Source organism: Arthrobacter sp. YD4 (assembly GCF_030410515.1).
Taxonomy (GTDB): domain Bacteria; phylum Actinomycetota; class Actinomycetes; order Actinomycetales; family Micrococcaceae; genus Arthrobacter.
In genome coordinates this window covers 1-41,408 of sequence record NZ_JAUHHD010000002.1, presented here as the reverse complement: position 1 = coordinate 41,408, position 41,408 = coordinate 1, and the positions used below count along the sequence as shown (strand labels likewise).

36 protein-coding genes and 3 tRNA genes are annotated in these 41,408 nt (G+C 69.8%); 20 read left to right on the top strand and 19 right to left on the bottom strand.

Annotated features, from left to right (window positions below; genetic code table 11):
• Positions 1–113: 113 nt before the first annotated feature.
• The 4 genes from QWJ39_RS04515 to QWJ39_RS04500 form a co-directional block, all read right to left on the bottom strand.
• A complete protein-coding gene (locus tag QWJ39_RS04515) occupies positions 114–1,280 on the bottom strand; it encodes a globin domain-containing protein (RefSeq protein ID WP_290256532.1) in 1,167 nt (388 codons plus the stop codon).
• Between the two features lie 274 nt (positions 1,281–1,554).
• A complete protein-coding gene (locus tag QWJ39_RS04510; RefSeq protein ID WP_290256531.1) occupies positions 1,555–2,004 on the bottom strand; it encodes an Rrf2 family transcriptional regulator in 450 nt (149 codons plus the stop codon).
• Between the two features lie 14 nt (positions 2,005–2,018).
• Positions 2,019–2,486: a hypothetical protein gene (locus tag QWJ39_RS04505; protein WP_290256530.1), complete on the bottom strand. Its 468-nt coding sequence runs from the start codon at positions 2,484–2,486 to the stop codon at positions 2,019–2,021.
• A 4-nt stretch (positions 2,487–2,490) separates the two neighbouring features.
• On the bottom strand, positions 2,491–3,909 hold the full coding sequence (locus QWJ39_RS04500; protein WP_290256529.1) for a phosphomannomutase/phosphoglucomutase: 1,419 nt from the start codon (positions 3,907–3,909) through the stop codon (positions 2,491–2,493).
• Positions 3,910–4,041: 132 nt separating this feature from the next.
• Between QWJ39_RS04500 and QWJ39_RS04495 the strand changes: the two genes are divergently transcribed.
• Positions 4,042–6,240 (top strand): RecQ family ATP-dependent DNA helicase, encoded by a 2,199-nt coding sequence (locus tag QWJ39_RS04495; RefSeq protein ID WP_290256528.1) that lies wholly within the window; start codon positions 4,042–4,044, stop codon positions 6,238–6,240.
• 72 nt (positions 6,241–6,312) lie between these two features.
• On the opposite strand, the gene QWJ39_RS04490 is transcribed toward QWJ39_RS04495, so the two are convergent.
• Both QWJ39_RS04490 and QWJ39_RS04485 read right to left on the bottom strand, forming a co-directional pair.
• Positions 6,313–6,400 (bottom strand) — tRNA-Ser (locus QWJ39_RS04490).
• Between the two features lie 73 nt (positions 6,401–6,473).
• Positions 6,474–8,711 (bottom strand): prolyl oligopeptidase family serine peptidase, encoded by a 2,238-nt coding sequence (locus QWJ39_RS04485; protein ID WP_290256527.1) that lies wholly within the window; start codon positions 8,709–8,711, stop codon positions 6,474–6,476.
• A 74-nt stretch (positions 8,712–8,785) separates the two neighbouring features.
• Here QWJ39_RS04485 and QWJ39_RS04480 point away from each other — a divergent pair, with 74 nt between their 5' ends.
• Entirely contained in the window at positions 8,786–10,789 is a 2,004-nt protein-coding gene (locus tag QWJ39_RS04480) for an FAD/NAD(P)-binding protein (protein ID WP_290256526.1), read from the top strand.
• Between the two features lie 132 nt (positions 10,790–10,921).
• Here the strand turns inward: QWJ39_RS04480 and QWJ39_RS04475 are convergent, their stop codons facing one another.
• A complete protein-coding gene (locus QWJ39_RS04475; RefSeq protein ID WP_290256525.1) occupies positions 10,922–15,466 on the bottom strand; it encodes an ExeM/NucH family extracellular endonuclease in 4,545 nt (1,514 codons plus the stop codon).
• A 470-nt stretch (positions 15,467–15,936) separates the two neighbouring features.
• Entirely contained in the window at positions 15,937–16,485 is a 549-nt protein-coding gene (locus QWJ39_RS04470) for a TspO/MBR family protein (RefSeq protein WP_290256524.1), read from the bottom strand.
• A 592-nt stretch (positions 16,486–17,077) separates the two neighbouring features.
• Between QWJ39_RS04470 and QWJ39_RS04465 the strand changes: the two genes are divergently transcribed.
• Positions 17,078–17,764 (top strand): PAS and ANTAR domain-containing protein, encoded by a 687-nt coding sequence (locus tag QWJ39_RS04465; RefSeq protein WP_290256523.1) that lies wholly within the window; start codon positions 17,078–17,080, stop codon positions 17,762–17,764.
• Here QWJ39_RS04465 and QWJ39_RS04460 read toward each other — a convergent pair.
• Positions 17,700–18,413 (bottom strand): TetR/AcrR family transcriptional regulator C-terminal domain-containing protein, encoded by a 714-nt coding sequence (locus QWJ39_RS04460; RefSeq protein ID WP_290256522.1) that lies wholly within the window; start codon positions 18,411–18,413, stop codon positions 17,700–17,702. The two genes, QWJ39_RS04465 and QWJ39_RS04460, sit on opposite strands and share 65 nt — an antisense overlap.
• A 209-nt stretch (positions 18,414–18,622) precedes the next feature.
• Here QWJ39_RS04460 and QWJ39_RS04455 point away from each other — a divergent pair, with 209 nt between their 5' ends.
• Positions 18,623–18,880 (top strand): hypothetical protein, encoded by a 258-nt coding sequence (locus QWJ39_RS04455; RefSeq protein ID WP_290256521.1) that lies wholly within the window; start codon positions 18,623–18,625, stop codon positions 18,878–18,880.
• Between the two features lie 152 nt (positions 18,881–19,032).
• On the opposite strand, the gene QWJ39_RS04450 is transcribed toward QWJ39_RS04455, so the two are convergent.
• Positions 19,033–19,743, bottom strand: coding sequence for an EAL domain-containing protein (locus tag QWJ39_RS04450; protein WP_290256520.1), 711 nt, complete (start codon positions 19,741–19,743; stop codon positions 19,033–19,035).
• 244 nt (positions 19,744–19,987) lie between these two features.
• Positions 19,988–20,075, bottom strand: a tRNA-Ser gene (locus QWJ39_RS04445).
• A 153-nt stretch (positions 20,076–20,228) separates the two neighbouring features.
• On the opposite strand from QWJ39_RS04445, the gene QWJ39_RS04440 reads away from it, so the two are divergent.
• The 7 genes from QWJ39_RS04440 (at position 20,229) to QWJ39_RS04410 (ending at position 26,777) form a co-directional block, all read left to right on the top strand.
• The gene (locus QWJ39_RS04440; protein WP_290256519.1) at positions 20,229–21,212 is read left to right on the top strand and encodes an NAD(P)H-quinone oxidoreductase; all 984 of its coding nucleotides are present in this window, start codon (positions 20,229–20,231) and stop codon (positions 21,210–21,212) included.
• A 131-nt stretch (positions 21,213–21,343) separates the two neighbouring features.
• Complete coding sequence (locus QWJ39_RS04435; protein WP_290256518.1) at positions 21,344–21,877, top strand: PadR family transcriptional regulator; 534 nt, start codon at positions 21,344–21,346, stop codon at positions 21,875–21,877.
• 147 nt (positions 21,878–22,024) lie between these two features.
• Positions 22,025–24,325 (top strand): carbon starvation CstA family protein, encoded by a 2,301-nt coding sequence (locus tag QWJ39_RS04430; RefSeq protein ID WP_290256517.1) that lies wholly within the window; start codon positions 22,025–22,027, stop codon positions 24,323–24,325.
• Between the two features lie 11 nt (positions 24,326–24,336).
• A complete protein-coding gene (locus QWJ39_RS04425; RefSeq protein WP_290256516.1) occupies positions 24,337–24,528 on the top strand; it encodes a YbdD/YjiX family protein in 192 nt (63 codons plus the stop codon).
• Between the two features lie 189 nt (positions 24,529–24,717).
• The gene (locus QWJ39_RS04420) at positions 24,718–25,365 is read left to right on the top strand and encodes a bacterial proteasome activator family protein (protein ID WP_290256515.1); all 648 of its coding nucleotides are present in this window, start codon (positions 24,718–24,720) and stop codon (positions 25,363–25,365) included.
• A gap of 6 nt (positions 25,366–25,371) precedes the next feature.
• Positions 25,372–25,818: a hypothetical protein gene (locus QWJ39_RS04415; RefSeq protein WP_290256514.1), complete on the top strand. Its 447-nt coding sequence runs from the start codon at positions 25,372–25,374 to the stop codon at positions 25,816–25,818.
• Between the two features lie 113 nt (positions 25,819–25,931).
• Positions 25,932–26,777 (top strand): aldo/keto reductase, encoded by an 846-nt coding sequence (locus tag QWJ39_RS04410; RefSeq protein WP_290256513.1) that lies wholly within the window; start codon positions 25,932–25,934, stop codon positions 26,775–26,777.
• Positions 26,778–26,897: 120 nt separating this feature from the next.
• Here QWJ39_RS04410 and QWJ39_RS04405 read toward each other — a convergent pair whose 3' ends face one another.
• Complete coding sequence (locus QWJ39_RS04405) at positions 26,898–27,092, bottom strand: hypothetical protein (protein ID WP_290256512.1); 195 nt, start codon at positions 27,090–27,092, stop codon at positions 26,898–26,900.
• A 38-nt stretch (positions 27,093–27,130) separates the two neighbouring features.
• Positions 27,131–28,132 (bottom strand): hypothetical protein, encoded by a 1,002-nt coding sequence (locus QWJ39_RS04400; RefSeq protein ID WP_290256511.1) that lies wholly within the window; start codon positions 28,130–28,132, stop codon positions 27,131–27,133.
• 72 nt (positions 28,133–28,204) lie between these two features.
• Between QWJ39_RS04400 and QWJ39_RS04395 the strand changes: the two genes are divergently transcribed.
• Entirely contained in the window at positions 28,205–28,678 is a 474-nt protein-coding gene (locus tag QWJ39_RS04395) for a DUF2231 domain-containing protein (protein ID WP_290256510.1), read from the top strand.
• On the opposite strand, the gene QWJ39_RS04390 is transcribed toward QWJ39_RS04395, so the two are convergent.
• Positions 28,638–29,795: an MFS transporter gene (locus QWJ39_RS04390; RefSeq protein ID WP_290256509.1), complete on the bottom strand. Its 1,158-nt coding sequence runs from the start codon at positions 29,793–29,795 to the stop codon at positions 28,638–28,640. The genes QWJ39_RS04395 and QWJ39_RS04390 overlap by 41 nt on opposite strands.
• A gap of 230 nt (positions 29,796–30,025) precedes the next feature.
• On the opposite strand from QWJ39_RS04390, the gene QWJ39_RS04385 reads away from it, so the two are divergent.
• The 5 genes from QWJ39_RS04385 (at position 30,026) to QWJ39_RS16260 (ending at position 34,164) form a co-directional block, all read left to right on the top strand.
• Positions 30,026–31,129, top strand: a complete 1,104-nt coding sequence (locus QWJ39_RS04385; protein ID WP_290256508.1) for a peptidase M10A and M12B matrixin and adamalysin — start codon at positions 30,026–30,028, stop codon at positions 31,127–31,129.
• Between the two features lie 74 nt (positions 31,130–31,203).
• A complete protein-coding gene (locus tag QWJ39_RS04380) occupies positions 31,204–32,436 on the top strand; it encodes a hypothetical protein (protein ID WP_290256507.1) in 1,233 nt (410 codons plus the stop codon).
• 37 nt (positions 32,437–32,473) lie between these two features.
• The gene (locus tag QWJ39_RS04375) at positions 32,474–33,049 is read left to right on the top strand and encodes a M15 family metallopeptidase (RefSeq protein WP_290256506.1); all 576 of its coding nucleotides are present in this window, start codon (positions 32,474–32,476) and stop codon (positions 33,047–33,049) included.
• Positions 33,050–33,275: 226 nt separating this feature from the next.
• Complete coding sequence (locus QWJ39_RS04370) at positions 33,276–33,911, top strand: alpha/beta fold hydrolase (protein ID WP_356902785.1); 636 nt, start codon at positions 33,276–33,278, stop codon at positions 33,909–33,911.
• Positions 33,912–33,936: 25 nt separating this feature from the next.
• Positions 33,937–34,164, top strand: a complete 228-nt coding sequence (locus QWJ39_RS16260) for a hypothetical protein (RefSeq protein ID WP_356902783.1) — start codon at positions 33,937–33,939, stop codon at positions 34,162–34,164.
• Positions 34,165–34,245: 81 nt separating this feature from the next.
• Here QWJ39_RS16260 and QWJ39_RS04365 read toward each other — a convergent pair.
• The 4 genes from QWJ39_RS04365 to tmk form a co-directional block, all read right to left on the bottom strand.
• Positions 34,246–34,318 (bottom strand) — tRNA-Thr (locus QWJ39_RS04365).
• 113 nt (positions 34,319–34,431) lie between these two features.
• Positions 34,432–36,015: an alpha/beta hydrolase gene (locus tag QWJ39_RS04360; RefSeq protein WP_290256505.1), complete on the bottom strand. Its 1,584-nt coding sequence runs from the start codon at positions 36,013–36,015 to the stop codon at positions 34,432–34,434.
• Positions 36,016–36,066: 51 nt separating this feature from the next.
• Positions 36,067–37,209: a DNA polymerase III subunit delta' gene (locus tag QWJ39_RS04355; RefSeq protein ID WP_290256504.1), complete on the bottom strand. Its 1,143-nt coding sequence runs from the start codon at positions 37,207–37,209 to the stop codon at positions 36,067–36,069.
• Entirely contained in the window at positions 37,206–37,886 is a 681-nt protein-coding gene (tmk, locus tag QWJ39_RS04350) for a dTMP kinase (RefSeq protein ID WP_290256503.1), read from the bottom strand. Before tmk ends, QWJ39_RS04355 begins: the two co-directional genes overlap by 4 nt.
• An 87-nt stretch (positions 37,887–37,973) precedes the next feature.
• Here tmk and QWJ39_RS04345 point away from each other — a divergent pair, with 87 nt between their 5' ends.
• Positions 37,974–39,158: an aminotransferase class I/II-fold pyridoxal phosphate-dependent enzyme gene (locus tag QWJ39_RS04345; RefSeq protein WP_290256502.1), complete on the top strand. Its 1,185-nt coding sequence runs from the start codon at positions 37,974–37,976 to the stop codon at positions 39,156–39,158.
• 9 nt (positions 39,159–39,167) lie between these two features.
• Positions 39,168–39,521 (top strand): DUF2516 family protein, encoded by a 354-nt coding sequence (locus tag QWJ39_RS04340; RefSeq protein WP_290256501.1) that lies wholly within the window; start codon positions 39,168–39,170, stop codon positions 39,519–39,521.
• Here QWJ39_RS04340 and QWJ39_RS04335 read toward each other — a convergent pair.
• Positions 39,506–40,384 (bottom strand): class I SAM-dependent methyltransferase, encoded by an 879-nt coding sequence (locus tag QWJ39_RS04335; RefSeq protein ID WP_290256499.1) that lies wholly within the window; start codon positions 40,382–40,384, stop codon positions 39,506–39,508. The two genes, QWJ39_RS04340 and QWJ39_RS04335, sit on opposite strands and share 16 nt — an antisense overlap.
• Before the next feature lie 107 nt (positions 40,385–40,491).
• Here QWJ39_RS04335 and QWJ39_RS04330 point away from each other — a divergent pair, with 107 nt between their 5' ends.
• Positions 40,492–41,238: a phosphoglyceromutase gene (locus tag QWJ39_RS04330; protein WP_290256498.1), complete on the top strand. Its 747-nt coding sequence runs from the start codon at positions 40,492–40,494 to the stop codon at positions 41,236–41,238.
• Positions 41,239–41,408 lie beyond the last annotated feature (170 nt).

Below are 41,408 nucleotides of genomic sequence, written 5' to 3'. Positions count from 1 at the left end.
CGGACCGGCGCCCGTGTTGCGGCGGGCGAGCTTGAACGCGGCCTCGACTGCCTCGGTGCCGGAGGTGCGGGGCCGCCGTCTGTTTAACGTTGGGCTGCCGGTCCGGCCGGGCCCTAGTTGGCGAGCCAGATATCCGGGCCGAAGACCTCGTAGTGGATCTTCGTGGCGGGGATTCCGGCGTTGATCGCCTCGTTGCGGATGTTCTTCATGAACGGGAGCGGACCGCACAGGTACAGGGATGCGTCCGCGGGCAGGTCCACCCCATGCAGGCTCATGAACCCTTCGCGGGCGGGGGTTCCCTCCGCCGGACGTTCGAGCCAGAGCTGCAGTTCGGCGCCGTCGAGGCGCTCGACGTCGTCGGTCATCTGGGAGCGCAGCGCCCAGCTCTCCAGGGTGCTTTCGGCGTGCAGCACCAGCACCCGGCGGTCCGAGCCGGCGGCGGCGAGCGAGCGCAAGATCGAGGCCGACGGCGTGCAGCCGATGCCGGCCGAGGCCAGCACCACCGGGCCGTCGCCCTCCTTGAGGGTGATCTCGCCGTAGGGGTTGGAGATCTCGAGGATGTCGCCGACCTGGACGTTCCTGTGCAGGACGGGGGAGACCTCGCCGCCGTCGTCGATCTTGGTGGTGAAGGTGCGGCTGGTCCCGGCGTCTCCGGAGAGGGAGTACTGCCGGACCTGGCGCAGGCCGTCCGGAAGGGTGACCTTGACGCTGACGTACTGGCCGGGCAGCGCGGCCGTGACCGGGGTGCTGTCCGCGGGTTCCAGGACAAAGGTCGTGGAGCCGGTGCCGGCGGGGCGCTTGGCTGCCACCCGCCACGGGGTCCACATCGCGTCGTTGGCCTGCGCGGCGTAGAGGCCCTTCTCCAGCTTGATCAGCGCGTCGGCCATCAGCCAGTACACCTCGGTCCATGCCTCGGCGATCTCGGGGGTGATGACCCCGGCCAGGTCTTCGGCGATGGCGGCGAAGAGGTGCTCGTAGACCACCTGGTATTGCGGTTCGGTGATGCCGAGGGAAGCGTGCCGGTGGGCGATGCGGGAGAGGACGGTCTCCGGCAGGGTGCCCGGGTTGGCCACCAGGTGGCTGGCGAAGGCGGCGATGCTCCCGGCGAGGGCCTGCTGCTGGTTGCCGTTGCGCTGGTTGGACCGGCTGAAGAGGCCGTCGAGCAGCTCCGGGTGTGCGCCGAAGAGCCGGGCGTAGAACTTGGGGGTGATGTCTCCGATGCGGGATCCGACCAGCGGCAGGGTGGCCTCGATGACGGGGAAGGACTTGTCCGAGAGCATGTGCTGACTCCTGAGATAGTGGTCCGGCGTCTTCAGGCGGACCCTGTGCGTCGATACTTGCATTTCAAATACAAGTATCTACATGCTCTTTTCTACAGCTCGTAGAAGTTCGGTGCAAATCGTGACCGGGCGACGGTTCATTCCGCGGTGGGGTGCGGGCGAAAGCCGCCGAGTTCGGGCGGCGGGAGCGCGTGGGGAGAGTATCGAGGGCGAGGCCGCCGGGCAGTGCCTCTCAGTGCTTCCCAGTGCTTGCCAGTGCGAGGGGCGGTGTCGCTTAGAGGTCGGGGCGCAGGCCGATCGAGGCGAAGACGGGGTTCATCTGCCGTTCGGTGGGGAGCGAGGCGATGACGATGTCGTCGAGTTCGCGGTAGAAGGCCTCGCGGGCCCGGTGCAGGGCGCCGCGGAGGTGGCATTCGGCGATCAGGGGGCAGGTGCCGCCGGGCGCCTCGCAGTCGGCGGGGTCCTGCCGGGTGTCGAGGGCGCGCAGCAGCTCGCCCACGGTGGCGCGGCGGCCGGTGGCACTGAGCCGGGATCCGCCGTGGCGGCCGCGTTCGACGTCGATCAGCCCCATTATCCGCAGCTTGGCCATGGCCTTGCTGACGTGGTTGTACGGGGTGCCGACGGCGTCGGCGACGGCCTGCGTGGTAAGCAGGCCGCCGCCGGGGGCTGCCGCCAGGACCATCATGGCCCGCAGGCTGACGTCGGCGAAGGCGTTGATCCTCATGGTCTGCTGTTGGTCTAGTCCACCCAGACGGTGGGTTCGTTGGAGTCCGCCGCGAGCTCCCCGAAGTGGAGGTCTCCGCTGTCGTCGCCCGAGTAGGGCAGGACGGCAGCGAAGACGCTGCCGTCGCGGTGTTCGGCCGCGACGTGGATGGCGTCGGAGTCTTCCTCCACCAGTGTGATGTCGCAGACGATCGCCGCGGCGCGGAACTCGTCCCGGTGCTGGCGGAGGAGCTCCGTCAGGTCCGCGATCATGGCGTCGGCGTCGAAGTCACCGTCCGTGCCGTCGGCGGCGTCGGCCGGTGTGACCGCCACCAGCCGCACCTCGTCGTCGTTCTGGACCACCAGGGCGAAGGGCAGGAATCCGCCGTTGCGCTCAAGCTGCTCCTGGGCCGCGCCGACGCCGGTGCCCAGCAGGTTTTCCAAGTCGGTGGCGCTGGCCTCGGGCACGGAGCTGCGCCAGGAACCGGTGGCCGGGCTGCTCACCCGGTTAGCCCCGGACCACGGACAGCACCCGGTCGCGGATGCGTTCCATGGTTTCCTGGTCTGTGGCCTCGACGTTCAGGCGGAGGAAGGGCTCGGTGTTGGACGGGCGCAGGTTGAACCAGTAGCTGCCGTCGGCGGCGACGAAGGTGCTGCCGTCCAGGTAGTCGATCTCGACATCCTCGGTGTGGAAGTCCTGCCGGACCCGCTCCACGGCGGCGGCCTTGTCCTCGATCTCGGAGTTGATCTCACCGGAGGACCGGTACGGCTCGTACTCGCGGCCCAAGTCGGAGAGTGGGCCGTCCTGTTCGCCCAGCGCGGCCAGGACGTGCATGGCGGCCAGCATGCCGGTGTCAGCGTTCCAGAAGTCGCGGAAGTAGAAGTGCGCGGAGTGTTCTCCGCCGAAGATGGCGCCCTCCGCGGCCATCACGGCCTTGATGAAGGAATGGCCCACCCGGGTGCGGACGGCGCGGCCGCCGTCGGTGGCGACGAGTTCCGGAACCGCACGCGAGGTCAGGAGGTTGTGGATGATCGTCGGGTTGTCCTCGCCGTTGGCCTTGGCGCGGGCGATCTCGCGGCGGGCCACCATGCCCGTGACGGCGGAGGGGGAGACCGGCTCACCCTTCTCGTCGATCACGAAGCAGCGGTCGGCATCGCCGTCGAACGCCAGGCCGATGTCGGCGCCGTGCTCCACGACGGCGGCCTGCAAGTCGCGCAGGTTCTCCGGCTCCAGCGGGTTGGCCGGGTGGTTCGGGAACGAGCCGTCCAGTTCGAAGTACAGCGGCACGATCTCCAGCGGCAGCTTGGGCAGCAGTGTGTCGCCGAGGACAGCGGGGGTGGTCATGCCTGCCATGCCGTTGCCGGCGTCGACCACGACCTTCAGCGGGCGGGAGCCGCTGAGGTCCACGAGGCTGCGCAGGTACTCGGAGTAGTCCTTGAGGACATCGCGGACGCTGATCAGGCCCCGGGAGCCCTGGGCGGGGATGGTGCCGGCGTTGAGGTATTCCTCGGCACGGGCCTGGATCTCCTTGAGTCCGGTCTCGGAGGAGATCGGGACAGCGCCGGCCTTCGCCATCTTGATGCCGTTGTACTCGGCGGGGTTGTGACTGGCGGTGAAGGTGGCGCCGGCGGCGTTGAGCTTGCCGCAAGCGAAGTAGAGCTCGTCGGTGGAGATGAGATCCAGCAGCTGGACGTTGGCCCCGCGGGTGGCGGCGCCGTTGGCGAAGGCCCGGCTGAATTCGGGGGAGGAGGGACGCATGTCGCCGCCGACCAGGACCGTCTGTCCGCTCAGTTCGAGGACGTCGACGAAGGCGGCGCCAACCGCCTCGACGATCTCGACGGTGATCGAGTCGCCGACGATGCCGCGCACGTCGTAGGCCTTGAAGGAGGCCGAGAGGTCATAGGTCTTGGTCTGTTCGCTAGTCACGGCACCATCTTACGGTGAAGGGCCCGCCGCGCAGCCGATACGGGTCCGCTTATGTGGATTTCCCGGGAGACGTTGTCCACATAGGTGCGGGCGGGCTTCGTCGCTGTCGGAGGGGGCTGGGATACTGAAGCAATGGCTACTCCCCAGAACGCACCAGTCATGACCCCTGACCCGACGACCCCTGACTCGACGACCCCTGAATCTACGACGCGGGCCCAGGCGCAGGGCGTGCTGCGCGAGCTCGTCGGAAACCCGGGAGCGGACTTCCACGAGGGACAGTTCGAAGCCATCGAGGCGTTGGTCGACGGCGGCCGGCGGGCCCTCGTGGTCCAGCGCACCGGCTGGGGCAAGTCCGCGGTGTACTTCGTCGCCTCCCTGCTGTTGCGCCGCCGCGGTGCCGGCCCCACCCTGATCGTGTCGCCGCTGCTGGCGCTCATGCGGGACCAGGTCGCCGCCGCAGCCCGGGCCGGTGTCCGGGCCGTGGCGATCAACTCGGCAAACCAGCTCGAATGGGACACCGTCCGGGAGCAGCTCGCGGCCGACGAGGTGGACGTCCTTCTCGTGTCCCCGGAACGGCTCACCAACCCCTCTTTCCGCGAGAACCAGCTCCCCGAACTGGTCCGGCGGACCGGGCTCCTGGTCATCGATGAGGCGCACTGCATCTCCGACTGGGGCCACGACTTCCGGCCTGATTACCGCCGCATCGCCGACCTGATCACCCAGCTGCCGGACAGCGTTCCCGTCCTGGCCACCACGGCCACCGCCAATTCCCGCGTGGTCCACGACATTGAGGAACAGCTCGGCGAGGGCGTCCTGACCATCCGCGGTGCCCTGGGCCGGGACTCCCTCCGGCTGGGCGTCCTTCGGCTGCCGGACTCCCGCGAGCGGTTGGGCTGGCTGCTGACCCACCTGCGGGACCTGCCCGGCAGCGGCATCATCTACACCCTGACCGTCTCCGCGGCCGAGGACACCGCCCGGCTGCTGGCCGAGGCCGGGCACAACGTGCTCTCCTACACCGGCAGGACCGACCCGGCGGACCGGGAACGGGCGGAGCAGTTGCTCAAGGACAACGAGGTGAAGGCGCTGGTGGCCACCTCGGCCCTCGGGATGGGCTTCGACAAGCCCGACCTCGGCTTCGTGGTGCACCTGGGCGCCCCGTCCTCGCCCGTGGCGTACTACCAGCAGGTGGGCCGCGCAGGCCGTGGCGCCGCGAACGCCGACGTCCTGCTGCTTCCCGGATCGGAGGACCGGGATATCTGGCAGTACTTCGCCACGGCGTCCATGCCTTCGGAGGAGAAGGCCGCGGCGGTGCTGACCGCCCTGGCCGAGGCCGGAACCGCCGTGTCCACCGTCGCGCTGGAAGCACGCGTGGACCTGCGCCGGACGCCGCTGGAACTGCTCCTCAAGGTCCTGGCCGTTGACGGGGCCGTGGAGCGGGTGGGCGGCGGCTGGCGCTCCACAGGCATGCCATGGGTCTACGATGCCGAACGGTACCGCCGGATCGCCGAGGCCCGCGTGGACGAGCAGGACTCCATGGTGATCTACCAGGACACCGCCGGGTGCCGGATGGAGTACATCACCTCTGTCCTCGACGACGAGACCGCCCACCCCTGCGGGCGGTGCGACAACTGCGCCGGACGGTGGTTCCCGGCCGACATCGCCGCCGACGCAACCCAGACCGCCGATGCCACGCTCAGCCGCGCCGGGATCGTGCTGGAACCCCGTTTGCAGTGGCCCAGCGGGATGGACCGCCTGGGCGTGGCCGTCAAGGGCAAGATCAAGCCCGAGGAGAGCGTGGCCAACGGCCGGGCACTCGCCCGCCTGACCGACCTAGGCTGGGGCGGCGCGCTGCGCGAGACGTTCGCCGCCGGTGCCCCGGACCGTGCCGTGGACCCGGCGATGCTGCGGGCCTGCGTCCAGGTGCTGCGCGAGTGGGGGCAGGGCGATTCCCGGACCCCCGGCTGGAGCGGAGCGGGCCGGCCGGCGGGAATCGTCAGCGTCCCGTCCCGGAGCAAGCCGGAACTGGTCGACTCGCTGGCCCGCGGCATCTCGGAGATCGGCCGCATTCCTTACCTCGGCGCGCTGCAGCTGGCCCACGGCGGACCCACGGGCGGCCGTGGGGGCAACAGCGCGTACCGGCTCGCGGGGGTCTGGGAGCGCCTGGTGGTGGGCCCGGAATTGGGGGCTGCCCTCGCCGGGATTCAGGGCCAGAGCGTGATGCTGATCGATGACCTGGTGGACAGCCGCTGGAGCGTCACTGTGGCGGGCCGGGCCCTGCGCCAGGCCGGCGCGGGAGCCGTGTTGCCTTTGGTGCTGGGCCAGGCCGGCTAGGCACGGGGCACGGCCTGGGCCGGCCAGCCCCCGGGTACGCAAAAGGCCCCGGTCCAGGACCGGGGCCAAACGCGGAGACGGGGGGATTTGAACCCCCGGTGGAGTTGTGCCCCACACTTCATTAGCAGTGAAGCCCATTCGGCCGCTCTGGCACGTCTCCATCCGCTATCACTAGCCCACCAAGGATACGCAGAACCGGCCATGCAGCGCAAAACGGTTGGCGGGCCGCCGGGTCAGGCGCCGCTGCCCGCCAGCGCCCGCCAGAGGAAGTGCTGGCTGCGGCTCTGCAACGCCGCGGCCTGCCGGTTGTCCGAGGCCCCGGCGTGGCCGCCCTCGAGGGCCTCGTGGAACCACACGTTCGGGATCCCCATCGCCTGCATGCGCGCCGCCATCTTGCGCGCCTGCACCGGCCCCACCCGGTCGTCCGAGGTGGCGGTCCAGATCAGCGTCTCCGGGTACTCAACCCCGTCCCGGAGCAGGTGGTAGGGCGAGAACGTCCGGATGAACTCCCACTGCCCGGCGTCGTCCGGGTCGCCGTACTCGCCGATCCAGGAGTAGCCGGCCGAGAGTTTGCTGTACCGGCGCATGTCCAGCAGCGGCACACCGCAGGAGACGGCGCCGAAAAGCTCCGGGTACTGGGTGAGCATGTTGCCCACCAGCAGGCCGCCGTTGGAGCCGCCCACGCAGCCCAGCCGCTCCCGCGAGGTCACGCCGCGGGAGATCAGGTCCCTGGCCACCGCGGCGAAGTCCTCGTAGGCGCGGTGCCGGTTTTCCTGCAGGGCGGCGCGGTGCCAGGCGGGCCCGTATTCGCCGCCGCCCCGGATGTTGGCCACCACGTAGACGCCGCCGCGGCTGTGCGGGGCCCCGCCGTCGGCCCCGGCCATCTCCTCGGTCCGGCGTTCCAGCCAGGCACGGCCCACCACGCCGCTGTAGGCGGGGGTGCGGGAGACCTCGAATCCGCCGTAGCCGGAAAGCTGGGTGGGGTTCTGGCCGTCTAGAACCAGGCCGCGCGCCGCGATCTGGAAGTAGGGGACGCGGGTCCCGTCCTGCGAGACGGCGAAGTGCTGCTGCACCTCGTACGCGTCCTCCTCGAAGAACGACGGCGCGGTGCGCACCACCTCGTGGTTGCTGACCACCCCGTCGACGCCGGCGCGGGTGAGCGTGCCGCGGGTGAGGGTGGTGGGCGTGGTGAAGCCGGTAGCCACCAGCCAGAAGTCGTTGCCCCCGGCGGCACCGGCGTCCACGGAACCGTCCGCGCCCTCGACGGTGTCCTCGTCGTCGACGGCGTAGGCGTTCACGTCGTGCAGCGGCGGGCAGGCGTCCAGGACCTTGACCGCCCAGGCCGAGTCGGTGCCGGGCCGCTGCGGGTCCAGCACCCGGATCTCGGAGGACACGTCGCGCAGCAGGTTCAGCAGCAGGAAGTCCCGGGTCCAGCTCCAGGACTGCAGCGAGGTGTGCTCATCCGGGGTGAACAGCACGGCCAGGTCGCGGCCGCCGGCCAGGAAGGACTCGAAGTTCACGGCCAGCAGGGAGCCCGCGGGGTAGCTGGTGCCCTCCAGTGTCCAGTCTTTCTGCGGCCGGAACAGCAGCCAGTCCCGGTGCGAGCTGACGTTCACGTCCGCGGGCACATCGATCTCCACCCACTGGCCGTCCACCAGCACCGAGGTGCGGGTCTCGAAGAAGCTGACCCAGTCCACGGCGAAGGTCCGCTCGTAGCCGGGCGTCGAATCGTGCACCACCAGGGCCATCATGTGCTCTTCGGGGATCTCGAACAGCGTCTCGGCGTCGGCCAGGGTCCCGCCGCGGCGCAGCACGACGCCGGTACGGGCGTAGGAGGACGTGGTCCGCGGCAGCCCCCCGGCGGTGCTGGAGACCAGCAGCGTGTCCTCGTCCAGCCAGGACGCGTTGCCCTTGGCGGTGGGCAGGTCGAAGCCGCCCTCGGCCGGGTCAACGAAGGCGCGGCGTTCGACGTCGAACTCGCGGTACCGGTTGGCGTCGCCGCCGTCGGGGGAGAGTGCCACCAGCGCCCGGCGGTGCTCGCCGCCGTCGGCCGGACGGAGGAAGTTGGCTCCGTGGAAGACCCATTCCTGGCCCTCCTCGGCGGCCAGGGCGTCAACGTCCAGCAGGACCTCCCACGCGGGCGATCCCGCCCGGTAGCTGTCCCAGTCGGTACGCCGCCACAGGCCCTTGGGGTTGGTGCCGTCCTTCCAGAAGTTGTAGTACCAGCGGCCGTGCTTGCCGACCATGGCGATCCGGTCGGTGGAGTCCAGGACTTCCAGGATGCGCTCCTGCAGTTTCGCGTACTCTGCGTCCTCCAGCAGTTCCTCGGTGCGTGCGTTCTGCTCGCGGACCCAGGCCAGCTGTTCCTCGCCGTAGATCTCCTCCAGCCAGATGTTCTCGTCAACGGGTTCGGGCGCGGATCCCGGGGCGACACCGGACACGGGGAATTGCTCAGCAGCAGTGGTGGTCATGGGCCCATCCAAGCAACTGCCTCGCCGGGCAGGCAAGTCAAGCCGCCGGGCCCGATGCCGATACTCTGGATGCCGTGGCAATAACGCAAAGCATCCGGACGGCACTGATCGGCGCCGGTCCTCGGGGCACCAGCGTGCTGGAACGGCTGCTCGCCAACTGGGCCCCCGCGGCCCCCGGCGCCACCCTGCAGATCGACGTCATCGACCCCTACCCGGCCGGCCCGGGGCACGTCTGGCGCCCGGAGCAGTCGCGGCTCTACCTGATGAACACCCAGTCGTTCTACCCCACCGTGGTGCCCCAGGATCCCGGTCTCGCGCCCCCGCTGGCCGGCGGGACCTTCGAGCAGTGGCGGCAACGCCAGCGCCAGGACCCCCACGCGGCGCTCAGCGGCGCCGAACGCGAAGAACTCGACGCGCTGGAGGCCACCGGATTCCCCAGCCGCCCGCTGTACGGCCGCTACCTGCGGCACACCCTCGAGGAACTGGTCGCCGCGGCGCCCGAAGGCGTCACTGTTACCTTCCACCGGACGTCCGCGACGGCGATCCGCCCCGTCACAGGTGAGGACGACGCCGGCAGCGGGTTCGACGTCGAGCTCGCCGACGGGACCACGCTGAGGGTCGGGTCGGTGGTGCTGGCCCTGGGCCACCTGGAATCCCGGCTGAACCCCGAACAGCGCGAGCTGCAGGCAGCCGCCGGCGAACTCGGCCTGACCTACCTTCCGCCGGCCGTCCCGGCCGACGTCGACTGGTCCGCCATCCCGGCCGTGCAGCCGGTGCTGGTGCGCGGCATGGGGCTGAACTTCTTCGACGTGATGGGCCAGCTGACCGAGGGCCGGGGCGGGACGTTCCTGACCGCAGACGACGGCGCCGGGCTCACCTACCTGCCCTCGGGCCGGGAACCGTTCATCATCGCCGCGTCCCGCCGGGGCACCCCATACCGGGCCAAGGCCACCCTCTCCGGCTACTACCCGGCCTCGGTCAGCCTCCGGTACCTCACGGAGGAGGCGGTGGGCCGCTTCGCCGCCGCCGGCGTGGTGCCCGCCTTCGACCACGACCTGTGGCCGCTGCTCCACCGCGACGCGGTCTGGGCCTACTACTCCACCCTGGCGCGCTCGCAGCCGGACGCCGTCGCACCCGGCCCGGAACGCTTCCTGGCCCTGCTGGAGGAGGCGCTGCACCCGCACGCGCACTCCACCGCCAGGTGGGAGGACGCCGCCACCGAGGTCATCGAGGCGCACGTGGACCCCGCCTGCCGGCTGGACCTGCTGGGCCTGGCCGCGCCCCTGGCCGGGCGCAGCTTCGCCTCCCGGGCGGAGCTGGACGCGGCCGTGACGGACTACCTGCTCGACGACGCCCGGCGCTCCGCCCTGGGCGAGGACGACCCGGTGAAAATGACCATCGGCGCACTGCACCACGGACGCGCCGTGCTGAAGTCCGTGGTGGCCGACGGCGGCATCACCGACGAGTCCTGGGTGGCCGGGCTGCGCGGCTGGTTCGAGGCCTTCGTGGAGGGCCTGGCCAGCGGCCCGCCCGCCCTGCGCGCCGAGCAGCTCGCGGCGCTGGTCCGCGCCGGTGTGGTCAGCTTTGTCGGCCCCGACCCGAAATTCGGGGTGGACCGCAAGGCCGGCGTGTTCACGGCCGCCTCCCCCTGGGTCGGCGGCGCGGGAGAGACTCCGGGGTCAGCCACGGGCATCGCGCCGACGGAAACCCCGGCCCGGGTCGAGGCATCCGTCCTGGTGGAGGCCCTGGCCCCGGCGAACCGGGTGGGCGTCAACGCCTCGCCCCTGCTCGAACAGCTGCTGGCCGACGGCCTGGTCCGGCCGCGCCTGACTATGACCGCCGAGGGCATCCCGCTGCAGAGCACCGGCCTGGACGTCGTCCCGCACCCGTACCGCCCGGTGGCCGCGAACGGCGCCGTGACGGAAGGGGTCTACGTCCTCGGGCTGCAACTCTCGGCCGCGCAGTGGGGCACCGCGATCGCCGCGGAGGCCCGGCAGGCGCAGGGCCCGGTCTACCGCAGCGGGCAACGGACCCTGCGCGACGCCGACGAGATCGCCCGGGACATCCTCGGCGGCTGAGCCCGGGTCAATCAGAACAGGCATAAACGAAAACAGGCACGCCCCGACCCCGGACCGGCCGGAGGACCCACCGCTTTGGTGGGCCTCCGTTCCGGCCGGGGCGGGGCGTGCCCGTTCGCGCCTGTCAGGGCATCAGCCCCGCAGGCATTTCTGGTACTTCACCCAGGCGATGCCGTACTTGACCCAGCCGGCCAGGTCGTACCACTTGGTCGGCGGCACCGGGGCGGTGCAGACCGGTGCCGGCGGGGCGCCGGCCGCCACCTGCACCGCGGTCTTCACCACGGTGCCGGACTCGACGGCGGTGAGCACCAGGGTGCCGGTGCCCGCTGCCGCGGCCGCGGGCACGGCGAGGTTGACCGAGGCGGCGCCGGCCGAGACCGGGACGGTGCCCAGCGCGGTGACCTTGCCGGCGGCGTCGGTGAATTCGGCCCGCAGCGAGGCGTTGACCGGGCTGCCGAGCGAGGTGAGGTCCAGCTTCGAGACCGCCAGGGTGATGGTTTCTCCGCCCTTGACCTCGGCCGCGGTGGTGTTGACCACGGCCACGGAACGGCGTGCGAAGTCCGGCGAGACGGGGTTGTGAGCCTTCAGGTAGGCGATCCACGCGTCCCGGTCCACCAGCCCGGAGTCCTTCGTGCCGGCGCCGGACTTGAAGATCCGGAAGTTGTCGCCGCCGGTGGCCAGGAAGCTGAACGTGCCGATCCGGTACGACTTCGCCGGGTCGATCAGCGCACCGTTGACCCGGATCGCGGTGATCCGGTCACCCGCGGCGCGGGCGGCGTCGTAGGTGTAGTTGACGTTTTTGGACAGGCCCAGCTGCTGGTAGGCGCGGCTGGGGACCGTGCCGTCCGGGTTGGTCTGCCACTGCTGCTCCAGCAGCGTCTTGAACTGCGCGCCCGTCAGGGTCGTGGTCCAGAGGTTGTTCACGAACGGCAGGACCGCGTTGGCCTCTGCGTAGGTGATTGTGCCGTCCGGGGCGTAGTACAGCTCGTTGCGCAGGCCGCCCGGGTTCACGACGCCGATCTCGGCTCCGCCCAGCTCGGGGGTCTTCAGCGCGTCTACCAGCGAGTCGGCCACGAGGTTGCCCAGGGTGGACTCGCTGCTGCGGTCATCGCGGACTGCGGGGGAGCCGGCGAACGCGGTGGTGATATCCGCGGTGACCCTGCCGACCGGCTGGTTGCCGATCACGGCGGCGTCCGCGACGGCCTTGTCCACGATGGCCTTGACCGCGGCGACCCTCGGGTAGGCGGCGATCAGGTCCGCGGCCGGATCCGTGCTGCGCTTGACGTTGGCCGCCTTGTAACCGGTGACGGACATGGTCTTGGTGTCGATGGTGAGCTGGATCTGGCCGATGAACTCGCCATAGTTGCCGGTCTGGACGATCGGGCGGGTCTTGCCGGTCGGCTGGCCCGCTCCGTCCAGGACCGGTGCATCCCAGGCGTACTGCTTGTGGGTGTGGCCGTTGAAGATCGCGGCCACGTCGGGGCTGACCTTCTGGACCATCGCCGCGAACGGGCCGCCGGCGGCGACTTCCTGCTCCAGGGTGGCGCCCTCGGGCGCTCCGGACCCGGCGCCGTCGTGGTTTTCGACCACGATCACGTCGGCCAGCTTGTCCGCTTTGATCTTCGCTGCGGCCCGGTTGATCGCCGCGACCGGATCGCCGAACTCGAGGTCCGCGATGCCGGCGGGGGTGACCAGTGCCGGGACTTCCTGCGTGACGGTGCCGATCACGGCCACCTTGATGCCGTTCAGCTCCAGCACGGTGTACTCGGGCAGCACCGGCTCGGTGGTGCCCTTCGTGTAGACGTTGGCACCCAGGTACGGGAATTTGGCGTTCGCGCCGCCGGCGATCACGCGGTCACGCAGGTCGGCCCAGCCGCCGTCGAACTCGTGGTTGCCCACGGCCGAGGTGCGCAGTTCCAGGGTGTTGAGCACGTCGATGGTCGGCTGATCCTTTGCCACCGCGGAGGCGAACAGGGAGGCGCCGATGTTGTCGCCGGCGGAGAGGAAAGCGGTGGCGCCGGGGGCGGCGGCAGCGCGGAGCTTCTCGATGGTGCCGGCGAACTGCACGGTGTTGGAGTCGATCCGGCCGTGGAAGTCGTTGATTCCCAGCAAGTTGAGGTCGACGCTGGCCGGGAGGGCAGGGCCGGCCTTCAGGTCCAGGCCCACCACCACGGGGTCGTGGTCGCTGGCGCGGAACTGGTCCGGGGCGTAGTAGTCGGTGACGTTGTTGTTGTAGCGGCTGTACTCCAGCGCCACGGATTCCACCGAGTTGATGTTCCAGATGTCCGCGCCGGTGACGGCCGCATTGGCCGCCGGGGAGGCGAGGATGTGGTCCAGGGAGCCCACCAGTCCGCCGAAGAGGTAGGAGTGCTTGGCGGTGCCGTCGGCGTTCCTGGCCTTCTCGTCCTGGTTGACGTACCCGGCGCCCGTGAGGACGTTGATCGGGTCTTCCTTGGCGTAGGAGTTGAAGTCGCCGATCAGGAAGACCTTGTCCGTGCCCTTGGACTTCTGCAGCTCGTCGGCGAAGGCCAGCAGGGACTGCGCCTGGGCGGTGCGGGCGAGGTTGGAGTTGCCCTGGCCCTTGTCCGTGTCGTCCGGGGTCGCGGCCGAGCCCTTGGACTTGAAGTGGTTGGCGATCGCGATGAACTTCTTGTCGTCGGCGGCCCCGGCAGGCTTGAAGACCTGGGCCAGCGGCTTGCGGGCGCTGGCGAAGGCCTCGGTGTCGTTGAGGATGATGGATTCGCCCACCGGTTCGGCGGCGGCCTTCTTGTAGATGAACGCGGTGCGGATCATGTCCTCGTCGGACAGCGGGGGCGCGTTGGCGGGGGTGCGGACGTAGTCCCAGATGCCGGGGGTGGCCACGTTCAGGGCGTCCACCAGGGTGGACAGGGCGGCGTCGCGGCTCTTGCCGAACTGGGCCGAGTTCTCGACCTCCATCAGGGTGACGACGTCGGCGCCGGACTTGGTGATCGCGGCAACGATCTTGTCCTGCTGACGCTTGAAGTTCTCCGCGTTGGCGGCGCCGCGGACGTTGCAGCCGCCCTGGACGGTGATCGGGTTGCCGGCGCGGTCCTTGTAGAACGTGCAGCCGGACACCTGGTCCCCGGTGGTGGGGAAGTAGTTCAGCACATTGAAGGAGGCCAGCTTGAGGCTACCGCCCACGGCCGCGGGGGCATCGGCGCGGGTGGCGCCGAAGCGGGCCGGCTGGACAGTGGCGGCATTCGCCGGGGTCAGCTGGGTCAGCGGCTGGAACTTCCAGGCGTTGTTGGCGTAGCCCAGGACCACGTTGGTCGTGAACGTCACGGGGGAGCCGACGCGGACCGGGTCTGTGCCGGTCAGGTAGGGCAGCGGCTGCGCCTTGGCGGCGGCGTCCTTGAGGAAGTTGGTGCTGGCGCCGTCGTCGAGCTTGATGCCGCGTTCCGCGTTGGCCGCCACCGTGGCGGTGTACTCGGCGGAGCCGTAGGGTGCGACGGCGGTGGGCTGCTCGAGCGGGGTGGTGCCCCCGGCCAGGCCGATCTCGCCGTACTGGTTCAGCGAGAAGTTGTCCGCCACCGTGACGGGGCCCTGCGGGGTCAGGAGCATGCCCTCGAGGGATTCGCGGAACGCCTCGCTGGCAGGAAGGCTGAAGCCGGTGGCCTTGACCTCCGGGGCGGCCTCGGCCAGCGCGGCGATCCCGGTGGTGCCGGTGACGTTGAGCTGGGTCATGCCGTAGTACTCGGCGACCTCGCCGGTCACCTCGAGGTAGTCGCCGATCTTCACGGAGGCGACGGCGGCGGGTGCATAGACGAAGATGCCGTCGGAGGCGGTGTGGTTGGCCGGGGTCAGGTCACCGCCGGTACCGGGGGTCTGGAGGTAGAAGCCGGAGATCCCGCCGGTGGGGTAGGCGGCGGTGACCTTGCCCCGGGTGGTCGCGGTGGTGCCGGTAAACGGGCTGGCGGCGCCGGTGCCCTGGATCTCGGCGATGGTGCGGTTCACCGGGGGAGTGCCGGGGGCCGGGTCGACGGGAGCGGCGGTGCCGTTGGCCGCGCCGGGGGTGATGACGGCGTTGAGGCCGAAGTCCATCGCGTTGTTGTTGCTGTCCACACCGTTGGCGCGGTTGAGGCTGCGGACATCGCCGGTGCCCGACGGGGCGGCCGCGGCCTGGGTCTCGAAGGTGTTCGAGCTGCCGTAGCCGAGGATGTCCGCGACGCTGGCGGGCTCGATAACCGAGCCGGTGCCCAGCGGATTCAGGGCCGCCGGCTGCTTGGCAAGGATGATGGTGCCGCCGCCGACGGCCGGGTTGAACCCGGTGGCCGTGGCGTCCGCCGCGGGCAGGTCCTGGCCGGTGGCGCCGTTGCTTCCGGCCTTGAGCAGGTAAAACCCCTTGGCCGCGATGGTGCCGGTGAGCGGCGCCGTCGAGCTGGGCGCCCCGGTGCCGGTCGCGGAGCGGTACTGGATGGACCAGCCCTCCAGGGATACGGGTGCGTCAGAGGAGTTGTACAGCTCCACGAACTTGTTCTTGAAGGCGGCTCCGGCGCTGCCGCCGCTGAGGTACGCCTCGTTGATGGTCACCGGCGATGTTCCGGCGGCTGCCGGCGAGACCTCCAGTGCTGCGGCCGGAACGGCTGTCAGCGGGGCGGCGATGAGCCCCGCTGACAGCGCGGTGCCCAGCGCTGTCTTCCATGGTGTGATTTTCATTCGCTCTGACTCTCATGAAGGTGCCCGGGTAAGGGCTGGGTGCGATGTCCGGGGTTGTGGCCCCGCGGACGGGCCGGGCTGCTCCTGGTCAAGCAGGTCCCGGCACAGCAAAACAGGGGTGAATGAACACGGAGTGAATGACGTGAACACTCGGCGGGGCGTTCCCCAGCGAAACGCCCAGCAGCCGGCGCGGAAACCCCACCAAAGGGTGTCTCCGGCGACGGGTGGTGGTTGGTACTACGGTGCGTCCCGGCCTTTCCCCTGGCCCGGACACCCCAAAAGAGTACCGACCACGTTCCGCTGAATCAGCGGGTGGCCGGTGCTGGTTAACGCAATTTTTCCAAAAGATTTACTTAGGGTTGGGACGCCGGGGCGCGCCGGAGGGCCGGCGCTCGCGGTGTGGCGGCCCGGGGTCCCGGGCGGTCAGTCCTCATCGGGGGTTCGGGCGGTCAGTGCTGGTGAGGGGGAGGTCAGTGCCGGCCGGAATTCAGGCGGGCGATCGCGGCGGACAGGACCGTGGCGAAGCCGCACCAGAGCGGGTAAGGGACCAGGGCGACGCCGGCGGTGCGGTTGAGCGCGTAAGTGCGTCGGGCGAGGTCCGCGCTGCTGAGCGCCAGTACCCCGGCCTCGGCCGCGGCCAGCCAAGGCTTCCGGGAGCGCCAGAAGAGCCAGCTCCACCCGGCGTTCAGTGCGAGGTTGGCGGCCAGGGCGGCGCGGTAGGCGCGGATTGCCTTCTGCCGCTCCACGGCTGTGGGTGCGCCGGACGTCCGGGCCGCGCCCGCCGTGGCCTCGTTGCCGTGCGCGCCGGCCGGGCCGTCGCTGTCGAGGGCGACGGCGGAGGTCACCGCGATGTCGGCGTAGAGCGCGGTCCAGACGATCGGGAACGCCAGGGTGGGAGGCTGCCACTCGGGCTTCCGGAGCGTCGTGTACCAGCGGCTTTCCGGGTCCGTGGCCAGCCCGCCCAGGGCGGCAGTTGCCGCGGTGGCGGCGGCGGTCCACACCAGGGTGAGCGCTTTCATTGCGGTTCCTCGTTCCGTTGCTGGCGGCGTGGGACCAGACTAACGCCGCCGCGACGACGGTCAAAGGGAGGGCGCGGGACGACCGGCGTGGCCCCGGCCGGCTCTCCCGCAGCTCCGGGCGGTACCGCCGTCGGGAGCTCAAAGATCCGTTTTAAACCTTTGGGCTGGGCGGTCCATTTTGTTATGGTGTGAGAGGTCATGCAGGCGGCCGCTACCCAATGACGGGAGGGTCTGCCTGATGCGCCTAAACTCGCCGCGGGCCGCCGTCGTCCGCCCCTCTTTCGCCAGCGTCAGGTGCCGTCACGGCCCCTGACCCCTCACTGGAATTCCCCGGACCTGCCGCGCCGTCCGCCCGGCGTCGGGCGTGTTTCGGATATGGGTGCGCCCCGATGCTATTGGGGGATGCATCGGGGCGCTGGTCGAAAGCATATCCCGGGGCGCATTGCAAGTCAAATGACCCGCCGAAGGCCGGTGGAGGAGAGCGGAGTGTGGCCCGCAGTTATTGGGGGCGGGCCACACACCCTCCCCGGGCAGGCTGTCGCGCCGGCTGCGCATTGCGGATTCGCGGCATGCGACGAGAAGGAGGAAGGCTATGACCGAAACTCCCGGCCCCGCCTATGCCAGCGGGGTGAACGCCTCGATTCTGCCGGCCGGAACCTTTGTGATGGACGGGGCCACCCGGTGCATGGCCTGGTCCGATGAGCTGTACGCCATCCACGGCTACAAGCGCGGCGAGGTTGTGCCCACCTTGGCCCTGACCTTGGCACACAAGCACCCGGGGGACCTGCCCCGGATCGAGGCGATCAGCGCGGAACTCTTCGCGCACGGCGGCCACGTGGCCATCTACCACCGCATCATCGACGCCCGATCCCACGAACACCGGGTCCTGACGGCCGGGGAGGCCGTGCTCGACGACGCCGGACGGCTGGCCAGCGTCTCGGGCGTCATGCTGGACCTCACGTCCACCATCCAGTGGGAGACCGAACTTACCGCGCGCGACGCCGTGCGCCGCGCCATGGCGACCAGGGGGACCATCGCCAAGGCGGAGGGAATCCTGATGGGCCGGCTGGGCGTCGGTTCCGACGAGGCGTTCAGGCTGCTCACGTCCTTCAGCAACAACCGGAACGTCAAACTTGCCGGGGTTGCCCAGGCGCTGGTGGCCCTGGCGGACAATTCGGCCGAGGCGCCGGCGCTCGGGGCGATGATCGACGAGCTCAGGCGGCGGGCGTCGGCTCCTGTGGCGAGAGGCGGGCGGCCAGGCCCGACAGCAGGATCGTGAGGCCCTCGTCCAGTTCCGCCTTGCCGTCGTAGTCGATCAGCACGTCAGCCAGGGCCCGGAGGTGGGTGAACTCCCGCGCCGGAAGCTGGTGAAGGCCCAGCCGTAGCAGCGCCTCACTTTCCTCCGGATCCACCACGAACTCCTGCAGCTCGTTGAGGATGTGGCCGTAGAGGTAGCCGTAATATGCGCGGTAGACGTGCAGGGCATCGCTCGCGGCAAAACCGGCCCTCACCAGCAGGGACAGGATCAATTCCAGCGGCCGGAGCGTGCCCGGCGGGCGAAGACCCAGCGGGGTGGACAGCGGCCGGGTCACCAGCAGGGGCACCACATTGGGGTGGCGCAGTGCTACGTCGCGGAGGCTGTGGGCGATGCGCCGCAGGTGCAACTGCCAGTCCTCCGTCTCGGGGACTGCCTCCAGCTCGTCGAATACCAGCTCGGTCACCCCGTCCAGCAGGGCCGCCCGGTTCTCCGCGTAGCGGTACAGGCTCATGGGGTCGCGGCCCAACGCGTGGCCCAGGCGCCGCATGGTGAGGGCGTCCAGACCCTCCTCGTCCACCAGCCGGAGGGCCGTGGTGAGGACCAGTTCCCGGCTCAGCCTCGGCTTAGGGGCGGAGGTCGACGGCGGGGCGGTATGTTCCGCGGGGGTCATGGCGATCCGATCGAGAGGAGCGGGAAGCCGGGGGCCACATCGGTCCCCGGTGCTTAACCCGGCAGGCTTGCTTCGACCCCAGTCTACGCGTACCGTCTACAGTGTAGAGAGGTTGACGCCTTTCACCCGGGCGCCCCGTGCACGGCAGCCCGGTTCAGCCGCTGCAGCCCTCGGCGGCACCACAGCACCCCAGCGGAAATGAGCCAACAATGGCAGATTCGCAGTTTGACCAGTTCCTCCTCGAAGCAACCACTTCTGACAACGCCGCAACGGTCGGCATTGGCCGCGACTGCCTTTACGGCGTCTACACCAGCTGGTGCTTCCTGACCCAGTCCGTTCCGAAGCCCGAAGACGCCTTCTGGGCGGCGATGAAGCAGAAACGCATTCGTCCCGGCCGAACGCCGCTCCGCATCAAGGGCCCGGCAGCCGCGGACTACATCATGTCCACCTACCCCGGGCTGATCTAAGGCACCAGCTGCCCGATCGAGCAGACGGTAGAGACAGAGCAGTAGAAGAAGAGGGCCGCGGGTCCGGCCGAATGGCCGGGCCCGCGGCCCTCTTTCGCGCGTACCGGCCGGTCCGCCGACGGGCGGTATCGCCCTACGGCGCTCCGGTGCACTTATGCGACGGCGGGAACTCCCTGCAGTTCGCGGACTGCGGGCAGTTCCTCGAAGGCGGGCTTGGCGAACCAGTATCCCTGGAAGAGGCGGATGCCGGCCGCCTTCAGCATCAGGTATTCGGCCTCCGTTTCGATGCCTTCGGCCAATACGGTGATGTCGAGTTTCGCGGCGATGGCGACGATCCCGTCCACCACGGCCTGCCGCGCCGGGCTGGTGTCCACGTCGCGCAGCAGCTTCATGTCGATCTTGAGCAGGTCCGGCTGGAAGTCCACCAGCAGACCCAGGCCGGCGTGCCCGGCGCCGAAGTCGTCGATGGCGGTGGTGAAGCCGTGCTTGCGGTATTCGGTGATGATGTTCTGCAGATGCGCGGTGTCGGCGACCTCTTCGTTCTCCGTGAACTCGAACATGATGGCCGACGTCGGGAAGTTGTTCCGCCGGGCCGCGGACAGGGTGGCGCGGAGGCAGGCGGCCGGCTCGTAGACGGCGTTCGGCATGAAGTTGATCGAGAGCATCAGGGGCTCGTCCGCCGGGAACAGGCGGGACGCCAGCTCGATGGCCTTGACCCGGCAGTCCTGGTCAAAGCGGTACTTCTGTTCGGGGGAGACCCGGGATAGAACCGAGTAGGCACCCTCACCGGCGAGCCCGCGCACCAGTGCCTCATAGCCCCATACCCGGCCGGCGACGGCGTCGTAAATGGGCTGAAAAGCCATGCTGAAATCGAAGTCGAGTTTCGAGGCAGTGCTGCAGCCGTCGCAGGTCATAGGGGCGTCCTTTCGTGGCTTAGCTCCACCGTAGGTCCAGCGCCCGTGCGCGCCCCGAAACCGGCCGTCCGCATTTTTCCGTGTCGGAGACGTCCAAACACGCCCAAACCTCGCCCCGGTACGGGAAAAGCCGGTGCCCGCAGCCTCTCAGCTGCGGCCACCGGCCTCTTGGCGCGCCTTAGGGCGCATCCCGCGGAAGGTAAGAGATTCGAACTCTTGGTACGGGGTTACCGCACACTGGTTTTCAAGACCAGCTCCTTCGGCCGCTCGGACAACCTTCCCTCCCGCGTAGTCTTTCATAGTCGGCGGACGGCCACAAAAGTCCTGATGGTCGTCGCCGGTGTCCCCGCCGCGTCCTAGGCTGGGGGAAGCGCACGTACGGCTGGCCGTGGCCGGCGGGCAGGCAAGACATCGGTGAAGAAGCGGAGAACTCCATGAAGGCTGTCTATATCTCAGAGCCCGGCGGACCGGAGGTCCTGGAGGTGCGGGAGGTACCCGCGCCGGTGCCTGGCCCCGGTGAGGTCCTCATCGACGTCGTGGCCGCCGGGCTGAACCGGGCGGATGTTCAGCAGCGCCGCGGGTTCTACCCGCCGCCCCCGGGTGCCTCGGAGATACCCGGGCTGGAGGTCTCGGGCCGGATCGCGGGCTTCGGCCCCGGCGTCACCAAGCCCTTCTCCCAGGGTGACAAGGTGGTGGCGCTGCTGGCGGGCGGCGGCTACGCCGAGCAGGTCGCTGTGCCGGCCGGCCAGGTGCTGCGCATCCCCGACGGCGTCGACCTGGTCACCGCCGCGTCCCTGCCCGAGGTAGCGGCCACCGTGTACTCCAACCTCGTCATGACCGCCCAGCTGCGCGCCGGCGAGACCGTCCTGATTCACGGCGCCACCGGCGGCATCGGAACCATGGCCATCCAACTGGCCAAGGCGCTCGGGGCGCACGTTGCCACCACCGCGGGCACAGACGAGAAGGTGGGAACCGCCAAGGCCTTCCTGGGCGCCGACATCGCGATCAACTATGCCGAGGAGGACTTCCCGGCGAGCCTCAAGGCGCAGAACGGCGGCCACGGGGCGGACGTGATCCTCGACGTCGTCGGGGCCAAGTACCTCTCGAAGAACATCGAGGCACTGGCGGACTACGGCCGGCTGGTGGTGATCGGGCTACAAGGCGGCACCACTGCGGAACTGGACCTGGGGCAGTTGCTGCGCAAGCGCGCCGCGATCATCGCCACCTCGCTTCGGCCCCGGCCGGTGGAGGAAAAGACCGTCATCATGGACGCGGTCCGCGATGCCGTGTGGCCGCTCGTGGTGGACGGGCAGGTCCGGACGCTGGTGGCCAAGACCTTCCCGCTGGACCAGGTCCGGGAAGCCCACCGCTACTTCGACTCCGGAGAGCACATGGGCAAGATCCTGCTGGTCATGTGAGCGGAAACATGCCGTTCCGGGCATAGCACGGCACGCGGCGGCGGACGAATCACGATACTGTAATTCCATGCACGGTATACACGCGTCTTGGGGCGCGTGTATCCCGTCGCCCTGCTAGCGTCGGATACACCATGTCTATCCGCCACAGCCTGCTCGCGCTGCTGCAGGACCGCCCCCGCTACGGCTACCAGCTGCGGACGGAATTCCACGAACGCACCGGCTCCGCCTGGCCGCTGAACATCGGGCAGGTCTACACCACCCTCGACCGCCTCGACCGCGACGGCATGATCTCCCGGGACGGCGACGACGGCGCCGGCCACATTCTCTACAGCCTCACTCCGGCGGGCGCCGATGAGGTACGGACCTGGCTGCGGACCCCGGTGGGGCGCAGCAACCCGCCGCGGAACGAGCTGGCCATCAAACTTGCCCTCGCCCTGACGCTCCCGGGAGCCGACGTCGGCGGAATCATCCAGACCCAGCGGGCCGTGTCCATCCGGGCGCTCCAGGAATACACCAGGGCCCGCCGCGACGCGGCCGCCCAACCGCGGCTTACTGACACCGCCCGCCTGCTGGTGCTCGACTCACTGATCTTCCAGACGGAGGCCGAGGTGCGCTGGCTGGACCTCTGCGAGGCCCGCCTGATGCAGCTCACCGGCCCCGCCTGAGCCGCCGTTGGGCGCGGCGTCCTTACCGTCCGGCGATCGGTGCGGCGCGGCGTCGCTGCCCGGACCCGTGAGGTGCGCCACGTTGGTAAGGTGCCATGGGGCAGGTCTGACCATTGGCCTGTCCGATGGGTTTCTCAAGGAGGAGACATGGGCACCATGCCAGCTGGCAGGCCACAGACCGCTGATCCCGAGGACGGCATCACGCCGGTGCCGGGGCTGCCACCGACGGCCGTCGACGAGACCGTCCGCGAGGCGGAAGAACGAAAGTGGACCCCGGGGAAGATTGCCCTCTGGGCCGCCATCGCCCTGCTGGGCGGCGTCGCCTGGTTCATGCTGGCGATCATCCGCGGCGAAACGGTCAACGCGATCTGGTTCGTGTTCGCCTCCGTCTGCACCTACCTGATCGGGTACCGCTTCTACTCGAAGGTCATCGAGCGGTACATCACCAGGCCCAATGACCGCCGCGCCACCCCGGCCGAATACAAGGCCGACGGCAAGGATTACGTCCGCACGGACCGCAATGTCCTCTTTGGCCACCACTTCGCCGCCATCGCCGGCGCCGGCCCGCTCGTCGGCCCGGTCATCGCCGCGCAGATGGGCTACCTGCCCGGCACCATCTGGATCATCATCGGCGTCGTCCTGGCCGGCGCCGTCCAGGACTATCTGGTCCTCTTCTTCTCCATGCGCCGAGGCGGCCGGTCCCTCGGTCAGATGGCCCGCGAGGAACTCGGCGTCATCGGCGGCACCGCGGCCCTGATCGCCACGCTGCTGATCATGATCATCATCGTCGCGATCCTGGCGCTCGTCGTCGTCAACGCCCTCGGCGAGAGCCCCTGGGGTGTCTTCTCCGTCGGCATGACCATCCCGATCGCCCTGTTCATGGGCGTCTACCTGCGCTACCTCCGGCCCGGCAAGGTCATGGAAGTCTCCATCATCGGCTTCGTGCTCCTGATGGCCGCCATCATCGGCGGCGGCGCCGTCGCCGGCACCGAATGGGGCGCGGCGTTCTTCCACCTGGACAAGGTCACCATCGCCTGGGGCCTGATCATCTACGGCTTCATCGCCGCGATCCTGCCCGTGTGGCTGCTGCTGGCCCCTCGTGACTACCTCTCCACCTTCATGAAGATCGGCGTGATTGTGATGCTGGCCCTGGCCATCATCGTGGTCCGGCCCGAAATCACCGTCCCGGCCTTCAGCGAATTCGCCTCCCGCGATAACGGCCCGGTCTTCTCCGGCGCCGTGTTCCCGTTCCTGTTCGTCACCATCGCCTGCGGTGCCCTCTCCGGCTTCCACGCCCTGATCTCCTCCGGCACCACGCCCAAGCTGATCGAAAAGGAACGCCAGACCCGCCTGATCGGCTACGGCGGCATGCTGATGGAATCCTTCGTCGCGATCATGGCGCTGGTTGCGGCCATCTCGATCGACCGCGGCATCTACTTCGCCATGAACGCCCCGACGGCGCTGACCGGCGGCACCGTGGAAACGGCCGCGCAGTGGGTCAACAGCCTCGGCCTGGCCGGGGTCAACATCACCCCCGACGTACTCGCCCAGACCGCCAAGGACGTGGGGGAGCAGAGCATCATCTCCCGCTCCGGCGGCGCCCCGACGCTGGCCGTCGGCCTGGCCCACATCATGCAGCAGTTCATCGGCGGCACCGCCATGATGGCGTTCTGGTACCACTTCGCCATCATGTTCGAGGCGCTGTTCATCCTCACCGCCGTCGACGCCGGCACCCGCGTGGCCCGCTTCATGCTGCAGGACTCGATCGGCAACTTCGTGCCGAAGTTCAAGGACCACTCCTGGCGGCCCGGTGCGTGGCTGACCACCGCCGTCATGGTGCTGGCCTGGGGCGCCGTGCTGCTGATGGGTGTCACCGACCCGCTGGGCGGCATCAACACGCTGTTCCCGCTGTTCGGCATCGCCAACCAGCTGCTCGCCGCGATCGCCCTCGCCGTCGTGCTGGCCATTGTCGCCAAGCGCGGGACATTCAAGTACCTGTGGATCGTGGCACTCCCGCTGGCCTTCGCGGCCGTCGTGACCATCACCGCCAGCTTCTACAAGATCTTCTCCCCGGTCCCGGCGGTGGGATACTTCGCCCAGAACGCGGCGTTCGCCAAGGCCCTCGCCGACGGCAAAACCTCCTTCGGGACGGCGAAGACGACGGCGGCCATGGAAGCCGTGGTCCGCAACACCATGATCCAGGGCTGGCTTTCGGTGATCTTCGTGGTGCTGAGCATCATCGTCATCATCACCGCCGTGATCGCCGCCGTGAAGGCCTACCGCAACGCCGCCAAGGGCATCGCCAACGTCGAGTACGAGGACCCCGCGCAGCCGTCGCGCGTCTTCGCCCCCGCGGGCGTCTTCCCCACCCCGGCGGAGCGGGAGCTGCAGGCCGAGTGGGACAAGCTGCCCGCCGACCGCCGGCTCGAACACTCCGCGCGGCACTGACGGAGCCGACCATGAATGCGCTCCTCACGGGCCTGCGCGGCTTCGCCGGCTTCTTCAGCGGCGTCCTCGGGGCCGACGCGTACCGCAAATACCTGGAACACCACCGGGACTCCGGGCACGCCGGGCCCCCGCTCACCGAGCGGGAATTCTGGCGGGACCACACGGACCGCCAGGACACCAACCCGCAGGGCCGGTGCTGCTAGGCCCAGGCCTGATCCACGACGGCGCCGCCGGGGAACCCTGCGTTCCCCGGCGGCGCTTTTGCGTGTCCGGGCGTCGTCCCGGCGCATCTTCCGGCATCGTCCGGCGGCGGGCGGCTGTGGGCGAACGCGTGACGTGCCCCGGCGTCATGAAGCCCTACCGAGTCCGGATCCGCGTGAGAGTATGAAGCCATGAGCGAGCCGACCGACGCACAGCCCGGCGAGGACACCCCCGTTGAGGGCATCGCCACCCCCGCGGGCACACCAGAGACCACCCTTCCGGACGGGGCGTCCGGCAGCCAGACCCCCGAGGCGGCCGCACCCGGCCGGCCGCGGGGCAGCCACGTCCAGGACCTGGTGGACGAGCCGGCGAAGGTCATGCGGATCGGGACCATGCTGAAGCAGCTGCTGGACGAGGTGAAGTCCGCCCCGCTGGACGACGCCGCCCGGGTCAGGCTCGCCGAAATCCACGAACGCTCCATCCGTGAGCTTGAGGACGGGCTTGCCCCCGAACTGGTCCAGGAACTGGAACGGATCCACCTGCCCTTCGGCGAGAACGGGGCACCCTCCGACGCGGAGCTGCGCATCGCCCAGGCCCAGCTGGTCGGCTGGCTGGAGGGGCTCTTCCACGGCATCCAGACGGCCATCGCCGCCCAGCACGCCGCCCGCGAACACGCCGCCGCGCAGATGCAGCTGCGCCAGCTGCCGCCCGGCACCATGATCGCACCCGGCGTCATCATCGGCGAGAACGGCGAACCGCAGCGGGCAGCGGAGCCGCGGCCGGGCGCGGATCCGGCCCAGCCAGCGGACCCGGACCACGGCCCGGGCCAGTACCTCTAGGGAGCCATGGGATTCTTCAGCGCCGCACGGCAGGGCCGCAAGGACGACGCCGAACTCGGCAAGGGCCTCTGGCGGCGCGCCCACGACCGCTTCGTCCGCGGCCTGGACCGCTACCACCAGGTGCTCGAAGGCGTCGAGGACGAGACGCTGTACGCGGAACTCGTCGAGATCGCCAACGAACTCTCCGACCTCGCCGTCCGGGTCCGCGCGGTCTGCACGGAGGCCCAGCGCCGCTCGCCCAGCGAGGGCCTGGACATTCCGGGAAACCTCGCCGCGGTACACCGGGCACTGTCGACGGCGGGGAACTCGCTGGCCATGACGGCGGAGGCGGCCGCGATGCTGCGCCTGGCCGTGGGCCCGGTCCCGGTGGGCGCGGCGTCGGTGCGCCGGCGTGCCGAGAACGTCGTTGAACACGTTGAAGACGCCGAACGGCAGCTCGCCGCAGCCTCCTGACGTGGCCCGCCGCCCACGCCACCGCAGGGCGTGCGGATATTCCGGGTTAAGCGGCTAGCTTAGCGGCGCCCGGAACGCTGGTGTCCGGGCCGCGGGCTTGGCAGGATACAACAATGACTTCTTCACCTGAACTGACTTTCAATGACGGCAACACCATCCCTCAGCTCGGTTACGGAGTGTGGCAGGTCGAGGACGACGTCGCGGAAAAGGTCGTAGGCCAGGCCTTCGAGGCCGGCTTCCGCCACATCGACACCGCCAAGATCTACGGAAACGAGGCCGGCGTCGGCCGCGCGATCGCCAGCTCCGGCCTGAAGCCGGAGGAAATCTTCATCACCACCAAGCTGTGGAACTCGGACCAGGGCTACGAATCCACCCTGAAGGCGTTCGAGGAATCCATGGAGCGCCTGGGCCTGGAAACCCTGGACCTGTACCTGATCCACTGGATGCAGCCCAAGCAGCAGAAGTACGTGGACACCTGGAAGGCGCTCATCGAGCTCCAGAAGCAGGGCCGCGTGAAGTCGATCGGCGTCTCCAACTTCTCCAAGGAAGGCCTGCAGGAACTTATCGACGCGACCGGCGTGGTCCCGGCCATCCACCAGATCGAGTTGCACCCGTTCTTCAACCAGGCTGACCTGCGCGAGTTCGGGGCCGCCAACGGCATCCTCACCCAGGCCTGGTCGCCGCTGGGCCAGGGCGGAGAGCTGCTGGAGAGCGCTGTCATCAAGGAGATCGCCGCCAAGCACGATGCCACCCCGGCCCAGGTGGTCATCGCCTGGCACCTGGCCATCGGCAACGTCGTGATCCCCAAGTCCGTCACCGAGTCCCGGATCCGGGAGAACTACGCGGCCCTGGACGTCACCCTGGACGAGACGGACATCAAGGCCATCAACGGCCTGGACCGCACCGCCGAGGGTGCCGGCCGGATCGGCCCCGACCCGGCCGTGTCCGACTTCGCCTAAGCCGCGAAGCCGGCGGAGCCCACCGCCTCGCAAGGCCCCTGCAGGCGTGACCACGTCACGACTGCGGGGGCCTTTGCCGTGCCCGGTGCGCGCTGATCGGCCGGGGCCTGAGCGGCGGGCTTAGGCGGCGGCGCGGGCCGCCGTCGGGCGCACGACGTCGATGACCGCCCAGCCGTCCTCGTCCCGGACCTGGCGGCAGGCGAAACGCTCGGCGGATGCGGCGTCATCAAAGGACTCGGTGCGGATCCGTCCGCAGTCGCCGTCCAGATAGGTGACTTCCCAGTATTCGGCTGCTGATGCCTGTTGCTGTTCCATGGAATTAAGTCTGCAGCCGGCCTCTGACACTCAAGCGGTTAGTCGGCCGGTGTGTCGCCCAACCGCAGGACGCGCTCCCGGGCCAGGCCCTCCCGCCGGCGGTCCCTGTCCGCGGCACGGCCGGCCTGGCGGGCCGCCGTGAGCGCGGACTCCCGTTGCCTTCGGGCCTCCCGCAGGCGTTCTTCCGCCGCCGCGAGTTCCTTGGCCAGCCGCGTCACCTCAGCGGCCAAGGCCTCTGCCTGCTCGGTCGCCTCCTTCTGGGCCGCGGCCGTGCGGTGTTCCTCCCCGCGGCTGCCGCGGGCAGCCCCGGACGCCTCCTTGAGCGCGGCCTGGGCACGCTCCAGCGCGCTGGGTCCGGGTGGCCGCCGTTGTCCCACCGCGCGCAACCGGGGTTCAGTCCGTTCCTCGGCCCCGGCCTTTGCCCCGGCGCCCTCCGCCTTTTTCCCAGCAGGCGGGGGCCCCTTTGCTGCTCCCTCCGGGCCGGCTTTCAGCCCGGTCACGGGACCGGGCGCTCCGGGGACGGCCACGGCGCCGTCGAGGTCCACTACGTCGACGCCGTCCGCGCTCAGGGCGCGCAACAGCCGTCCGCTGCACACCGCGTCGGCCGCGCCCCGGTCCGCCGTCGCCGCCCGCAGCGTCTCCTCGATTTCCGTCGCGATGGCGCCACTGATGGCGCGGCCCTGCTGGGCGGCGGCCTCCCTGGCGGCGTCGACGGCGGCCGCCAGCTGGGTCCGGCGCTCCCGTCCCAGGCTGCGCAGCGCGGCGGCGTCGAGGCTGTCCTGCGCCCGGCGCATCGCGGTCCCCAGCTCCGCCAGGCCGGCGAGCAGCTCGGGCCGCCGGCGTGCCAGCATGTTCACCGCCCAGGCGCTGGCCGAGGGCTTGGGTAGCGTCCGGACCTCCGCCGCCAGGGCGCGGGTCTCCGGGGTGGGCGCCGACGCAGCCAGCAGCTCCTTCGCGGCCTCGGCCCGCGCCGGGACAAACCCGTCGAACGCCGTGCCGTAGAGCTGCGCTGCGATGCCCGCCAGCTGGTCCGTTGACATGCAAGAATCATAGGAGCTCCGGCCCGATCGCCGGGGGCGCGCAGCGCACGTTCACCGTAGGAGAGCCCCCACGTGATTGAGATTGCCGGCCTGCCGGCCCACATCCTCCTTGTCCACGCCGTCGTCGTCCTCGGCCCCATCGCCGGCGTCGCGGCGATCGTGTACGCCGTCGCCCCGCGCTGGCGGCGGCTCCTGGCCTGGCCGCTGGCCGTGCTCTCGCTGTTGCTGGTGCCGGTGTCCCTGGTGACCGCGCAGGCCGGTGAGCAGCTGGAGAAGGCCCGGCCCGCGACCAAGTTGATCCGCGAACACGCCGAACAGGGCGATGTGTTGAAGTACGTCTCGGTGATCTTCTTCGTGTTCGTCGCCGCGATGATCGTGGTCAGCTACGAACCGATCGGCCGCCGCTTCGCGTTCCTGGGCAGCCTGCGGGAAAACCGCACGGTCCGGATCATCCTCCTCGTCGCGGGTGCCTTGGCCGGCGTGTTCTTCATCTACCAGACCATCGTCACCGGTCACTCGGGCGCGGTGTCCGTCTGGTCCCGCTGACCGCCGCCAGCAACAGCACCAGCGCCACGGCCTGAAGCGCGGCGACGGTCGCCATGAGCGCCGGGCGGAACGGATAGAGCGCTCCGTACAGCGCCCCGCCCGCCAGCGCACCGGCCCCCTCGAAGGCGGCAAACACCCCGTACGCCGAACCCTGCCGCGCCTCGGGGACGATGTCTGCGACCAGCGCCTTGACCGTGGAGTCCTGGATTCCGGTCGCGGCGCCCCAGACCGCCACGCCCGCCAGCGCCGGCCCGGCGGCAGGCGAAAGGGCCAGGACGGGTACCAACGCGACGAGCACGGGCAGCACCAGCAGCACCGCCCCGCCGGCGCGGTCGTAGAGGTATCCGCTGGCCAGCGCGCCGAGCGCCGCGGCGCCCATGGCGGCGGCGTAGAGCAACGGCACCACGGCCACCGGGACATTGACTGCCGTGCTGAGGTGGAAGGAAATCACGCCGAACGCCACCAGCCCGGCGCTCCAGAAGAAGGCGCCCACGGCGAAGCGCAGGAAGACCGGGGAGAACAACGACGGCGCCGCCGCGCCGCCGGGGCCGGCCCCCGGGCCGGGTACCCGCCGGCGGAGCCAGACCAGGAGCGCCAGGGCCACCCCTGCGGGGACGGCCAGGACCGCGAACGCGGCCTGCAGGAGACCCGTCGCGGCCAAAACCGCGGCGACCAGCACCGGACCCAGCAAGGCCCCGACCAAATCCAGGGCCTTGTGGGCGGCGAACCCCCGCCCGCGGCCCACGTCCGCCGCCGCGGCGGCCAGCAGCACCGTCTTGGCCGGGCTGCGGACGGCCTTGCCCACCCGGTCCGCGATGATGAGCGCCGAGGCCGCGGCCAGCCCCGCCGCTCCCAGGCCCGGGGTTACCGCCAGCAGCGGCACGCTCACCACGGTCATGGCATACCCGGCCACGGTGAAGCTCCAGTACCGCCGGGTGCGGTCCGCCCAGGGACCGAACATCACCCGTAGTCCCTGCGCCGCCGCCTCCGCGCCGCCGGTGACCAGCCCCACCACCAGCGCCGTCGCACCGAGCTGGCCGAGCAGGGGTCCGGCGAGGGAACGGGCGCCGTCGGACACCAGGTCGGTGATCAGGCTGACCAGGCCGAAGGCCGCCACGGTGCCCCAGGCGCGGTTCCCCCGGTGTGCGCGGCTGCCTCCCGGTGCCCGGTTCTCCGGCCTCGGATGTGTCCCGCGTGCGACGGCCGGTTGAGGGGCCGGCGGCTCCGGTGCTGAGCCTTCCATGGCATCAGAATCGCCCATCGGGAGCCCTGCTACAAGGCCTTCCGGGCGGCGCGGCCGGCCTTACAGGTGCCGGGCCGCGGACGATGGTGAGAGTATGAGCAACGATGACTGAACCCGAGAACCACTTTCCGCGGCCCGGCCACGATGCCGGCCCGCCGCGCGTCGCAGCCTGGCAGCTCGAGGAGATGACCGGCGGCCCGGGCGGGGCCACTCCCTGGTGGGCGGACCAGGAGGCGCCCGCACCGCGGGAGTCCCTGGGACGGCGGAGCTCCCGGGCGGCGGGCCGGGTGCTGGGGCTGCTGTTTCGGACCGTCGCGGTGGTCAGTGCCGCCGTCCTGATCGCCGCCGGCGCGTTGTACCTGCACGGTGACCTGTCGCCGTCCGGACTGTTGGGGCGGTTCCTTCCCGGACCGGCGGGGCAGCCGCTGCCGAAGGCCGGCGCCACACAGGGGGCCGCCCAGCCGCCCGCCGTTCCGGGAGCCGGAGCCGCTGACGGCGCGGCTCCGGCGCCGCGGGCCGTGACGGACCACCCCCCGGGAGGCCTGGAGGAAGACGCGTCCCCGCTGGGTTCTCCGGCCCCGCTTGCGCGCACGTCGCCGTCGTATGCTTTCCTGCACACCGGGAGCGACGGCAAGCCCTACACCTACGACCCGTGCCGGCCGATCCACTACGTCACCCGCGCCGCAAACTCTCCCGCGGACGGGCCGGTGCTGATCCGGGAGGCAGTCGCCGCAGTCTCCCGCGCCACCGGGCTGGTCTTCATCGACGACGGCGCCACCTCCGAGGCGCCCGCGGCCGAGCACAAGTCGTACCAGCCGGAGCGGTACGGGAACCGCTGGGCGCCGGTGCTGATCGCCTGGGAGACGACGGCGGAGGAACCGCGGTTCACGAACAAGGCCGTCGGCACGAACGTCATGGGCTTGGGCGGCAGCGAGGCCGTCAGTATCGGCAACTCGGGCTTCACGTATGTCAGCGGCCAGCTGGAACTGAACGGCCCTGCGATGCAGGCCATGATCGGCCGAGAGGGTCCGGCACAGGCCCGCGGCGTGATCGAACACGAACTCGGCCACGTGGTCGGGCTGGACCACGTCCAGGATCCCTGGCAGCTAATGAACCCTACCGACTCGATCGGCGTGACCACCTACCAGGCCGGTGACCTCACGGGCCTGTCGATGCTCGGCCAGGGACCCTGCCGGCCGGAGATCTAGGCGGCGTAGCGCCCTTACTGAAGACGCCCAGCGCCGTCGAGTAGGCTCTGGTGCCTATGTGGGGTTCTACGTTCATGTCGAGGGTGCCGACGGGCAAGGCCTGCGCGGTACTGACGGTCGCGCTGCTGGCCGCGGTGGCCGCCGCTCCGACTGCCGGGGCCGACGACGCGCCCCCATCCGGCTACCCCTCGTGGGCTGACGTCCAGGCCGCCAAGGGCAATGTCGATGCGAAGGACGCCGAGATCCGGAAGATCAACGGCCTCCTGGACGGGTTGCAGCAACAGGCTTCCTCCCTGGGCGCCGCGGCGGTGCGGGCGGGACTGGACTACGCCGTTGCCCACAACAACCTCGAGGCCTCGACGGCGAAGCTGGCGTCCCTGAAAGAGGAAACCGCGGCAGCCCATGCCACCGCCGACAAGCTTCACCGGCAAACGGGTGCCCTGGCCGCCCACGACTACATGGGCGGCGCTACGGACCTCGGGCCGTTCTCCGTGATGGACACACTGCAGAGCAAGGACGGCCTGCAGAAGCTGGACGTCATGCAGTTCGTCGCCCAACGGACTACGGACCTGTACAACAACTCGCGCGCCGCCGAGGCGGCTGCGGCGTCCCTGGATGCCCAGCAGTCGGTGGAGCAGGCCGAAAACCAGCGGCTCGCCGATGATGCCCAGGCCAAGCTGACTGCCGCGCAGGACGCCCAGCGGGCCACCCAGGAGAAAGTCGACGTCGAAACCAAATACAGTGGGACCCTCACGGCGCAGCTGGCAACCCTCAAGGACACCAGCGCCGCGGTTGAGCAGAATTTCCGCGCCGGGCAGGAAGCCCAGGCCGCCTACGAGGCCCAGCAGGAAGCTCGCCGGCAAGCAGCTGAAGCTGCGGCGGCGGCAGCGGCGGCTGCCGTTGCCGCGGCCAACGTTGCGGCGGCTGCGCGGACACCTGCCCCCGCACCCGCGCCGGCCCCGACGGTGGTGACCCCGGAGATCCCCGGCGGCGCCGTCAACGACCCGGCCGGTGCCCAGGCGTTCGCCTCCAGCCAGCTCGGCGCCCACGGCTGGGGAGGGGACCAGATGAGCTGCCTGGTCAAGCTCTGGAACCAGGAGTCGAGCTGGATGACCAACGCCACCAACCCCTCCAGCGGGGCCTACGGCGTCGCGCAGGCCCTGCCGCCGGAGAAGTATTCGTCCACCGGATCCGACTGGCTGACCAACTACCGGACCCAGATTTCCTGGGGGCTCGGCTACATTGCCGGCCGGTACGGGTCGCCCTGCGGCGCCTGGGACCACGAAGTGTCCAACAACTGGTACTGAGACGGTCCGTCCCCCTGGACTCCACCAGAATGGTGCCATGCCAGGACCTCTCGATAACCGCGCCCAGAACGTCAACGCACAGATGCTCCCGCACACGTACCGCGAGGGTTGTCCGGTAGCCCTGTCGGATCTCCGCGCCGTCAGCTTCGATCACCTCGGCTTCGACGACGCCGTCCACGAGGGCACACTCATCGTCCACCGGATCATCGCGGCGCCGATCCTGGAGGCCTTCACCGCGGCGCTGCGGATGGGCTTTCCCATCCAGCAGGCCATTCCCATTGACGAGCCGCCCTTTCGGGGCGACGACTTCGTTTCGATGGCAGCGAACAACACCTCGTGCTTCAATTACCGTACGATTGCCGGCACGGACAGGGTGTCCATGCACTCATGGGGACTGGCTGTCGACATCAACCCGGCGCTGAACCCCTACCTGGCTGAGGACGGAATCTGGTACCCGGACGCCTCAAACGTTGACCGCAGCGCCCGGCCGGGAGTCTTCACCGCAGATCATCCCCTGACGGAAATCCTGCAAGACCTGGGCTTTGAATGGGGCGGTTCATGGGCCCGGCCGGACTACCACCACTTCCAATGGCGCCGGGGAACGGCGCTGTGAGACCACACCGTGCCCGAATACTGCACAAACGTGCAGCTAAAGCCGTCATGGTGAACTCTTTTCTCCAAATCAACGGAATCCGCTGCACGAACGTTCAAGAACTCCACAACGTCACGGTCATCCTGCCAGCCTGAAGAAAGAGACGTGATCCGGATCACGTCCAGGCCAGACAAGCCACATCACGAAAGCAAGCCCTCGCAGATGAGGGCCAGCGGAAGAGGACAACATGTCTGACGGCAAAAACCACTCCGGTTCGAAACGAGCCAAAGCCATCCGGGGGGCGCTGGGCGCGGCGGCGCTCCTCTGCGCATCGATCATCGCGTCACCCGCGGCACACGCCGACACCGTCGAGGTATCCCCGCCGGGCGCCAACGACTGGGCCTGCAAGCCAACCGCGGAGCACCCCTTCCCGGTGATTCTCGTCCCGGGAACCTTCGAGAGCATGGCGAAAAACTGGGCCAGCATGGCACCAGCGCTCAAGAGTGAAGGGTACTGCGTGTACTCCCTCAACTACGGTTCCACGAACGGCGTCGATGCGACGGGCCCCATTGCCGACTCCGCCGCCCAACTCGCGCCATTTGTTGACGCCGTGCTCGCCTCCACCGGAGCGGAGAAAGTTGACCTCGTGGGACATAGCCAGGGCGGCATGATGCCCCGCTACTATATGGGCTTCCTCGACGGCGCCAAAAAAGGTCAACGCGCTCGTGGGCATCGCACCGTCCAATCACGGAACGCAGGGTTTGATCACCCCCACCCCGGGCGGCCTGCCCTCCGCGACGACGGCCGGCGGATCCAACTGCCAGGCCTGCTCCGATCAGCAGGCGGGTTCGGCGTTCCTCACCAAGCTGAATTCACTCGGTGACACCCTCCCCGGTCCGGCGTACACGGTGATCTCCACGACCCACGACGAGGTCGTCACGCCCTACCGGAGCCAGTTCCTGGCAGGTCCTGCGGAGAAGGTCACCAACATCACCGTCCAGGACAAGTGCCCGGCAGACCCGATCGAGCACGATCAAACACCCAATGACCCCGTCGTCCAGCGGTTGGTCTCCAACGCGCTGGGACGTCCTGCGGGACAGCCGGCCGACCCGGCGTTCCAGCCGAACTGCGTCTAGGGACAACGGGACGGCCTCCGCGGAACCCGGCTTAAAAGACAAAACCCCGCGCATTCCTCGGAATGCGCGGGGTTCTTTTCGAGCTTCCTATCAGAATCGAACTGATGACCTTTTCATTACGAGTGAAACGCTCTACCGACTGAGCTAAGGAAGCACCGCGTGAGCCTCCGGCGGACCGGGCGGATCATGCAAGAGTCAACTGTAATGGAGGGTCCGCGCCCGGGTCAAAATGACCGGAACGGGCGCGGACGCGGCCCCGGAAGGGCCCTAGCAGACGGTGTTGTCCGCCGGGGTTTTGCCGTCCACGAGGTACCCGTCCACGGCGTTGCCGATGCAGCTGTTGGACCGGCCGTAGGCGGTGTGGCCCTCACCTTTCCAGGTCAGCAGCGAGGCCTTGCCCAGCTGCTTCCGCAGCGAACCGGCCCACTCCACCGGCGTCGCCGGGTCCCCGGTGGTGCCGATGACCACGATGTCCGTGGAGCCCTTGTACTGCACCGGCGCGGGGGTGCGCTGGCTCTTGTACGGCCAGTCCTTGCAGCTGGTGGCGCCGTAGGCGAAGTAGTAGCCCAGGGTGGGGGAGAGCTGGCGGAGGCGCTGGTCCTCGGCCCGCATCTCGGCGGTGTCGGCGTCCATCGGGTAGTCCAGGCAGTTGACGGCGGTGAAGGCAAAGGTGGAGTTCGCCGAGTAGGTACCGTTCGGTTCCCGGTCCGCGCCGAAGTCGGAGAGCCGCAGCATGGGGGAGACATCGCCCTTCTTGGCGCTGTCCAGTGCCTGGGTCAGCAGCGGCCAGTTGTCGTCGTTGTAGAACGGCAGGATGAAGCCGCTGACGAACATCGAGGCGTTGACCACCCGGCCGTCCTTGGCGGTCTTCGGGCTGGCCTCCACGGACGCGATGATGTCCTGGATCTCCCGGATGGCGTCGTCCGCGCTGCCGCTGAAGGGGCAACCGCTGTTCTGCAGGCAGTGCGTCACGTAAGCGCGGATCGCCTTCTCGAACGCCTTCGCCTGGCCGGCGGTCAGCTCCTCGTAGTTCAGCGACGGGTCAAGGGCCCCGTCCAGCACCATCCGGCCCACGTTGTTCGGGAACAGGGAGGCGTAGGTGGAGCCCAGGAACGTGCCGTAGGAGTAGCCCAGGTAGTTCAGCTTCGCGTCGTTGAGCACTCCGCGCAGCACGTCCATGTCCTTGGCGGCGCTGACGGTGTCCACGTGGCCCAGCACCGGGCCGGTCTTCTCCGCGCACTCAGCGGCGATGGCCTTGTTGTCCGCGAGGGCGTCGGCCAGACCGGCGTCGGTGTCCAGCTTGTAGACCTTTGCGCGGCTGGCGTCGCGCTCCTGGTCGGTGAGGCAGGTGACGGGTGCGGAACGTTTGACCCCGCGCGGGTCGAAGCCGATGACGTCGTAGTTCGCCCGGACCTTGTCGGAGATGTTCGTGGCGCCGGCATCCCGCACGAAGTCGACGCCGGACCCGCCGGGGCCGCCCGGGTTGACCAGGAGGCTGCCCTTCTTGTTGCCGCCCTTGGCCGCCAGCTTCAGGATGGCGAGCTCGATGCTGCCGCCGTCGGGCTTGCTGTAGTCCACCGGGACCTTGACCTTGGCGCACTGGAAGTCACCCTCGCACCGGGACCAGGTCAGCTGTTGGGTGTAGAAGCTGCGCAGTTCCGCCGGAGCCGCGGCCGCGATGGACGGATCCGCGGACGCGGGGGCGGCGGAGGACTGGTTGTTGCCCGACCCGAACAGCGTGCAGGACGAGAGCACCAGGGCCAGCACCAGGCCCAGTGCCAGGGCGCCGGCCGAGCGCAGGCCGGACCACGGGGGTCGGCTGCCGGCGGGCCGGGATGGTGCTGACGTCATGCGGTTCTCCTCGGGACAGACAACGTAAAAGAGCGGGACAGAAGCTGGGGGTCAGATGAGGCTGGCGGCCATGGACTCAACCGCCAGCAGGGGAGCGACATTGGAGGTGGTGATCCGTTGCCGGGCGGTGTTGATGGCATCCATCCGCCCCAGCGTCACCTCCGGGATGGAGCGGCCGGCGAATTCCTGGAGTTCATCGCGGAGTTCGAGGTTGACCAGGTCCACGGCGTTGCCCATCTGAATGATCAGCACGTCGCGGTAGAAGGACAGGAGGTCCGTCAGCGTGCGGTCCAGCGAGTCCGTGATGGAGCGCTTGGCACGCCGCTTCTGGTCATCCTCCAGCTGTTTGACCTGGCCGCGCATCGCCGGCGGCAGCGGGCCGCTCTCGGGGGCGCCCAGGGTGGCCAGCAGCGCGGCCTTCTCGGCGGCGTCGCGCTCCTCGTTGGAGCTGGCGGCCTCCTCCGTGGCGATCTTCACCAGCTTGTCCGCCATCATGACGGCGGCGGTGACCCCGCGCAGATGCAGCGGGAACCGGACCGTGTCCAGCCGGCGCTGCCTGGCGTCCGGGTCCCGGGCCAGGCGGCGGGCGATCCCCACGTGGCTCTGCGCGGCGCGGGCGGCGCGCTCGGCGACGTCGGGGGCGATCCCGTCCCGGCTGACCAGGAGGGCGGCGACGTCGGCCGCGGGCGGCAGCCGCAGGGCCACGGGGCGGCAGCGGGACCGGATGGTCACCAGCACGTCCGCGGGGGAGGGGGCGCAGAGCATCCAGATGGTCCGCGGGGTGGGTTCCTCGATGGCCTTGAGCAGCACGTTGGTGGTCCGCTCCGCCATCCGGTCCGCGTCTTCCACCACGATGATCCGCCACCGCGCCGAGGACGGCCGGTTCCCGGCGGTGGACACCAGTTCGCGGGCCTCGTCGATGGTGATGGTGACCTTCTCGGTGCGCACGAACGTCACGTCCGAGTGCGTCTCGCCGACGATCGTCTGGCAGGCGTGGCACTGCCCGCAGCCGCGGCGGGTGATGTCGTCCTGGTCGCAGTTCAGGGCCGCGGCGAAGGCCTTGGCGGCGTTGGAGCGGCCGGATCCCGGCGGCCCCGTGAAGAGCCAGGCGTGGGTCAGGCCCTCGCCCTCCGCGGCCTGCCGGAGCTGGTCGACGACGGCGGGCTGGCCCTGCAGGTCATCCCAGACACTCATGCCGAGCTGCCTTGCCGGAGCGACAGCAGCGCGTCCACCCGGCCCAGGATTTTCGCCGACAGCTCCTCGACCGGCAGGTGCGCGTCCAGGACCAGATACTGGCCCGGCCGCGCCGCCGCGAGCTCGAGGAAGGCGCCGCGGATCCGGGCGTGGAAGTCGTCCGCCTCGGATTCGAGCCGGTCCTCGGCTGCATCCCCGGCGGTGCGGCGGCGGCGCCCGTCCGCGGGGTCGACGTCGAGCAGGACGGTCAGGTCCGGCCAGAGCCCGGCGGTGGCCCACTCGTTGATCCCGCGCACCCGGTCCGTGCCCAGGTGCCGTCCGGCGCCCTGGTAGGCGACGGAGGAGTCGATGTAACGGTCGGTCAGGACCACGTCGCCGCGTTCCAGGGCCGGCCGCAGGACCTGCTCGGCGTGGGCGGCGCGGGAGGCGGCGAAAATCAGCGCCTCGGTCCGGCCGTCGATCTCGCCGTGACCGTGGTCAAGCACAAGGGAGCGCAGCTTCTCGCCGATCGGGGTGCCCCCGGGCTCCCGGGTGCGCAGGACGGTGAGGCCGCGTGACTCCAGCGCCGCGGCCAGCGCGGCCGCCTGCGTGGACTTGCCGGCGCCGTCGCCGCCTTCGAAGGCGATCAGCAGGCCGGGGAACGGCCCGCGGGCAGGGCCGGGAGTCTGGGAAGTCACTGCTCTAGCGTACCGACAACCACGGACACTCTGCTGGTGCGCCGTAACGCCCTGCGGGTCCCGCGCCGCCCCACGTACCCTGTCAGCATGAGTCTCTCCGAAGATCAGGCCGCCGCGCTGTCCGCCGAAACCGTCGTGGTCGCGGCGGGCCGTCCGCCGCGCGAACGCGACGCCCCGGTCAACCCGCCGCTGGTGCTGTCCTCCACCTACTTCGGCACCGGGCCGCTGGGCCCCGGCGACCGCGGCTACGGCCGGTACTCCAACCCCACCTGGGACCCGTTCGAGGAGGCCCTGGCGCAGCTGGAGGGAGCCTCACTGCCCGGGCTGCTCTACGCCTCCGGGCTTGCGGCCGTCAGTTCGGCGCTCTCCCTGGTCCCGCCGGAGGGCGTGCTGGTGATGCCCTCGCACAGCTACGCCGGATCCCTGGTGATGGCCACCGAACTGGCCGAGGCCGGGGTGCTGGAACTGCGGACCGTGGACATCGCGGACACTGACGCCGTCCTGGCCCAGCTGGCGCCCGCCCAGGGCAAACTGGCCAGCGTGCTCTGGCTGGAGAGCCCCACCAACCCGATGCTCGGCGTCGCGGACATCCGCGCCCTCACCGCCGCCGCCCACGACGCCGGGGCGATCGTCATCACGGACAACACCTTCTCCACCCCGCTGGTGCAACAGCCGCTCTCCCTGGGCTCCGACGTCGTGCTGCACTCGGTGACCAAGTACCTCGCCGGGCACTCCGACGTCGTCCTCGGCGCCCTGGTGACTTCGGATGAGGCGTTGCACGCCCGCCTGCTGCACCACCGCACCATCCACGGCGGGATCGCCGGGCCGTTCGAGGCCTGGCTGGCGCTGCGCGGACTGCGCACCTTGGCGCTCCGGATCGAACGGTCGCAGGCATCCGCCGCCATCCTCGCGGAGCGTCTGGCCCGTCATCCCCGGGTGGGCAGCATCCGGTATCCGGGACTTCCCACGGACCCCGGCCACCAGCGGGCCAAGGAGCAGATGACGGGCTTCGGCTCGATCCTCTGCATCGAAATGGCCCCGGCGGCCGGGCTGAGCGGCGCGGACGCGGCGGACCGGATGATCACCGGCCTGCGGCTCTGGCTGCCCGCCACCTCCCTTGGCGGGGTGGAATCCCTGATCGAACGGCGGCGCCGGCACACCGCCGAGCCGCTCAGCGTGCCGGAGAATCTGGTACGCCTCAGCGTCGGGATCGAAAATGTCGAGGACCTGTGGGCCGATTTGGAGCAGGCCCTCGCCACGTTGGACGGTTAGGCTGGGGACATGGACGGACGCTTGCTGATTGACTTTGCCGACAGGGGAATCTACTTCCTCCTCGCCCTGGTGGCCCTGGGGCTCGAGGTGTGGGCTTTCTTCGACTGCCTGCGGCACAAGCCCAACGCGTTCGAGGCCATGTCCAAGCGCACCAAGACCTTCTGGCTCGCCCTCACCGGCGGCGCCCTGGCCATCGGCCTGCTGTCCCTGCTGGGCGGCGGCGGTGGCTTCTTTGGCCCGCTGGGTCTGTTCGGCCTCGCGGCCGTCACCGCGGCCTCCGTTTACCTCGCGGACGTCCGTCCGGCCGTCCGCGACGCCGGCCGCGGCGGCAGCCGCAATATGGGCCCTTACGGCCCCTGGTGACCCCGGCGGCCGCCCTCCGCGGCCGGTAATCCGTCGGGGGCTACCGCGGCCCATGCCACGGACAGTTCCCCCAGCCGCCAGCGGGACGGCCCGTCAAGCACGGGCCAGCCAGCCTCCCGGAGCGAGCGGCACGCCGTCACCCAGCGCTGCCGGTGCCCGAAGGAAGCCAGCGGTGCCGCCTCCAGCCAGGCCTTGTCCAGCGCCTGCAGAAAGGTGTGCACCTTCTCGCCGGGGACGTTACGGTGGATCAGGGCCTTCGGGAGACGTTCGGCAATCTCGGAGGGCAGTTCCACGGAGCCGAAGCGCAGGGACAGTCCCAGACTGATCGGACCCCTTGCGTCGAGCGCCACCCAGGTGACGTTCCGCCCGATCTCGTCGCAGGTGCCGTCGACGAAGAGTCCGCCGGGAGCCAGCCGGTCTTGGACCAAGCGCCAGATCGCCGGGACGTCGGCCTCCTCATACTGGCGGAGCACGTTGAAGGCCCGCACCAGCACGGGCCGGCCGGGCACCGGCAGCTCGAAGCCGCCCAGTTGGAAGCTCAGACCGGGCCGTTCCAGCGCCTTCGCCTGGCGGACCCGCTCCGGTTCGATCTCGATGCCCACCAGGCGGACATCCGGGCGGACGGCGGAGAGCCGCTGGAAAAGTTCGACGGCGGTGGCGGGGGAGGCCCCGTAGCCTAGGTCCACCACCAGGGGGTCGGCCGCGGTGCGCAGCCGCCACGCCTGCGGCCCGGCCAGCCACCTGTCCACCCGGCGCATCCGGTTCGGGTTGGTGGTGCCGCGGGTCACGTTGCCGACCGGCCGCCCGGCGCGTGTTCCGCCCCGGGGTCCGGGGGACGCTACCCGCTCCGCCTTCTGCACCACGGCTTAACCCTAGCCTCCGGCGGGCAGGCCGGGCGCAGTAGCCCGGGCGCGGAAGCCCCGGTGTAACGGACGGCGCCTCCGCCGGGGCCTCGGCTAGGATGACAACCATGACTTACAAGCTGATCCTGCTGCGCCACGGGCACAGCGAATGGAACGCCAAGAATCTGTTCACCGGCTGGGTGGACGTGGACCTGAACGACCAGGGACGTGCCGAGGCGGTGCGCGGCGGCGAGTTGCTCGTGGAGAACGACGTCCTCCCGGACATCCTCTACACCTCGCGCCTGAAGCGGGCCATCAACACCGCCAACCTGGCCCTCGACAAGGCGGACCGCGGCTGGATCGACGTCAAGCGTGACTGGCGCCTGAACGAGCGCCACTACGGTGCGCTGCAGGGCAAGGACAAGGCCCAGACCCTGGCCGAGTACGGCGAGGAGCAGTTCATGACCTGGCGCCGGTCCTACGACACCCCGCCGCCGCCCCTGGCCGATGACTCCGAGTTCTCCCAGGTGGGCGACCCGCGGTACAAGGATCTCGGCGACGAGATGCCCCGTACCGAATGCCTCAAGGACGTCCTGGTCCGCCTCCTGCCGTACTGGGAATCGGACATCAAGGAAGACCTGAAGGCCGGAAAGACCGTGCTGGTCACCGCCCACGGTAACTCCCTGCGCGCCCTGGTCAAGCACCTGGACGGGATCAGCGACGAGGACATCGCCGGCCTGAACATCCCCACCGGCATCCCGCTGGTCTACGACCTCGACGAGGACTTCAAGCCACTGAACCCGGGCGGAACCTACCTCGACCCGGAGGCCGCGGCCGAGTCCATCAAGGCCGTGGCGAACCAGGGCAAGAAGTAGCCCCGGAAGTTCCCCGGAAACGTCGACGGCGGCCGTCCACCCCCAAGGGCGGCTTCTAGCGGTCGTTGCAACACCCGTTATTGGGAGTTGCAACGACCGTGTCGCGTTTAAGTGGTGAATCGAAGTGCCATCGGAGGTACTCGGATCAGGAGAAAGCAGCATTTTTTGTT

Bases quoted from the DNA above. Each gene is read 5' to 3' on its own strand.
- QWJ39_RS04515 (WP_290256532.1), bottom strand. From the start codon at position 1,280: ATGCTCTCGGACAAGTCCTTCCCCGTCATCGAGGCCACCCTGCCGCTG.
- QWJ39_RS04510 (WP_290256531.1), bottom strand. From the start codon at position 2,004: ATGAGGATCAACGCCTTCGCCGACGTCAGCCTGCGGGCCATGATGGTC.
- QWJ39_RS04495 (WP_290256528.1), top strand. From the start codon at position 4,042: ATGGCTACTCCCCAGAACGCACCAGTCATGACCCCTGACCCGACGACC.
- QWJ39_RS04485 (WP_290256527.1), bottom strand. From the start codon at position 8,711: ATGACCACCACTGCTGCTGAGCAATTCCCCGTGTCCGGTGTCGCCCCG.
- QWJ39_RS04475 (WP_290256525.1), bottom strand. From the start codon at position 15,466: ATGAAAATCACACCATGGAAGACAGCGCTGGGCACCGCGCTGTCAGCG.
- QWJ39_RS04470 (WP_290256524.1), bottom strand. From the start codon at position 16,485: ATGAAAGCGCTCACCCTGGTGTGGACCGCCGCCGCCACCGCGGCAACT.
- QWJ39_RS04465 (WP_290256523.1), top strand. From the start codon at position 17,078: ATGACCGAAACTCCCGGCCCCGCCTATGCCAGCGGGGTGAACGCCTCG.
- QWJ39_RS04460 (WP_290256522.1), bottom strand. From the start codon at position 18,413: ATGACCCCCGCGGAACATACCGCCCCGCCGTCGACCTCCGCCCCTAAG.
- QWJ39_RS04455 (WP_290256521.1), top strand. From the start codon at position 18,623: ATGGCAGATTCGCAGTTTGACCAGTTCCTCCTCGAAGCAACCACTTCT.
- QWJ39_RS04450 (WP_290256520.1), bottom strand. From the start codon at position 19,743: ATGGCTTTTCAGCCCATTTACGACGCCGTCGCCGGCCGGGTATGGGGC.
- QWJ39_RS04440 (WP_290256519.1), top strand. From the start codon at position 20,229: ATGAAGGCTGTCTATATCTCAGAGCCCGGCGGACCGGAGGTCCTGGAG.
- QWJ39_RS04435 (WP_290256518.1), top strand. From the start codon at position 21,344: ATGTCTATCCGCCACAGCCTGCTCGCGCTGCTGCAGGACCGCCCCCGC.
- QWJ39_RS04430 (WP_290256517.1), top strand. From the start codon at position 22,025: ATGGGCACCATGCCAGCTGGCAGGCCACAGACCGCTGATCCCGAGGAC.
- QWJ39_RS04425 (WP_290256516.1), top strand. From the start codon at position 24,337: ATGAATGCGCTCCTCACGGGCCTGCGCGGCTTCGCCGGCTTCTTCAGC.
- QWJ39_RS04420 (WP_290256515.1), top strand. From the start codon at position 24,718: ATGAGCGAGCCGACCGACGCACAGCCCGGCGAGGACACCCCCGTTGAG.
- QWJ39_RS04415 (WP_290256514.1), top strand. From the start codon at position 25,372: ATGGGATTCTTCAGCGCCGCACGGCAGGGCCGCAAGGACGACGCCGAA.
- QWJ39_RS04410 (WP_290256513.1), top strand. From the start codon at position 25,932: ATGACTTCTTCACCTGAACTGACTTTCAATGACGGCAACACCATCCCT.
- QWJ39_RS04405 (WP_290256512.1), bottom strand. From the start codon at position 27,092: ATGGAACAGCAACAGGCATCAGCAGCCGAATACTGGGAAGTCACCTAT.
- QWJ39_RS04400 (WP_290256511.1), bottom strand. From the start codon at position 28,132: ATGTCAACGGACCAGCTGGCGGGCATCGCAGCGCAGCTCTACGGCACG.
- QWJ39_RS04385 (WP_290256508.1), top strand. From the start codon at position 30,026: ATGACTGAACCCGAGAACCACTTTCCGCGGCCCGGCCACGATGCCGGC.
- QWJ39_RS04380 (WP_290256507.1), top strand. From the start codon at position 31,204: ATGTCGAGGGTGCCGACGGGCAAGGCCTGCGCGGTACTGACGGTCGCG.
- QWJ39_RS04375 (WP_290256506.1), top strand. From the start codon at position 32,474: ATGCCAGGACCTCTCGATAACCGCGCCCAGAACGTCAACGCACAGATG.
- QWJ39_RS04370 (WP_356902785.1), top strand. From the start codon at position 33,276: ATGTCTGACGGCAAAAACCACTCCGGTTCGAAACGAGCCAAAGCCATC.
- QWJ39_RS04360 (WP_290256505.1), bottom strand. From the start codon at position 36,015: ATGACGTCAGCACCATCCCGGCCCGCCGGCAGCCGACCCCCGTGGTCC.
- QWJ39_RS04355 (WP_290256504.1), bottom strand. From the start codon at position 37,209: ATGAGTGTCTGGGATGACCTGCAGGGCCAGCCCGCCGTCGTCGACCAG.
- QWJ39_RS04345 (WP_290256502.1), top strand. From the start codon at position 37,974: ATGAGTCTCTCCGAAGATCAGGCCGCCGCGCTGTCCGCCGAAACCGTC.
- QWJ39_RS04340 (WP_290256501.1), top strand. From the start codon at position 39,168: ATGGACGGACGCTTGCTGATTGACTTTGCCGACAGGGGAATCTACTTC.
- QWJ39_RS04330 (WP_290256498.1), top strand. From the start codon at position 40,492: ATGACTTACAAGCTGATCCTGCTGCGCCACGGGCACAGCGAATGGAAC.